General features: G+C 62.7%; 55 protein-coding genes and 1 pseudogene (1 of these 56 cut by a window edge). 17 read left to right on the top strand and 39 right to left on the bottom strand.

The annotated features are described in order from the left end of the window. A partial coding sequence (locus P0D80_RS32095) for an aldehyde dehydrogenase family protein (protein WP_408289955.1) occupies positions 1–217 on the top strand: 217 nt, incomplete at its 5' end. An 87-nt stretch (positions 218–304) separates the two neighbouring features. After that, a complete protein-coding gene (locus tag P0D80_RS32100) occupies positions 305–904 on the top strand; it encodes a GNAT family N-acetyltransferase (RefSeq protein WP_408289957.1) in 600 nt (199 codons plus the stop codon). 65 nt (positions 905–969) lie between these two features. On the opposite strand, the gene kdgT is transcribed toward P0D80_RS32100, so the two are convergent. Continuing rightward, a complete protein-coding gene (gene kdgT / locus P0D80_RS32105; protein WP_408289959.1) occupies positions 970–1,974 on the bottom strand; it encodes a 2-keto-3-deoxygluconate transporter in 1,005 nt (334 codons plus the stop codon). A gap of 270 nt (positions 1,975–2,244) precedes the next feature. Here kdgT and kduI point away from each other — a divergent pair, with 270 nt between their 5' ends. The 3 genes from kduI to kdgR all read left to right on the top strand — a co-directional run bounded on the left by kduI (position 2,245) and on the right by kdgR (position 4,877). Further along, entirely contained in the window at positions 2,245–3,081 is an 837-nt protein-coding gene (kduI, locus tag P0D80_RS32110) for a 5-dehydro-4-deoxy-D-glucuronate isomerase (RefSeq protein ID WP_408289961.1), read from the top strand. Positions 3,082–3,133: 52 nt separating this feature from the next. Further along, a complete protein-coding gene (kduD, locus tag P0D80_RS32115) occupies positions 3,134–3,904 on the top strand; it encodes a 2-dehydro-3-deoxy-D-gluconate 5-dehydrogenase KduD (RefSeq protein WP_408289963.1) in 771 nt (256 codons plus the stop codon). 100 nt (positions 3,905–4,004) lie between these two features. Then, positions 4,005–4,877, top strand: a complete 873-nt coding sequence (kdgR, locus tag P0D80_RS32120; protein WP_132374282.1) for a DNA-binding transcriptional regulator KdgR — start codon at positions 4,005–4,007, stop codon at positions 4,875–4,877. Positions 4,878–4,888: 11 nt separating this feature from the next. Here the strand turns inward: kdgR and P0D80_RS32125 are convergent, their stop codons facing one another. Continuing rightward, positions 4,889–5,821 carry a TauD/TfdA dioxygenase family protein gene (locus P0D80_RS32125; protein WP_132374281.1) on the bottom strand — a complete coding sequence of 311 codons (933 nt, stop codon included), beginning with the start codon at positions 5,819–5,821 and terminating at the stop codon, positions 4,889–4,891. 790 nt (positions 5,822–6,611) lie between these two features. On the opposite strand from P0D80_RS32125, the gene P0D80_RS32130 reads away from it, so the two are divergent. Together P0D80_RS32130 and P0D80_RS32135 are read left to right on the top strand one after the other, a co-directional pair. Continuing rightward, entirely contained in the window at positions 6,612–6,995 is a 384-nt protein-coding gene (locus P0D80_RS32130; protein ID WP_132374280.1) for a hypothetical protein, read from the top strand. A 78-nt stretch (positions 6,996–7,073) separates the two neighbouring features. Beyond that, positions 7,074–7,322 (top strand): hypothetical protein, encoded by a 249-nt coding sequence (locus tag P0D80_RS32135; RefSeq protein WP_132374279.1) that lies wholly within the window; start codon positions 7,074–7,076, stop codon positions 7,320–7,322. 64 nt (positions 7,323–7,386) lie between these two features. On the opposite strand, the gene P0D80_RS32140 is transcribed toward P0D80_RS32135, so the two are convergent. The 15 genes from P0D80_RS32140 to P0D80_RS32210 form a co-directional block, all read right to left on the bottom strand. Further along, entirely contained in the window at positions 7,387–7,638 is a 252-nt protein-coding gene (locus P0D80_RS32140) for a hypothetical protein (protein ID WP_408180719.1), read from the bottom strand. 294 nt (positions 7,639–7,932) lie between these two features. Then, positions 7,933–9,180 (bottom strand): enolase C-terminal domain-like protein, encoded by a 1,248-nt coding sequence (locus tag P0D80_RS32145; RefSeq protein ID WP_408289967.1) that lies wholly within the window; start codon positions 9,178–9,180, stop codon positions 7,933–7,935. Positions 9,181–9,224: 44 nt separating this feature from the next. Next, positions 9,225–10,517, bottom strand: a complete 1,293-nt coding sequence (locus tag P0D80_RS32150) for an MFS transporter (protein ID WP_408180721.1) — start codon at positions 10,515–10,517, stop codon at positions 9,225–9,227. An 81-nt stretch (positions 10,518–10,598) separates the two neighbouring features. Then, the gene (locus P0D80_RS32155) at positions 10,599–11,366 is read right to left on the bottom strand and encodes an SDR family oxidoreductase (RefSeq protein WP_132374275.1); all 768 of its coding nucleotides are present in this window, start codon (positions 11,364–11,366) and stop codon (positions 10,599–10,601) included. 161 nt (positions 11,367–11,527) lie between these two features. Then, positions 11,528–12,247: a FadR/GntR family transcriptional regulator gene (locus P0D80_RS32160; protein ID WP_408289970.1), complete on the bottom strand. Its 720-nt coding sequence runs from the start codon at positions 12,245–12,247 to the stop codon at positions 11,528–11,530. Positions 12,248–12,533: 286 nt separating this feature from the next. After that, positions 12,534–13,175: a glutathione S-transferase family protein gene (locus P0D80_RS32165; RefSeq protein ID WP_408289972.1), complete on the bottom strand. Its 642-nt coding sequence runs from the start codon at positions 13,173–13,175 to the stop codon at positions 12,534–12,536. Positions 13,176–13,191: 16 nt separating this feature from the next. Continuing rightward, on the bottom strand, positions 13,192–13,728 hold the full coding sequence (locus tag P0D80_RS32170) for a chromate transporter (protein ID WP_132374272.1): 537 nt from the start codon (positions 13,726–13,728) through the stop codon (positions 13,192–13,194). Then, entirely contained in the window at positions 13,718–14,290 is a 573-nt protein-coding gene (locus tag P0D80_RS32175; protein WP_408180723.1) for a chromate transporter, read from the bottom strand. Before P0D80_RS32175 ends, P0D80_RS32170 begins: the two co-directional genes overlap by 11 nt. Positions 14,291–14,377: 87 nt before the next feature. Continuing rightward, entirely contained in the window at positions 14,378–15,925 is a 1,548-nt protein-coding gene (locus tag P0D80_RS32180) for a tripartite tricarboxylate transporter permease (RefSeq protein ID WP_408289975.1), read from the bottom strand. Positions 15,926–15,937: 12 nt separating this feature from the next. After that, positions 15,938–16,456 (bottom strand): tripartite tricarboxylate transporter TctB family protein, encoded by a 519-nt coding sequence (locus tag P0D80_RS32185; RefSeq protein ID WP_408289977.1) that lies wholly within the window; start codon positions 16,454–16,456, stop codon positions 15,938–15,940. 188 nt (positions 16,457–16,644) lie between these two features. Further along, on the bottom strand, positions 16,645–17,025 hold the full coding sequence (locus tag P0D80_RS32190) for a VOC family protein (protein ID WP_132374268.1): 381 nt from the start codon (positions 17,023–17,025) through the stop codon (positions 16,645–16,647). A gap of 46 nt (positions 17,026–17,071) precedes the next feature. Continuing rightward, positions 17,072–18,070 (bottom strand): tripartite tricarboxylate transporter substrate binding protein, encoded by a 999-nt coding sequence (locus tag P0D80_RS32195; RefSeq protein WP_408289980.1) that lies wholly within the window; start codon positions 18,068–18,070, stop codon positions 17,072–17,074. 35 nt (positions 18,071–18,105) lie between these two features. Continuing rightward, positions 18,106–19,089 (bottom strand): substrate-binding domain-containing protein, encoded by a 984-nt coding sequence (locus P0D80_RS32200; protein WP_408289982.1) that lies wholly within the window; start codon positions 19,087–19,089, stop codon positions 18,106–18,108. A gap of 182 nt (positions 19,090–19,271) precedes the next feature. Next, complete coding sequence (locus P0D80_RS32205; protein WP_408180728.1) at positions 19,272–20,009, bottom strand: GntR family transcriptional regulator; 738 nt, start codon at positions 20,007–20,009, stop codon at positions 19,272–19,274. 162 nt (positions 20,010–20,171) lie between these two features. Continuing rightward, positions 20,172–21,308 (bottom strand): porin, encoded by a 1,137-nt coding sequence (locus P0D80_RS32210; RefSeq protein WP_342960346.1) that lies wholly within the window; start codon positions 21,306–21,308, stop codon positions 20,172–20,174. Between the two features lie 277 nt (positions 21,309–21,585). On the opposite strand from P0D80_RS32210, the pseudogene P0D80_RS32215 reads away from it, so the two are divergent. After that, positions 21,586–22,839: pseudogene (locus P0D80_RS32215) on the top strand (Hsp70 family protein). A gap of 22 nt (positions 22,840–22,861) precedes the next feature. Here the strand turns inward: P0D80_RS32215 and P0D80_RS32220 are convergent. The 7 genes from P0D80_RS32220 to mprF form a co-directional block, all read right to left on the bottom strand. Beyond that, positions 22,862–23,641: a ParA family protein gene (locus P0D80_RS32220; protein WP_408289985.1), complete on the bottom strand. Its 780-nt coding sequence runs from the start codon at positions 23,639–23,641 to the stop codon at positions 22,862–22,864. A 183-nt stretch (positions 23,642–23,824) separates the two neighbouring features. Next, entirely contained in the window at positions 23,825–24,481 is a 657-nt protein-coding gene (locus P0D80_RS32225) for a TetR/AcrR family transcriptional regulator (protein WP_408289987.1), read from the bottom strand. Positions 24,482–24,692: 211 nt separating this feature from the next. Then, entirely contained in the window at positions 24,693–25,871 is a 1,179-nt protein-coding gene (locus P0D80_RS32230) for a 4-hydroxybenzoate 3-monooxygenase (RefSeq protein WP_408289989.1), read from the bottom strand. A 240-nt stretch (positions 25,872–26,111) separates the two neighbouring features. Then, positions 26,112–27,686, bottom strand: a complete 1,575-nt coding sequence (gene ilvA / locus P0D80_RS32235; RefSeq protein ID WP_408180734.1) for a threonine ammonia-lyase, biosynthetic — start codon at positions 27,684–27,686, stop codon at positions 26,112–26,114. Positions 27,687–27,901: 215 nt separating this feature from the next. Beyond that, positions 27,902–28,075: a hypothetical protein gene (locus P0D80_RS32240; protein WP_408289992.1), complete on the bottom strand. Its 174-nt coding sequence runs from the start codon at positions 28,073–28,075 to the stop codon at positions 27,902–27,904. 118 nt (positions 28,076–28,193) lie between these two features. Beyond that, positions 28,194–29,456 (bottom strand): virulence factor family protein, encoded by a 1,263-nt coding sequence (locus P0D80_RS32245; RefSeq protein ID WP_408289994.1) that lies wholly within the window; start codon positions 29,454–29,456, stop codon positions 28,194–28,196. Beyond that, complete coding sequence (mprF, locus tag P0D80_RS32250; RefSeq protein ID WP_408290050.1) at positions 29,453–32,005, bottom strand: bifunctional lysylphosphatidylglycerol flippase/synthetase MprF; 2,553 nt, start codon at positions 32,003–32,005, stop codon at positions 29,453–29,455. Before mprF ends, P0D80_RS32245 begins: the two co-directional genes overlap by 4 nt. Before the next feature lie 490 nt (positions 32,006–32,495). Between mprF and P0D80_RS32255 the strand changes: the two genes are divergently transcribed. Then, a complete protein-coding gene (locus tag P0D80_RS32255) occupies positions 32,496–32,636 on the top strand; it encodes a hypothetical protein (protein ID WP_165923832.1) in 141 nt (46 codons plus the stop codon). Positions 32,637–32,931: 295 nt separating this feature from the next. On the opposite strand, the gene P0D80_RS32260 is transcribed toward P0D80_RS32255, so the two are convergent. Then, the gene (locus tag P0D80_RS32260; protein WP_166799215.1) at positions 32,932–33,084 is read right to left on the bottom strand and encodes a hypothetical protein; all 153 of its coding nucleotides are present in this window, start codon (positions 33,082–33,084) and stop codon (positions 32,932–32,934) included. Positions 33,085–33,312: 228 nt separating this feature from the next. Between P0D80_RS32260 and P0D80_RS32265 the strand changes: the two genes are divergently transcribed. Continuing rightward, complete coding sequence (locus P0D80_RS32265) at positions 33,313–34,710, top strand: MFS transporter (protein ID WP_132374258.1); 1,398 nt, start codon at positions 33,313–33,315, stop codon at positions 34,708–34,710. Between the two features lie 9 nt (positions 34,711–34,719). Here P0D80_RS32265 and P0D80_RS32270 read toward each other — a convergent pair whose 3' ends face one another. The 5 genes from P0D80_RS32270 to P0D80_RS32290 all read right to left on the bottom strand — a co-directional run bounded on the left by P0D80_RS32270 (position 34,720) and on the right by P0D80_RS32290 (position 39,882). Continuing rightward, a complete protein-coding gene (locus tag P0D80_RS32270) occupies positions 34,720–35,214 on the bottom strand; it encodes a DUF421 domain-containing protein (RefSeq protein WP_132374257.1) in 495 nt (164 codons plus the stop codon). 37 nt (positions 35,215–35,251) lie between these two features. After that, a complete protein-coding gene (locus tag P0D80_RS32275; protein WP_408289998.1) occupies positions 35,252–35,908 on the bottom strand; it encodes a glycosyltransferase family 2 protein in 657 nt (218 codons plus the stop codon). After that, complete coding sequence (locus P0D80_RS32280; protein WP_408290000.1) at positions 35,905–36,510, bottom strand: class I SAM-dependent methyltransferase; 606 nt, start codon at positions 36,508–36,510, stop codon at positions 35,905–35,907. The genes P0D80_RS32275 and P0D80_RS32280 overlap by 4 nt, the downstream gene beginning before the upstream one ends. 24 nt (positions 36,511–36,534) lie before the next feature. After that, positions 36,535–37,713 (bottom strand): acyl-CoA dehydrogenase family protein, encoded by a 1,179-nt coding sequence (locus tag P0D80_RS32285; RefSeq protein WP_408290002.1) that lies wholly within the window; start codon positions 37,711–37,713, stop codon positions 36,535–36,537. A gap of 198 nt (positions 37,714–37,911) precedes the next feature. After that, positions 37,912–39,882: a PAS domain-containing hybrid sensor histidine kinase/response regulator gene (locus P0D80_RS32290; RefSeq protein ID WP_408290004.1), complete on the bottom strand. Its 1,971-nt coding sequence runs from the start codon at positions 39,880–39,882 to the stop codon at positions 37,912–37,914. Between the two features lie 192 nt (positions 39,883–40,074). On the opposite strand from P0D80_RS32290, the gene P0D80_RS32295 reads away from it, so the two are divergent. Further along, positions 40,075–40,311: a hypothetical protein gene (locus P0D80_RS32295; RefSeq protein ID WP_132374253.1), complete on the top strand. Its 237-nt coding sequence runs from the start codon at positions 40,075–40,077 to the stop codon at positions 40,309–40,311. A gap of 83 nt (positions 40,312–40,394) precedes the next feature. Here P0D80_RS32295 and P0D80_RS32300 read toward each other — a convergent pair whose 3' ends face one another. After that, positions 40,395–41,444 carry an NAD(P)/FAD-dependent oxidoreductase gene (locus P0D80_RS32300; protein ID WP_408180743.1) on the bottom strand — a complete coding sequence of 350 codons (1,050 nt, stop codon included), beginning with the start codon at positions 41,442–41,444 and terminating at the stop codon, positions 40,395–40,397. Between the two features lie 239 nt (positions 41,445–41,683). Here P0D80_RS32300 and P0D80_RS32305 point away from each other — a divergent pair, with 239 nt between their 5' ends. Then, complete coding sequence (locus tag P0D80_RS32305) at positions 41,684–42,121, top strand: carboxymuconolactone decarboxylase family protein (protein ID WP_132374251.1); 438 nt, start codon at positions 41,684–41,686, stop codon at positions 42,119–42,121. A 32-nt stretch (positions 42,122–42,153) separates the two neighbouring features. On the opposite strand, the gene P0D80_RS32310 is transcribed toward P0D80_RS32305, so the two are convergent. Next, positions 42,154–43,728 (bottom strand): methyl-accepting chemotaxis protein, encoded by a 1,575-nt coding sequence (locus P0D80_RS32310; RefSeq protein ID WP_408290007.1) that lies wholly within the window; start codon positions 43,726–43,728, stop codon positions 42,154–42,156. A gap of 380 nt (positions 43,729–44,108) precedes the next feature. Then, on the bottom strand, positions 44,109–44,969 hold the full coding sequence (locus tag P0D80_RS32315) for a LysR family transcriptional regulator (RefSeq protein ID WP_132374250.1): 861 nt from the start codon (positions 44,967–44,969) through the stop codon (positions 44,109–44,111). 164 nt (positions 44,970–45,133) lie between these two features. Between P0D80_RS32315 and P0D80_RS32320 the strand changes: the two genes are divergently transcribed. Further along, positions 45,134–46,534, top strand: coding sequence for a DHA2 family efflux MFS transporter permease subunit (locus P0D80_RS32320; RefSeq protein ID WP_408290010.1), 1,401 nt, complete (start codon positions 45,134–45,136; stop codon positions 46,532–46,534). Between the two features lie 18 nt (positions 46,535–46,552). Here the strand turns inward: P0D80_RS32320 and P0D80_RS32325 are convergent, their stop codons facing one another. After that, positions 46,553–47,326 carry an SDR family NAD(P)-dependent oxidoreductase gene (locus tag P0D80_RS32325; RefSeq protein WP_408290012.1) on the bottom strand — a complete coding sequence of 258 codons (774 nt, stop codon included), beginning with the start codon at positions 47,324–47,326 and terminating at the stop codon, positions 46,553–46,555. Between the two features lie 252 nt (positions 47,327–47,578). On the opposite strand from P0D80_RS32325, the gene P0D80_RS32330 reads away from it, so the two are divergent. After that, positions 47,579–48,508, top strand: coding sequence for a LysR family transcriptional regulator (locus tag P0D80_RS32330; RefSeq protein WP_408290014.1), 930 nt, complete (start codon positions 47,579–47,581; stop codon positions 48,506–48,508). Between the two features lie 48 nt (positions 48,509–48,556). On the opposite strand, the gene P0D80_RS32335 is transcribed toward P0D80_RS32330, so the two are convergent. Further along, complete coding sequence (locus P0D80_RS32335; RefSeq protein ID WP_132374246.1) at positions 48,557–48,808, bottom strand: DUF1488 family protein; 252 nt, start codon at positions 48,806–48,808, stop codon at positions 48,557–48,559. 226 nt (positions 48,809–49,034) lie between these two features. On the opposite strand from P0D80_RS32335, the gene P0D80_RS32340 reads away from it, so the two are divergent. From P0D80_RS32340 to P0D80_RS32350, 3 genes are all read left to right on the top strand, one after another. After that, positions 49,035–49,214, top strand: coding sequence for a hypothetical protein (locus P0D80_RS32340; protein WP_132374245.1), 180 nt, complete (start codon positions 49,035–49,037; stop codon positions 49,212–49,214). A gap of 212 nt (positions 49,215–49,426) precedes the next feature. Next, entirely contained in the window at positions 49,427–50,506 is a 1,080-nt protein-coding gene (locus tag P0D80_RS32345; RefSeq protein ID WP_408290017.1) for a glycosyltransferase family 2 protein, read from the top strand. A gap of 159 nt (positions 50,507–50,665) precedes the next feature. After that, positions 50,666–50,887 carry a hypothetical protein gene (locus tag P0D80_RS32350; RefSeq protein ID WP_012433250.1) on the top strand — a complete coding sequence of 74 codons (222 nt, stop codon included), beginning with the start codon at positions 50,666–50,668 and terminating at the stop codon, positions 50,885–50,887. 128 nt (positions 50,888–51,015) lie between these two features. Here the strand turns inward: P0D80_RS32350 and P0D80_RS32355 are convergent, their stop codons facing one another. The 4 genes from P0D80_RS32355 to P0D80_RS32370 form a co-directional block, all read right to left on the bottom strand. After that, positions 51,016–52,320, bottom strand: a complete 1,305-nt coding sequence (locus P0D80_RS32355) for an MFS family transporter (RefSeq protein WP_408290019.1) — start codon at positions 52,318–52,320, stop codon at positions 51,016–51,018. Positions 52,321–52,610: 290 nt separating this feature from the next. Continuing rightward, positions 52,611–54,326, bottom strand: coding sequence for a SpoVR family protein (locus tag P0D80_RS32360; protein WP_207915627.1), 1,716 nt, complete (start codon positions 54,324–54,326; stop codon positions 52,611–52,613). Then, positions 54,323–55,594, bottom strand: coding sequence for a YeaH/YhbH family protein (locus P0D80_RS32365; RefSeq protein WP_132374242.1), 1,272 nt, complete (start codon positions 55,592–55,594; stop codon positions 54,323–54,325). The genes P0D80_RS32360 and P0D80_RS32365 overlap by 4 nt, the downstream gene beginning before the upstream one ends. A gap of 226 nt (positions 55,595–55,820) precedes the next feature. After that, positions 55,821–56,929: the 3' portion of a PrkA family serine protein kinase gene (locus tag P0D80_RS32370; RefSeq protein ID WP_132374241.1), read on the bottom strand. 814 nt of this gene lie beyond the right edge of the window; 1,109 of the gene's 1,923 nt are visible here — the last part of the coding sequence; the start codon falls outside the window, past its right edge — the gene reads right to left on this strand; it ends in the stop codon at positions 55,821–55,823.

Below are 56,929 nucleotides of genomic sequence, written 5' to 3' on the forward strand. Positions count from 1 at the left end.
CGGTCTGGCGGGCTATGCGTTCACGAAGTCGTTCACTAACGTGCATCTGCTGTCGCAGCAACTGGAAGTCGGCATGCTGTGGATCAACCAGCCGGCCACGCCGTCGCCGGAAATGCCGTTCGGCGGCGTGAAGGATTCGGGCTACGGTTCGGAAGGTGGTCCGGAAGCGATGGAAGGCTATCTGGTCACTAAGGCGGTATCGGTGATGTCGGTTTAAGACGGACCGAGGCGGCTTACCGGCCGCCTCTTTTTACACCACCGTACCGGGTCCGCGAGCCGTCGCTCGCGGGCCTTTTTTATTGCCATGAACGACACCACCCAACGACTCATGCAACCCACGCTGACCGGCAAGACCGTGGAGCTGCGGCCGCTTCAGCGGGACCACGCGCAAGGTTTGCTCGACGCCGCCGCGGACGGGCAACTGTGGAATATGAAGCTGACCGTGGTGCCGGGACCCGGCAGCATCGACAGCTATATCGCAACGGCGCTCGAAGGCCGCGCGGCCGGCACCGTAATGCCGTTCGTGATCGTGCGGCGCGACACTGGCGCGCTGGTCGGCAGCACGCGGTTCTGGAAGATCGACCGGGTCAATCGCAAACTCGAAATCGGCCACACGTGGCTGAGCGAATCGGTGCAGCGCTCGGCGGTGAATACCGAGGCGAAGTATCTGCTGCTGTGCCACGCATTCGAAGCGATGCAATGCGTGCGCGTGCAATTCACCACCGACGAACTCAACGAGAAATCGCGCGCGGCGATTCTGCGCATCGGCGCGAAACAGGAAGGCGTGGTCCGGCACGAACGCATCATGCCGGATGGGCGTAAGCGCAACTCGGTGCGCTTTAGCATCATCGACGAGGAATGGGACGAGGTGAAGGCGATGCTGGAGGCGAAGCTGGCGCGGTAAAGCCACCAGCACGCGGCCCGCTCACGCTTCTGAACAGAGCGTAAGCGAGCCGCCTTCACCCTGCTCTACACATGCACATCCCGCTCATTCAGCGGCGGCGTGTTGGCCACCGCGAACGCATCGCGCGCATGATGCCGGCGCACCCACATCGCCGTGAGGATCGGCACCAGAATGGCGGTCACCAGGCAGGCCGTCGCGACCATCGCGGTCGCGGCCGGCACCAGCGGCTTGAAGCTCGGAATCATTTCGCCGATGATCGCCGGATTCGCCACCGCGGCCCCCGCCGTCGACGACGCCGCCAGCCCCGCCGCCCCATTGCCGCCGGCGATCCAGCGGTCCGCGAGAATCAGCGGAATGCCCGTCACGACGATCACGCCGAGACCCAGCACGATGCCCGGCAAGCCGCTCTTCGCGATCACGCTGAGGTCGATGCCGTTGCCGAGCGCAAAGCCGAAGAACGGAATCAGCGGATGCACGCAACGGCCGAAGAACTCGCGCAATTCGCCATCCAGGTTACCCAGCGTGAAGCCGACCAGAAACGGCAGCACCGCGCCGACGAACAGACGCGGTTCGAAGAACGCCACGCCGGTCGCGCCAAGAATGATCATGCTGACGAGCGGCCCCGATTCGATCGACATCAGCACGAACGCGCCCGCCTCTTCCTTGGTCCCGTATTGCTGCATCACAGCCGCGTAGAGACCGCCGTTGGTCATGTCCATCGACGTCGTGATTGCCAGCACCGAGAGGCCGGCGAAGAGCCCCGCCTTGACGCCGTCGATCGGAATGAAGTGCGACGCGATGATCGTCGCGATCCACGCCACGAGCATTTTCGTCACCAGCAGCGTGCCCGACTTGCGCAGCACCGTGCCGGTCGCCCGCAGATCGATGGTCGCGCCCATGCAGAAGAACCACACCGCCAGAATCGGCACGGTGCCGGAGATCAACCCATTGGTGAACGAGCCGAAGTACTTGCCCGCGCCCGGCGCAAACGTGTGGACGCAGGCGCCGAGCAGCAACGGCACCAACATCAGGCCGCCAGGAATGCGGTCGATGGCCTTCTTGAGCTTCATGCCTCCTCCATGGACTTCGCGTCCAGTTATTGGGTAATTCACCCTGGGTAATGTCCCCGTTCTGACGCCGGGCTGCTCCCTTTCGGCGCAATATAGCACCGTGAAAGGAACGCTGTTCCGTTTCTGTTAGAAATCTCGCTCATCGTTTACCCGTGTGATCCTCAAAAGCCTTGCTAGTCATGATGCGGCGTCGCAATATTTTCGGACCACTGTTCCGAAACGATATTTCTGCGCTACAGTCGAGCCCACGACCCCAGCGGAGAAAGAACAATGGAAGTGAGACAGGCCATCAACAGCGAATACGCGAAGACGCTGGATACCGACGGGCTGCGCAAGGCGTTTCTGGTCGATCAGGTGTTCGAGCGCGATACGCTGAAGCTGACCTATAGCCATATCGACCGGATCATCGTCGGCGGCGTGATGCCGGTGGCGCGCGCGGTCGAGGTGCCCAGTTCGCTCGGCAAGACGATCGGCGTGAGCTATCTGCTGGAGCGGCGCGAACTCGGCGCGATCAACATCGGCGGCGACGGCTGGGTCGACGTGGACGGTGCACGCTACACAGTGCGCAACGAAGAGGCGATCTACATCGGCCAAGGTGCGCAGGCCATCGCCTTCGGAAGCGACGACGCCGCACGTCCGGCGAAGTTCTATCTGAACTGCGCGCCTGCTCACACGTCGTATCCGACCCGCACGATCTCGCTCGCGCAGGCCTCGCCGCAAACTCTCGGCGACCCCGCCACGAGCAACCGCCGCACCATCTACAAGTTCATCGTTCCCGAGGTGCTGCCCACCTGCCAGCTTTCCATGGGCATGACCAAACTCGAACCCGGCAGCCTGTGGAACACCATGCCGTGCCATACGCACGAGCGCCGCATGGAGGTGTATTTCTACTTCAACGTCGCCGACGACGCCGCCGTCTTTCACATGATGGGCGAGCCGAACGAGACGCGGCACATTCTCGTGCACAACGAGCAGGCGGTGATCTCGCCGAGCTGGTCGATTCACTCGGGCGTCGGCACGCAGGCGTACACGTTCATCTGGGGCATGGTCGGTGAAAACCAGGTGTTCAGCGACATGGATCACGTCGCGGTTCGGGACTTGCGTTGATGGGCCGCTTTTTTACGCCGCTTTTTGACCTCTGCCACTACGACCGCACGACATGGGCTCGAACATCGTGAACCCCTTTGATCTCACCGGCCGCGTCGCCATCGTCACCGGCAGCAACACGGGCCTGGGCGCCGGCATGGCGGTCGCGCTCGCCGCGGCCGGTTGCGACATCGTCGGCGTAAGCCGTGCCGACGCCGGCGACACCGCAGCACGCGTCGAAGCCCGCGGACGCCGCTTCGCCGACGTGCGCGCCGATCTCGGCTCGATCGCGCCAGTCGAGGACATCGTGCGCGCCGCGGTCGAAGCCTTCGGCCGCGTCGACGTGCTGGTGAACAACGCGGGCATCATCCGCCGCGAGGACGCGCTCGATTTCACCGAAGCCGACTGGGACGCCGTGGTGGACGTCAATCTGAAAAGCCTGTTCTTTCTCTCGCAGGCCGCCGCGCGGCTGTTCGTGAAGCAGCAAAGCGGCGGCAAGATCATCAACGTCGCGTCGATGCTGTCGTTTCAAGGCGGCATCCGCGTCGCGTCCTATACGGCGTCGAAAAGCGGCGTGCTCGGACTGACGCGGCTGCTCGCGAACGAATGGGCGTCGCAAGGCATTAACGTCAATGCAATCGCGCCGGGCTACATGGCGACCGCGAATACGGCCGCGCTGCGCGACGACGCGCAGCGCAACGACGAGATTCTCAGCCGCATTCCGGCCGCCCGCTGGGGCACGCCGGACGATCTCGCGGGACCGGTGGTGTTCCTCGCGTCGTCGGCTTCGGACTACGTGCATGGGCATACACTGGCGGTGGACGGCGGCTGGCTCGCGCGCTGACTCGGCAGCGCGCGCCGGACGCGGTATGCTCTCGGCGCCTCGCCGGCGTATGCCGGCATTGCGGGAACGTCGCGGGTACAGATAGACAGGGAAGACGGAAATGGCATCAACAGGCAAACAGCGCAAGGACGACGGCACCGCACAGGCGCAAGACGCGGAGAATGCCGACTGCGGCGAGCGCGGCGAATCGGCCTCGTCGATCGGCCGCGTCTTCGCGATTCTCGGCGCGATCGGCGACAGCGGACAGATCGGCATCAGCGAACTGTCGCAACGGCTCGGCATGTCGAAGACCACCGTGCACCGCGTGATCCAGACGCTCAAGGCGCTCGGCTACGTGACGCAGGAAGTGGAAACCGAGCGCTACCGGCTGACCATCCGTCTGTTCGAACTCGGCGCGAAGGCGCTGGAAAGTGTCGATCTGGTGCGCGAGGCCGACGTCGAGATGCGCCGCATCGGTGAAGCGACGCGCGAGGCGGTGCACCTCGGCGCGTTCGACGAAGACGCCATCATCTACATTCACAAGATCGACGCCGACTACGGGCTGCGCATGCAGTCGCGCATCGGCCGGCGCAACCCGCTGCACAGCACCGCGATCGGCAAAGTCTTGCTCGCGTGGATGGACCCGGCCGACGCGCGCGAGGTGCTCTCGCACGTCGAATTCCGCAAGTCGACGCAAAAGACGCTCTCGTCCGCCGAAGCCGTGCTGAGCATCTTGCCGCACGTGCGCGAGCAAGGCTACGGCGAGGACAACGAGGAACAGGAAGAAGGTCTGCGGTGTCTCGCGGTGCCGGTGTTCGACCGCTTCGGCCGCGTGATCGCCGGCCTGTCGATTTCGTTTCCGACCATGCGCTGCGGCGCCGACACGAAGTCGCACTATGTCGCGCTGCTCAAGAAATCGGGCCTCGCGATCTCGACGCGGCTCGGTTATCGGCAAGCGCCGGCGCCGCAACAGATCGCCGCCGAGCCGGGCTGAACCACAAGCCGTCAGGCAGCCTTCGCCGCCGGATTCGGCTGCACGCTGCGCGTGAAACTGCGGCGGCCGTCCACACTCACCGGCACGTCGCCCTTCAGCGTCACGCGACGCACCACGCGGTGCGCGTCGCCATAGTCGTTGACCGCGTAGTGCTGGGTCGCGCGGTTGTCCCAGATCGCGACGTCGCCCGTCTGCCAGCGCCAGCGTACGATGTTCTCCAGACGCGTCACGTAGCCTTGCAGCAGTTCCAGCAGATGCGCCGACGCGCTCGGCGTGAGACCCACGAAGCTCTTTACGAAGTGCCCGAGAATCAGCGTCTTTTCGCCGGATTCCGGATGCACGCGCACGACCGGATGCTCGGTCTCGTAACGCGTCGACACGAACGCCTCGCGATGACGCTTGATCGCTTCAGCGTCGCGGCCACGCTCGCCGACGCTGGTGTGATTCGCGTAGTCGTAGTCGTTGCTGTGCACGGCCCAGAGCTGATCGGCGAGCGCTTTGAGCGGCGGCGGCAGATCGTCGTAGGCGGTCGCCGTGTTGGCCCAGACCGTGTCGCCGCCCACTTCGGGAATCGTCACGCCGCGCAGGATCGACGCCTGCGGATAGGCATCGACGAAGGTCACGTCCGTGTGCCATGAATTGGCGCGGCCGCCGCGATGCGAGTCGAGTTCGAGCAGATAGTCCGTGCCGTCCACCACCGGCACCGTGGGGTGCGAAACCGGCTCGCCGAACAGCTTGGCGAAGGCTTCCTGATCGGCGTCCTGCAAGTGCGTCTGGCCGCGGAAAAATATCACCTTGTGACGTACCAGCGCCGCACGAATCGCTTCGACGGTGGCCGGCTCAAGCTGGCTCGACAGGCGTACGCCGCGAATTTCCGCGCCGATGCGGCCAGTGACGGGATGAATGTCCAGTGCGTTGGACGTCGCGAGACTGAGGTTCGACATGCTATGCAACTCCTGGTGTGAGGACGATCGAGAACGAGGCGGCTCAGCGTGCCAGCCGGCGCGCGGACTGACACACAGCCGACCCAGCGATCTAACCAGTCTTGGCGGCGCGCGTAAAACACTTGTTTTTCATGTGCTTATCACACGCGACGTCGTGAGGATCGCGCATGGACGCGATGGCGCCAATATCGCCGCGATGCTGCCGCTCATGTTCGCTATCGAGGCGCGCGCATCGCGCGAACGCATGCACACGCACGGTTGCGTCCAATAAATCGTTCGACGATGCCCGTCGGTACAGCTAGTCTGCAACCGAATGTATCTGTACGGCATAGCTGCAACGATAGGCGCCACTGCACGCTTAACGGCTGCCACTACACGCGCCGTTCAACGCTCCGCAACACGCGAGACGCGCGACCACGTCGTCTTTTCCACAACGCGTTCAATGGCTTGCGCGCTCAACCGCCCGCCGAGCCCTACCTCGTCGTTGCGCCCTGACGCACGCTATTGAAGCGACGCGCGCCTTGCCGGCATGCATCGCAATCGACACGTCCTGTTACACACAAACACACCGGAAATGCCGCGGCTCAGTAGAGTTCGGGTCACAAGGAAACAGGAGCAATGTCATGAAAAGAATTTTCGCGCTGGTCATTCTGGCCGTCACGCTCGGCAGTGCATTGGGCGGTTGCATCGTGGTGCCGGAAGGCGGCTACCACAACCACTATCACGATCGCTATTGAGCGCGAGCCGCGCAAGACTTTCCACTCACCATCGTAGAAGCCGGAAATAAAACATGAACCAATCACAAAACCGCTGGCTGTCCATGGCGATTGTCGCGGGTCTCGGAATCGGCGCATCGTCGGTCGCGCTGGCCCACGTCGATGTGGGCGTGAACATCGGCATTCCGGGCGTCGCTTATGCGCCCGAACCCGTGTATGCCCCGCCGCCACCGCCGGTCTATGCGCCGGCTCCGCCGGTGGTCGTGGTGAGTCCGGGCTGGTACGGCGAGCGCTATTACGACGGCCACCGTTACTGGGAACGGCGCGAGTGGGAAGATCGACATCACGGCGGACGCGAGTGGCATGAAGCGCGTGGTCCGCACGGCGACTGGCGCGGTCACGATAACGGCTGGCATGGTCATGGCGACGACCACGGCCACGGGCACGGCGATCATTGATGCATAGGCCGCGGCCGCGTCGATGACGCGGCCGTGCCGCGCACGCATTCGCGCCACACCTTCTGTAGGAGCGACGATTTGCTACGCAGCGATCCAAGACGAGTCACCGCGCAAATCAACAACACGCTGATCTGCGCCGAATATAGCGAACAAACCGGTCAATTGTGTTTGCGTCAGGACGGCACACTGTTGCGCGAATGGTTTCCACCTCACTCGTGGATCGCGATTGCGTCAGTGGCGGGCGCGCGGCACTGGGGCACGCGGCCTAGCGATGATGATTTGCTGGCGTTGCTGCACAACGAGATGACACTGTTGCGCACGTCATAGAAGACAGAAGAAGACAATAGGATTTGCGCGCGGCGATGTGCTCGCCGCGCGTTTCGTGAATCGCTTAACGCGCGTTGCGAATCGGCGGCGAGTACGAGCTGACCGTCGTGTTGTTACTCTGACCTGCTTGCCACGAGCCAACGCTGGCTGAACCATATCCGCTATTGTCGGCTTGAGCCGCGCCTTGCTGGCTCAAGGCCTGTGCTTGCGCAGCCTGTGCGCCTTGCGATACAGGCTCGTTGGACGACTGAGCAAACGCGGCTACCGGCGCGGCAAGAACAACGGCGATAGCAACGGTTTGAATGAGCGACTTCATGAAACCACCTCCAAAGATTGTCTTTCTACGCGCTGCGGATAGGGCTGTCGTTGCAGCGGTAGCTTGAGTGTAGGTGGCCAGCGCGGCGGGATAAATCCGCCAATCCTGAATTCACTGTTGCTGCTGCCACTACAATGAAAAACGGCTGTTCAGCGATTGTTTTTTAAATTTCATTTGCTCGAAACCAGCCGTTTCCCGGACATCAATGGAGAGACTGTTCTGCCTTGCGCGCACAGTCGCGTTTTTTGCGGCGCAACAGTCGTGGGGCTAACGTGCCAGACAAACTCGGGTGCTTCACGGCGTTTGCAGCGTACCGTCTTTCAGCCGCGTTTGTGTCCACGTCGTCACGCTGTTTTCGCACGGATATTTCGCGGCCTCGGCTTCGTCGATATCGACGCCGAGACCCGGCTTGTCGTTGGCGTACACGTAACCTTGCCTGAATTCGGGCAGGCCCGGGAAGACATCGAGCAAGGCTGCCCTCGGCCCTTTCAGGTCCTGAATCACGAAGTTCGGCGGCTCGGTGCCCGACCATTCCTGCACCCCGAAATTGCGCGCGGCCAGATCGATATGAATATTCGCCGCATGCGCCAGCGGCGACATGTCGCCGGGGCCGTGCCACGCCGTCCGAACCCCGAATTGCTCGGCAAAGATCTGCAGCTTGCGTCCGGCGGTAATGCCGCCGATCTGGCTGAGATGCACGCGGATGAAGTCGATCAGGCGCTCCGTGATCATGAAGCGCCATTCATAGGGATTGTTGAACAGCTCGCCCTGTGCCAGTGGCGTGGTCGTTTTGGCGCGTAACTGGCGCATCCATTCCCCCTCCTCCAGCGCGATCGCGTCTTCGAGAAAGAACAGCTCGTACCGTTCCAGTTCGCACGCGAAGCGGATCGCTTCGACCGGCTTCAAACGTTCGTGCACGTCGTGACACAGCGCGACGTCGAAACCGATCTTGCTGCGAATGCCGTCGAACAGCTTGAGCGTATCGCGTATGTACTTCCGGCTGTCGAGATAGACGCCGTCCGCGGCGCCTTGCGGCGCGCTCGCCGGCGCCTTGCCGAAGCCGCCTCCGCCGTACCCGCCGCTCTGGCAGCGAATGTGCGTGATGCCCTGCTCGCGATACTTCTGGATGTTCTCGCACAACTCGTTCAGATCGCGGCCATCCGCGTGACGATAGATCGGCACGCCTTCGCGGCACTTGCCGCCGAACAGTTGGTATAGCGGCATGTTCGCCAGCTTGCCCTTGATGTCCCATAGCGCCATATCGACGCCGGAAATCGCGTTGTTCTCGATCGGTCCGTTGCGCCAATACGCGTTCTGATGCATCAGTTGCCACAGTTCCTCGATCGCGTCCGCGTCGCGCCCGATCAGCAGCGGCCGCAGATACTCCTCGATCAGGCACTGCACCGCGACGTGCCGGTAGGCGAACGTCGCGCATCCCAGCCCATAGAGACCGGGCTGGTTCGTTTCCACCTTGACGACGATCAGGTTGATGCCTTCCGGCGCGGTCAGGATGACTTTTACATTGGTAATCAGGGTTGCCATGTTCTATCTGCCAGGTTTCAGCCAATGAGTTCGATCGACTAGCGTTACGTGCGATGCAGCGACAGCGATGTTTCGCGCTTCGCACGTTCATCGGAACTCGCCGGCACCGTCATCATCAGGATCACGGACGACAGCAGGCCGCCCGCCATGAAAATATAGGAAGCCGCCGGGCTGCCGGTCGCGCCGTTCAGGTATCCCACCACCCATGAGCCGGCGAACGCGCCCAGCGCGCCGCACGCGTTGATCAGACCGATCGCGCCGCCCAGCACGTTGCCCGGAATCAGCTCCGGCACGAGGGCGAAGAACGGACCGTACGGTGCGTACATCGTTGCGCCCGCCACGACCAGCAGCGCGAACGAGATCCAGAAATGCGAGCCGCCGATCAGGTACGACGCCACGAACGCAATCGTGCCCACCAGCAGCAGCGGCCAGACAAACAGCTTGCGGTTGCGCGTCTTGTCCGACAGCCACGACGCGAGCAGCATCAGGATGATCGCCGCGAGATACGGAACCGCGGCGAGCCAGCCGACCGAGACGATGTCGATCGTCGACGCCGTCTTGAGGATCGACGGCAGCCACATGATGAAGCCGTACACGCCGATGCTCCACAACGCGTGAATCGCACAGAACTTCAACACGATCGACGAGCGGAACGCGGCCTTGTAGTCGCGCACTGGTGCGATATGCGCCTGCTCGGCTTTCAGGCGTGCGTCGAGTTCGGTCTTTTCGGCATCGCTCATCCACGGCGCGTCGGCCGGGCGATCCTTCACCGTGAACCACCAGACAACCGCCCACGCGAGCGCGGGCAAACCTTCGAGGATGAACATCTCGCGCCAGCCGAAGCTGCGCACCAGATAGCCGGACACCACCGACATCCACAACACCGTCACCGGATTGCCGAGAATCAGGAAGGTGTTGGCGCGCGAGCGCTCGGTCTTGGTGAACCAGCGGCTGATGTACATCAGCATCGACGGCATGACGGCCGCCTCAACCACGCCGAGCACGAAGCGCAGCACCATCAGCATCGGAATGTTGCTGACCATGCCGGTGGCCGCCGCGCACAGCCCCCAGAGAATCAGGCTAAAGAAGATCAGCTTCTTCACGCTGTTGCGTTGCGCGTAAATCGCGCCGGGCACCTGAAACAGGCAGTACCCGAGAAAGAACAGCGAACCGATCAGCGACGACGTGCCGTGCGTGATGCCGAGATCGCGATCGATGCCGGCCGCGGCGGCGAAGCCGTAGTTCGCGCGATCGAGATAGGCGAGGCTGTAGGTGATGAAGATGATGGGCATCAGATACCACCATCTTTGGGGTGCTACGGGTTTGACGCTTTCCATGATGTCTCCGGATCGGTACGGCATACTCACTATCTGGCGCGGGCGGTGTTTTGGTTGTGCTCTACCCGCGCGAATCGGTCTTTACAGTACGGCCAGCCAGCCGCCGTCCACGTAAATGATCTGGCCGTTCACGTAGCTCGAAGCCGGCGACGCCAGATACACCGCCGTGCCGACGAGTTCTTCCGGCTTGCCCCAGCGTTGCGAAGGATTGCTGTTCTTGACCCACGCATCGAACGCGGCGTTTTCGATCAGTGGCTTGTTCATGTCGGTCAGGATGTAGCCCGGACCAATGGCATTGGCCTGAATGTTCGCGGCCGCCCACTCGGCGCTCATGGCACGGGTCAGCATCTTGATGCCGCCCTTCGCCGCCGTATAGGCGCCGACCGTCGCTCGCCCGGCCTCGCTCGTCAGCGACCCGATGTTGATGATCTTGCCGCCCGTGCCGCGCGCGATCATGCGTCGCGCGGCCTGCTTCGCGACGATGAATGCGCTCGTGAGGTTGGTGTCGATCACACGCTGCCAGTCGCTCAGTTCGAGGTCGACGAGCGGTTTGCGAAACTGGATACCGGCGTTGTTGATCACGATGTCGATCTGCACACCGTCCTTGTCCCATTGCGCGAAGGCTTCGGCGACGGCGGCTTCGTCGGTCACGTCGAAGGCGCGGCCTTGTGCTTTCAAGCCTTTGGCGCTGAGCCGCTCAACGGCTTGCGCCACCGTGTCGGCGCGCGTGCCGTTCAGGATCACGCCGGCGCCGGCGGCGGCGAGGCCTTCGGCGAACGCGAAGCCGATGCCGCGCGCCGATCCGGTGATGAGCGCCGTGCGGCCGCTCAGATCGAATAACTGTGTCATGCAAGTGTCCTCTCGAGGTTCGGTAACGAGGCGCGAGTGCGCCCCTCGCGTGTCGTCATGGCAGCCGCGATAAATGAGTTGGGGATGCAACGGCGCTGCTTCTGGACGGTCCGCCTAAGAGGCCGCCCCGTGTGGTCGTGTTGCGTGGTTCAGGCGATTCGTCAGACGGGCTTCTCGCTAGCGCTGCGATCGAGCGCGGCACGGTCCTCGAAGTCCTGCTCGGCGCGCTGGATCAGCGTAAGTACGGCCTGTTCCGCCGCCACGGGATCGCCCTGCTCGATCGCCACGCACAGCGCCTCGTGCATGGGCAGCGAACGAGCCGGCCCACCCTCGATCTCCGAGCTGAGTTCGAAACTGGTACGCAGGATCGCCGACAGCGCGTTCTGCATCTGCTGGACGAACTGGTTGTGGCAGGCCGTCAGAATGGCGCCGTGAAACGCAAGGTCGGCGGGAACATATTCGCCGTGCCCGGCGACCGCGCGCTCCATCAGCTTGAACGCGCGCCGGACCGCGACGCGATCTTCCGCGGTCGCGCGTTTCGCGGCGAGCCGGGCCGCGTTCGGCTCGATGATCAAACGCAACTCCATCAGATCTTCGATGAGGCCCGGCTCGACGGCACTCGCGCGCGCCCGCCATGTGATCACGTCCGGGTCGAACAACTGCCATTGCGAACGCGGCAGCACGACGGTGCCGTAGCGGCGGCGCACCTGAAGCATGCCCTTGGCGGACAGCGACTTCATCGTCTCGCGGATGGTGATGCGGCTCACCTGCATCTGTTCGGCAAGCACGGGCTCGGCGGGAAGAATATCGCCGGGCATGAACTTGCCTGAACAGATCTGCTCGCCCATCTGGTTCAGGACCTGCCTGTGCAAAGTTGCCACGATTTACTCTCTAGATCATACGTATGATGTAGAAAGATAGTCGCAAGAACTTGAGATGGCAATGCGGGTTGACCCGCAGTGTCGGAAGGAATGGATCGAGATGCCCGAGCGGGCGGGCGGGTGGGCGACGGGTGCGGATTCTGGCGGCAAATGATCAGATCATTCGACGGTCATGGCACGCGCCGTCGATTGCTTATGGCCACAGAACCCTGCACGTACCGGATTTCTTCAAAGGAAGACATAGGCGACGATAGAACGCGTAACTATTCGCCGCCCAGATAGCCACTTAAGGAGCGACCGCCACGGAAAACGCCGGCCTTGCCTTGATCGCCTGAAGCCATCGGTTTAAGGAAGGCAACGGCGGCGGCGCCTCCAACGTCTCGGGGAAGCGCTCAGCCAGTTGCACCCAACGGTGCGCCGCGAGCCCGACGCCGATATCGGCCGCGGTAAAGCGATCTTGCGCGAGATAGTCGTGCTTTTCGAGGGCCGCGTCGGCAATGCCCAGGAGCCGCGTTGCGTCACGATATGAACGCTTGATCGCGTCGTAATCGCGTTGCGCCTCCGGCACACGCGTCAGCCCGAGGAACGCGACGCGCAACGTCGCCCACAGCGTGCCGAGTTGCCAGTCCATCCAGCGCTCGACGTCGGCACGGGCAGCCGGGTCGGACGGCAAGAGCGTCTGCGCATCATATTTCGCGGCCAGATAACGGACGATCGTGTTCGACTCCCACAACACGCACTCGCCGTCGACGAGCGTCGGCACCAGTCCATTCGGATTGAGCGCGCGATATTGCGGCGTGTCGATCACGCCGTACTCCAGTCCCGCGTCGATGCGCGAAAACTCCCGCCTCTCTTCGAAACCCAGTTCAGCGAGACACCACAGCACTTTCTGCACGTTGATCGAACTGCGCCTGCCATAGACCTGCATTGCCATACCTCGTTAGCTAGAGAACGTGGCCGATTATCACATTCACGAGACCCGCGGCGAACAGAACGATCAAGGGATTCATCTTCGGCCGCGAAAGAAAGAGGCTCAACGCGATGGCGGCAAGCGCCCAGATCGTCCACGTCGACGAAGAAGCTCGCAGCACGGAAAACGCGCCGGCGAGAATCAGCCCGGTAGCGATCGGCGCGAGGCCCTGCTCCGCCGTCCGATGCCAGGGATGCTGCTTGTGCCGCGTCCACGCCAGCGTCGCACCGTAGGCGAGCACCGAAGACGGCACGAACAGCGCGAGCGACGCAATCACCGCGCCGAGGAAGCCCGCCGCCTTCCAACCGATCAACGTCGTGAGCAATGCGCCCGGTCCGGGCGCCGCGCGCGAGATCGCGAACAGGTCGACGAATTCGGCCTGCGTCACCCAACCGTGGATCGCCACCGTCTGCTGGTTGATATCGGCGACGATACTTTGCCCGCCGCCCAACGAGAGAAGCGACAACGGCGCGAATACCGCGATCAGTTGCAGATAGATGTTATCGCGCACCTTGGCCGCTCCTCCATGCAACATACAGTCCGGCGGCCCCCGCCACGATAGCGACCGGCACGAGCGGCCAGCGCAGCACGCCGACCGCAACGAAAACCGCGACGATCATCACCAGCGGCCAGCGTTGTACCGCGAGCAGCGAGCGCGCGGTACGAAAGCCCACCGATGCGGTCATGCCGATCGCCGCCGCGGCGACACCTTCGAGAAACTCATGCAGCCACGCGAGTTGCGCGAACTGATGAAACACGGTGGCGAGCAGAACGATCACCACCATGGGCGGCACGAGCAAGGCCGACACGGCCACTGTGCTGCCGATCGCGCCTTTCATGCGGTAGCCGACATAGATCGACAGATTGATCACGTTCGAGCCTGGCAGGATCTGGCCGAGCGTCAGCGCGCCGAGGAATTCATCTTCTTCCAGCCATCCTCGTTGCGTGACCACCTCGCGGTAAATCCATGCGGACAGTCCGCCGCCGAAACTCGTCAGTCCGACCCGCGCGAACAGCAGAAGAATCTCCAGCAACGACACGTCGCTCGACTTGCGCTCGGATAGTGATTGCATGCGGGCTTTCCTTCTGCTGGTCATATCGCGGCGCAGGCAGCGACGGCTGCATGCATAAGTAAAACCCGGAAAAACGTGGGGTGGAACTCAATGCCGCTCGTTCGCCAGCCGATGCGCGGCTGCGACCTGCTCTTCTACTTCCCGCACGAGCTTCGAAGACTTTCTCCGACGGCTCCAGATCGAAGCCCCCACACTAATGGCAGCACAGCCGAGCAGACTTGCGGCAATCGGACTGCGAAGAAACACGCTCGGATCGCCATTCGAAATGGTCAACGCCTGACGGAACGACTGCTCGAGTGTATGGCCGAGAATCAGCCCGAACAGCAGCGGCGCCTTGGGAATATCGAACTTGCGAAACGCGTAACCGACAATGCCGAAGAACAGCGCAAGGAAAAGATCGAACACGTCGTTACTGAACGAATACACCCCTGCCGACGCAATCACCAGGATCAAACAGAGCAGCACGCCGGACGGCACGTACAGAATGCGCGACAGAATGCCCACGAGCGGCAGATTGAGCAGCAACAGCATGATGTTGCCGACGTACATGCTCGCGATGAGCCCCCACACGAGATCCGGTTGCGTGTGAAACAGCATGGGGCCCGGCTGCATGCCGTACATGATGAACGCGCCCATGATCACCGCCGTCGCCCCGGAACCCGGCACGCCGAGCGCCAGCAGATGCACGAACGCGCCGCACGTGTCCGCGTTGGTCGCCGCTTCCGGCGCCGCGACACCTTCAATGGCGCCGTGGCCAAACTCTTCCGGATGCTTCGAGATTTTCTTTTCCAGCACGTACGAGAGCATGGCCGCGAGCGTGCCGCCTAGGCCCGGCGCCGCGCCGCAGAGAAAGCCGACTGCCGAGCCGCGGAAGATCGCGGGCCGCGCGCGCCGCCACTCCGCGCGAGTGAACCACAGCTTGCCTTCGACACGCACCGTATGCAGCGTGCCGCCCAACGTGCCTTCGACCATCCGGCTGACTTCGGCAATCGCGAAAAGACCCACCACGACCACCAGAAAATTCACGCGATCCTGCAATTGCGTGAGACCGAGCGTAAAACGCGGCACCCCGCTTTGCAGGTCGATGCCCACGGTCGCGAGACCGAGTCCCATGAACACTGCCATCATGCCCTTGCCCAGCGAGTCGCCGGTGAGCGCACCGACCGTCGACAACGCAAAGCAGATCAGCGCGAAGTATTCAGTGGGTCCGAAATGCAGCGCGACGGCAGCGAGCGGCGCCGCCACGAACGCGAGCGCGGTCACACCCATCATGCCGGCCATGAACGAGCTGACGGCGGCAATCGCCAGCGTCGCGGCCGCTCTGCCTTTCCTCGCCAGTGGATAGCCGTCGAGCACCGTCATCACCGCTGCGGCGTCGCCCGGCGTATTGAGCAGGATCGCCGTGACCGCGCCGCCGTACATGCAGCCGTAGTAAATGCCGGTGAGCATCATGAGCGCGGAAATGGGATCCATGCCGAAGGTCACCGGAATCAGCAACGCAATCCCCGCCGACGGGCCGATGCCCGGCAAATGGCTGATCATCGTGCCGATGAAAACGCCGAAAAGCGTATACATGAGATGCATCGGCGTCGCGGCAACCGCGAGTCCGTGCAGAATGCCATGCAGACTGTCCATGATGCGAACGCCTCAGAATGGGAGAAGGCCGGTCGGCACCGGAACGCCGAGAAGCTGGGAAAACAGCAGATCGAAAACCACTGTCACGCCGAGCGCGATGGCGAGATTGGTTTTGTGGCGCTGGCGATTGAAATAGCTGAGCAAGCCAAACAGAAAGACCGAGGTCGAGAGTACATACCCGGCAGGCTCGAAACACAGGTAATAGATGGCGGTCCAGACAACCATGCTGATCAGAATGAACGGACGTTGCTTCGGCTCCGGCACGGCATGTTCCGCGTGGCCATGCTCCGCATCGGCCACTGTTGGTGCGGGAACCGGTTCGGCCGCTTGCGCATGCGCCTTGCCGCGCCCTTCGAGTAGAAGGACGAGCGCCGAGGCGATCAATCCCACGCCGACGAGAGCCGGAAACGCTTTAGGCCCGAGCGGATCGCTCAGCCGGACTTCCGGCAAACGCATGTCCATGTACAGGTACACGGCGGCGAGCGCCATCACGCAGAATGCGAGCCATACGTCGCTTCTGATGCTTTTCATGTCTCCTCCAGAGTTCGACTCCGTTGGTGGTCGCCAAACGCAGCGACCACCGACGGTTCGCACAGTCCGCGCGGACTCGCGTAGTCGTGCTCGTTGATCCGCGTGCGCGCCATGCCGCGCATGCCGCGCGCGCCGCTTGCGCCGGGTTGCCCCCGTGCGCCACTACTGTCAGCAACGACAGCGCCGCATCACTTCTCGTTGTAGCGGCCCGGCTTCACCACTTCGGCGATCGTGCCGTCCGGTGCGCGAAACTTGAGTGCGCCCTCGCCCTTTGCCGAGAGAATCTCGCCGCCGTACTGCTTGATCTTCTCGGCAGCGGCTTCCTGGTCGTCGACCGTGACGCCCCAGTGGTGCAGACGCGGACCGGCGCCCGCGATCTGCGCTTCGTGCGAGTCTTCGCTGTCGTACTTCATCAGCGTAAAGTCGATGTGACCATCGGTCATGTGACGCGAAATGTGTTCGCGGTTGCGCCCGGTCTTCACTTCCTTGAAGCCGAACACTTCGGTATAGAAACGCGTGGCCTGCTCGAGGTCGTCGACCTTGACTGCGAGGTGAACGATGCGTGACATATGGATCTCCATGTCGATAGGTACTGCGGGTTAAAAGAAAAATTCGCTACTTCGCGATACCAAGCTCGCCAAGCAGAGGGGTCAGGCGATTGCGCTCGCCCTGAAGGAAAGCACGCGTCTGAGTGCTGTTCTTGTAGTCGGCGGTCCACAGATTGCGCTTCACGGCTGCAGCCCATTCCGGTGACGCAGTGGCCTTTTGCAATACGTTGTCCCACCATGCTATTTCGGCAGGCGTCATGTTCTTCGGACCGACCAGCACGCGCCAGGTCGTGAAGTCCACATTGATGCCCTGCTCTTTCCACGTCGGCACGTTCGCCAGTTCGCTGCCTTGACGCGTGCCGCCGGGAATCGCGATCATGCGCACGCTGCCCGACTTGCTCGGTCCGAGCACCACGCCGGCGGGCGTCGCAGCCGCGGTCACGTGGCCGCCCATCAGCGCCGTCAATGCTTCACCGCCTGAATCGAAGAACACGACTTTGATCTTCTTCGGATCCTGGCCGGCGCCCTTCATGACCAGCGCCGCGGCATCGTGACTCTGGCCGCCGGGCGAACTCGACACGCCCAGCGTCACGCTGGTCGGGTCTTTCTTGAGCATCTGCACGAGATCGTTGCCCGATTTGATCGGCGAATTGCCCGGCACCGAGAACACGACCTGTTCGGTGACGAATACGGCAAGCGGCGTCACGTCGTCGATGCCTACCGTGGAAAGGCCCGTGATCCGGTTGGTGATCAGCGGCAGCGCCTGAACCGTGACGAAATGGCCGTCGGCTTCGTGTGAATTGATGTACGCGATACTGACGGTGCCGCCACCGCCCGGACGGTTGATGACCGTTACCGGTTTGGTCGAGAGCTTCTCCTGCTGAATCACGCTCTGCAGCGTGCGCGCGACCAGGTCGAGTCCTCCACCCGGCGCGCTCGGCACCACGATCTCGACCGGCCGTCGAGGCTGCCATGCGTCCGCGGCATTCGCGAGCGTCGCGCACGCTGCAAGCAACGCAACACAGATGCCACGCGCGACACTCGATGTCTCAAGCCTCCTCCTCATCACTTCGTCTCCTGTTTATGGTGCTCTATGACGGTTTAAAAATTGAATGCGTCGAAGGTGCTGGCGGCGAAGAGTCTCTCCATCGGCACCTCGTCCTGGATCAGGCCGTCGCTTTTCGCATAGCGCTGCAACGTGTCGAGGTCGGTACGGTTCTCTTTCAGACCGTAGCGCCAGTAGTCATCGCCCATCAGTGATTTGACGCACTCGTATTCGGATGTGATCCACGGATGCATTACGCGCAGCGTGTCGGTGATCGCGAGTTCGCCGAGCGCGATATCGCGCGACTTCCTGAACGCGGCAAACACATTGACCGGCAACCACGGATGCTGTTCGACGAGCGAGCCGCGAATGCCGACCATGTGCATGGGCGGGAACAGCCGTGTTTTGCGGAACCACGCTTCCTCGTTTTCGCGGAAAGCGGGAAAAAGGCGCTGCACGTGTTCATTGCGGCCGAAGCACGATGGTGGTTTCGGCGCGATCAGCGCGTCGATCTCGCCTTTGTCGAGCAGGCGCGCGAGTGTCTGGTCCGAGGCGATCGGTTCCACCTGGATAGCGGACGGCAGGTTGTACGGCACCCGCGCCTCGCGGCCAGCCTGCTCGAGGCCGCCGATCACCCACTTCACGTCGCGGCTGCTCACACCGTATTCATCGGCGAGCATGCCGCGCACCCAGATGCCCGCCGTCTGCTGAAAGTCGGGCACGCCGATGCGGCGGCCCTTTAGCGCTTGCGGAGAATCAATGCCGCGATCGGTACGGATATAGATCGCCGAATGGCGGAACGACCGTGACAGAAACACCGGCATGCCGATGTAACTGGTTTGCCCACGAGCGGTGGTCAAAAGATGCGTGCCCAGCGACAGTTCCGAGATATCGAATTCGCCGTGGCGGAACGCACGTTGAAAGAGTTCTTCGGCAGGCCCATTCACGAAGTTGACCTTGCATCCGTCGATCGCGACCTTTCCGTCGATCAGCGCACGTGTGCGGTCGGTAATCTGACAAGCCAGCGATAGTTCAAGCATAGAAGTAAAGCGCCGTAGGCTGGTATAGAAACTGGGGAAGAGTGCTCAAAAATAAATCTGAAATACGCTTACGTCTTTCGTAGTGCAAACTAATACTGCTGCGCCCGACTCGACGTTGGGTGCCCATCAATCCGCGCTCGTTAAACGCGGAGGTGCTTCGGTTTTTCTGGTAACCGGCCTGGTCAGGCGATCTGATCCGTGGCCGGCGGCGCTGCAGCTTCCTCGCCGGATTTCACCATGCCGTCCAACGCGACAAGCATGCGCTCCTTGCCCTTCGACACGTGACTGAAACTCATCTCGTAGCTCAGGCTCGCGTTGCGCGATTTGAGCGCATTGACGATTTCGCGGTGCTCTTCATTCGACTGAAGCAGCGCGCCGCGCTGAACCATTCCATGCACCCGGAACAGATGAAATTCCTTGACGAAGCCGCGATAGAGCTTGATCAATCGCGAGTTCCCCGTTGATCGCACGATGTAGTCGTGGAACTCGAGGTTCAACGGATCGAATCGCGAAAAATCGCCTTTCTGCGCGGCTTCCTGCATCTCGTCGACATACGCGTCGAGCTGGGTTGCCATGTCGTCCGTCAAGAGCGGCGCGAGCAACGACGCCGACAATGCCGTGAGGCCTGCGCGCAGATCGTAGACTTCGATTGCATCGTCTCGCGTGACGCGCTGAATGAATACGCCGCGCTGCGGGATCAGATACACGAGGCCCAGTTCAGCCAGCGCGCGACATGCCTCACGCACAGGCCCGCGGCTCACCGAAAGCTTGTCCGCGACGGCCTTCTCATTGAGCCGCTGTCCCGGCTTCAACTCGCCGCTCAGAATCATTCGCTCGATCTCGTGCTGCACGACACCGGTCAGCGTATGCGCCCGGAAATCAGCTAGAGAGACGGTAGGGGAGATGTGATCAGTGTCCATGAAAACGAGTCTAGGTGGCGCCCTGAAAAATGTCAACACTTTACTTTTCACGATCTCATCCTTGCGGAACGCCCGTGCGGCGGGCCTGACGCGCCTGCCATCTCACTGACATTTTCACGTCAGACCAACCTGAAACCCGCCGACGTGCTTCTGCCCTCCCCCTCAAAACCGATGCCGCATCCCGATCCGGAAAGCCAACTGGTTTTGCGCGTCGCTGCCCGAGTTGCCGAAGTAACTCGTCGTTTTGCCGATCATCGCCTGAACCGGCACGCCGTCATTCGTTCCGGACGCTTTCTGGTAAATCGCCAGCGCATAAACGCTGGTGCGCTTGCTCAGCGAATACTCGACACTGCTGTTGATCTGGTTCCACGTGCCCGTGGCGGATCCTCGAACCTGCGTGCGCGTGTAGCCCAGCGCGGCCACCAGCGGCGCATTGACCTGATACACCACGCCGCCTTCGTAGATGTTGAGCGTCGCGGCGCTGTGGTCCAGGTTCTCGAGCCGCGTGTTGGTCCATAGCGCGTAACCGAGCACCGAGCCGAACTGATATTTGGCGCCGATGCCGAGGGTTCGCAGATCACGCTCGCCGAGCGGGTCCAGATTGGCGAGCGTCAGCTTGAGCGGCGGCACTTCCTGCAATGGATACGTGATGTCGGTATAGGCAAAGGCCATGCTGAACGGCCCGTTGCGATAGTCGACGCCGAAGCTGTACGTCCGCGACGAACCGCCGTTGCCGTTGTCGCCGTTCGAACCGCCGAACTCGCCCGCCGCATTGGAAAAACCGTACATCGCGCCGACTTTGAAGCCGTACAACCGCACGCTGTCGAACTTCACCGAATTGTTGATCCGCACCGACGTCAGCAGATCGAGCGTGTCGATGTGATATTCATAAGCATCGCCGGCCGTCAGGCCGCCGGTCGAATACCGGTTCAGATAGTCGTGCGAGAACGGATACTGGCGCCCCATCGTGAATGCGCCCACGCCGCTTTTGGATATACCGACGAAAGCCTGCCGGCCGAACAGCGCGCCGCCCTGGCTGAGCGTACCGTCGCCCAGACCGAAACCATTTTCCAATGTGAACACGGCCTTGTAACCGCCGCCCAGGTCTTCGGCACCCTTCAAACCCCAGCGGTTGCCACCGTTGATGCCGTCGTCGAACTTGACGAGACTGGAGCTGCCGCCGGACGCGTTCTCCGCATGATTGACGTAGCTGATGCCGGCGTCGATCAATCCATAAAGAGTCACGCTGCTCTGCGCGTGGGCCGCGCCAGCCAACCCTCCTATTGCTACGGCACACATCAGCTTCTGAGCCTTGTGGGTGTTCACTTAAGTCTCCTAATTTTTATATCAGATTGAAAGGAATTCCTCGCTTCGGGTTTCGGCCTCAACCGGCGCCCTCGAACTTCCACCTTCAACTGCCTTACAGCCGAATTCCGCACTTGCCTGCTCCGGCGACGCAACCTGCCGTGAGAGCCGGTTCCGCTGGTGCGTCACAACTTGAAACGGAGTGTCGAAGGTTTTATGATAAATGTCAACATTTTACACGCCTATGGTTTTCCTGACGCACAGCATCGATATGGCTTACTGCGGAATAGATTTCGGCACCTCAAATTCAGCCGTGGCGGTCCCTGACGGCCACCGCATCGCACTCGCATCCGTCGAAAAAGGCGCGACCACCCTGCCGACGGCCATCTTCTTCAACCATGACGAACGGGTTCACGTATTCGGACGCGCCGCGCTGGCGGCCTACGTCGACGGTTTCGACGGCCGCCTGATGCGCGCCATCAAAAGCATTCTCGGGACGGGCATTGCGGAATCCAGCACGGCCTTGGGCGATGGATCGGCAATCCCGTATCTCGACGTGATCGCGATGTTCATCGGCCATCTGAAGGGCTGCGCGCAAACGCTGCTCGGCGCGCCAATCGATCAGGCCGTGCTCGGGCGCCCGGTGTTCTTCGTCGACGACGACCCCGCTGCCGATGCCCGCGCGCAACGGCAGCTCGAAGCGGCCGCCCGCTCGGTGGGTTTTCGCGACGTCGAGTTCCAGTACGAGCCGCTTGCCGCCGCCTTCGACTACGAATCGCGGCTCGGAGAAGAAAAAATCGTGCTGGTCGCCGATATCGGCGGAGGCACCTCGGATTTCTCAATGGTGCGGGTGGGTCCGCAGCGAATGTCGAGGGTGGATCGCAAGGAAGATGTGCTCGCGCATCACGGCGTGCATGTCGCCGGAACGGACGTGGATCGGCGGGTCGAATTGGCGGCCATTCTGCGAGAGGCCGGGTATCGCAGTCTGGACACCGAAGGACGCGAAATACCGAATCGCGCCTACTTCGATCTGGAGACCTGGCATCTATCAACTCGCTCTACACGCCTAAACGAGAAACCGAGCTTCGGCTCATGCGCCATCTGTATCGAAACCCGGTTCATCATGACCGGCTGATGCGGGTGGTGGACCGGCGGCTCGGCCATGCGCTCGCCGCGAGTGCGGAACGGGCAAAGATTGCGATTGCGGCCGGGGGCGACACGCTCATCGAGATCGACCCGATCGAGCCGGACCTGAGCGTCGCTTTCGATGAACAGCAACTCGTCGAAGCCATGCGCGAAGAAAGAACGCGGATCGTTCACGCCGCGCGGGAAACTGCGCGGCTGGCCGGCATCGCTGCGGGCAAAGTCGACGCCGTGTATTTCACCGGCGGTTCGACGGGGCTCGCGTCGTTGACGCGCGCGATTGCGGGTGCGTTTGTTTGCGCAAGCCGAACTCGTGTTCGGCGACCCGCTAGCGAGCGTGGCTACCGGCCTCGGCATCCACGCAAAACGGGTGTTCGGTTAGCTGGAGATTCGTGACGGCGGTGTTACCCCGCGGTGCCCGCTCCAATCAATTCCCGATGCAACGCCATGAATTCGTGGGCGAGCTTGTGACGCGGATCGAAGTGAATCATCGGCTTCGCGTACTGATGCGACTCGCGAATCTTCACGGACGTCGACAAACGCGACTCCAGCACAGGCAAGCCCTCGCTGATCAGTTCCTCGACCAGTTGAAGCGGCAGACTCGCGCGCGGTTGAAACTGGTTGATCACGATTCCCTCGACTTCGAGCCCGGCGTTGTGATCCTGCTGAATCTCCTTGACGTTGTCGAGCAGCGTGTACAAGGCGCGGCGGGAAAAGTCGTCACAGTCGAACGGAATCAGGCAGCGTTCGACCGCGATCAGCGCGGAACGCGTGTAGAAATTCAACGCCGGCGGAGTGTCGATGTAGATCGCGTCGTACTCATCCAGTTCGTTCAACGCGTCACGCAGCTTGTAGATCTTGTAGCGCGATTCGAGCTTGCCGTGCAGCGTGTCGAGATCCGGATGGGAGGGCATCACGTCGAGGTTCTCGAACGGCGTGGGGTGAATGAAGGTCGAGACCGGCGTCGGCCTGAAACTGAAACTCAAGGCCGTTTCGAAGAAGTCCGCGACGTTGGGCTTGAGATCGCTGGCCTGCTTGCCAAGAAGATACTGGCTGGAGTTACCTTGCGGGTCGAGATCGATGACCAGCGTACGCAGGTTCTCGCTGGCGTTGATGGCCGCCAGGTTGCATACGATGGTCGATTTGCCCACACCGCCCTTCTGGTTGAATATGACACGCCGCATGGACCTCTGCCCCTTATTTGAAGAACGCACCAAAGGCACAGCTTACCCTGGCAAAATGACAGCGCGAGGTGCGGCCTTATGAATAGTTCTCGAAGCCCTTCACCTGCGTCCAATCGGGCCATGCCGGGGCGATACGTTCTGGGTCATGGCGATAGTCCGGAATTGAGTTGATGCGCATCGGGGTTAGCGCGCTTGTCGACTGACCGGCTTCTCGCCGAGCGGCCGCAGCCTCGACAGGTACGCATCCACCAGCGCGATGAGTTCCCGTCGCAAGACGGGCGACGCAAGCTGCCCCTGCCGTGCCGCTTCGTGGACGGCGCCAGCAAGGGCGCCTGCGAGCACTCGCGCACCCACGCAGCCGCGTTCGGCAACGCCGCGAACGTTGGCCCTGAACAGCGTTTCGTACGCCTTTGTGCATTCCACATCGAAGCGATCGTGAGCGCTACGCGAATCCTCGCCGCGCGGGCTCTCTTCCAGCAGCACGCGGTGTGCCGCCGGATGCCGGCTGTGTACCGCGATCATCCCGTCGACGAGCACCGTGATGCGTTTCACGCGCGGGGTTTCGAGGTTCGCCGCGGCATGCAGCACTGCGAGCACATCGTCGAAGTGCCGGCGACGCACGGCTTCGATCAGCGCCAGCTTGTTCGGGAAGTACTGATACAGCGATCCGATGCTCGCGCCCGCCGCTTCCGCTACGCCGTTAGTGGTAAGCCCTTCCCAGCCGCGCTCGCCGAGAATGTGAGCCGCCGCGTCGAGAATGGCGTCGATGGTGGCCCGCGAACGCGCTTGCTGCGGCGCTTTGCGCATCGCGCCGCGTGGCGCGGCAATGCGAGTAGCCAAGTGTGACTCCTGAATGGGAATATGAGCAATATGCTCGCATTCCCGGCGCGGGTCCAGAGGTTCGCCGGGCACGCGGATCTTCTGGAGAAAAAACGATGGCCGTGATCGGACATGGCGAGTTTTATCGCCAGCGGGCTAGCCGTCTTTCAGCGCGATCAGATCGTCACTGAAAGGCGCCGCCATATCATCCAATGCAACGCGCCCTGCCCGCTCACGCATGCGCGCCCGCGATGCCGACGTAGTTTTCCGCCATCACTGTGGCCGCCGCGCGCGAGGTCGTCACGTATTCGAGTTCGGCCACCTGAAGCTGCTGCTCGAAAGGCGACGCGCCCTCGATACGGTGCATCATGCTGGTCATCCAGTACGAGAAATGCTCGGCGCGCCAGATGCGTTTGAGTGCGGTCGTGCTGTAACTGTCGAGCAGATCCGTGCGATTCTCGACGTAGAACGCGTTCAGCGCCTCGGTCAACACACGCACGTCGGCCACCGCCAGATTCATGCCCTTCGCGCCGGTGGGTGGCACGATATGCGCCGCATCGCCCGCGAGAAACAGCCGGCCATGTTGCATCGTGTTCGACACGAAACTGCGCATGCCGACAATGTTCTTCTGAAAGATCTTGCCGTCGACGATTGTCTGGCCGTCGTGAGAATCGACTCGTGCATGCAGTTCCGCCCAGATGCGGTCGTCGGACCAGTTCTCGACGGAGTCCTTCGGATCGCACTGGAAGTACATGCGCTGCACATTCGGCGAGCGCGTGCTGATCAACGCGAAGCCGCGCTCATGACGCGCGTAGATCAATTCATCCGATGACGGCGGCCCTTCGCACAGGATACCGAACCAACCGAACGGGTACACGCGCTCAAAGTCCTTGCGCAATGCCTGCGGAATCGATGCGCGCGACACGCCTTGCGAACCATCGCAGCCGATCACGAAGTCGCATTGCAATTCGTACGCTTCGCCCTCGTGGCGATAGCGGATCGACGGCGTGTCGGCATCGATGCCGTGAATCGACGTCTCCGAGACGCCGAAGCGCAGCTTGCCGTCATCGGCCACGCGTGCCGCGACGAGATCCTTGATGACTTCGTGCTGCGCGTAAACCGTGATCGAATGCCCCGTGAGTCCGGTCAGGTCGATGCGGTGCCGCTTGCCTTCGAAAGCCAGTTCGAAGCCGTGATGCAGTGCGCCTTCTGCTTTCATCCGGGCGCCGACGCCGGCTTCGGTCAACAGGTCCATCGTGCCTTGTTCAAGCACGCCGGCGCGAATGGTGGATTCGATCTGATCGCGACTGCGCGACTCGAGCACGACGGAGTCGATACCGCGCAGGTGAAGAAGATGGGAAAGAAGCAGGCCCGCAGGCCCGGCACCGATGATGCCAACTTGGGTGCGCATGAGTTGTCTCCTGAATGCGGCGTTAGATTTGCACTCAGTTTGACGATCACGCACTGTATCGCGCAACGCGATATGGTGGATAGGCTGTATCCAGTTTTGAGATAGCAACCTGCTCAGGCACATGCAGCCGATAGGCGAAATCGAGCCCAAACGCCGTCCAGACGCGGCTTGTGGCCCATTCACCCGACGCCTCATCCTTCGCACAGCGTTGCGCTAGCTCAAGGTAAACCCCGAGCCGCTCTAGGACGCGAGAAACAGCCGATACACCGGGTTCTGCGTCTCTTCCCAGTTCGGATAACCGAGCGTGGCGAGAAACTTGTTGAACGCTTCATTCTCGCTGTCCGGCACCTGGATGCCGACCAGAATCGAACTGTAGTCCGCGCCCTGGTTGCGATAGTGGAACAGGCTGATGTTCCAGTTCGGCGCCATCGACGAAAGGAATTTCATCAGCGCGCCCGGGCGCTCGGGAAACTCGAAGCGGAACAGACGTTCGTCGTGTGCCAACGGCGAGCGCCCGCCGACCATGTAGCGGATGTGCTGCTTGGAGAGTTCGTCGAACGTCAGGTCGACTGTGGCGAAGCCGTGCGCTTCAAACGCGCCCGCGATCTGCGCCGACTCGCTGCGATTTCTGATCTGCACGCCCACGAAGATATGGGCGGAGTTCGCATCCGCAATGCGGTAGTTGAATTCAGTGACGCTGCGCGTGCCGACCAGTTCGCAAAAACGGCGGAAACTACCACGCTCCTCGGGAATCGTCACGGCGAACACCGCTTCGCGCGCTTCACCGACTTCGGCGCGCTCGGCCACGAAGCGCATGCGGTCGAAGTTCATGTTCGCGCCCGACGTAATCGCAATCAGCGTCTGGTTCTCGATGCCTTCGCGTTCCGCATACTGTTTCGCGCCAGCCACCGCGAGCGAGCCGGCGGGTTCCAGCACGCTGCGGGTGTCCTGGAAGACATCCTTGATCGCGGCGCATAGCGCATCGGTGTTCACGAGCAGCACGTCGTCGAGATATTCGCTGCATAGACGGAAGGTTTCTTCACCGACGAGTTTCACCGCCGTGCCGTCCGAGAACAGACCCACTTCGTTCAACGTGACGCGCTCACCGGCTTTGAGCGACGCCGCCATCGCGCAAGAATCGTCGGTCTGCACGCCGATCACCTTGATCTCCGGGCGCACCGATTTCACGTACGCGGCGACGCCCGCCGCCAGTCCTCCGCCACCGATCGGCACGAAGATCGCGTGAATCGGGCCCTGATGCTGGCTGAGAATTTCCATCGCGACGGTGCCCTGACCGGCGATCACGTACGGATCGTCGAACGGATGTACGAAGGTCAGACCGCGCTCTTCCTGCAGTTTCACTGCGTGTCCGTAGGCGTCGCTATACGATTCGCCGAACTGCACGACTTCGACAGTGGGACCGCCGTGCGCGCGCACCGCATCGACCTTGACCTGCGGAGTCGTCACCGGCACCACGATGATCGCCTTCACGCCCATGCGCGCCGCCGACAGCGCCACGCCCTGCGCATGATTGCCCGCCGACGCTGTAATCACCCCACGCTCCAGCGCCTCGGCCGGAATATGCGCCATCTTGTTGTACGCGCCGCGCACCTTGAACGAGAACACCGGCTGGTTGTCCTCGCGCTTCAGATAAACCGGATTGCGCAGACGTGCCGATAGATTCGGCGCGCGTTCGAGTTCGGTCTCGCGGGCCACGTCGTAGACGCGCGCGGTCAGGGTTTTTTTCAGGTAGTCGTGACGAAGCGCGACGCTATCGGCGGCTTCAGCGGCCTGTTTGAGTTGGTGTAACGACAAGGCAAGCTCCTGTGCGGCAAGGATGAATCAGCAGAGAGTTCACCAGGAGGCAGGCTGCAAGCGGATATAAAAAAACCCGCCTCGTGGGGCGGGTTATGTGTCACTGCTATCAGACGCGCGCTAACCCACCATTCGATGAATGATGCTAATAATCAGCGCAATACGGATGTCGAGGCAGTTCATGTGATCGATCTTCGTTGACTTGGGGCGCTTTGTCAATCCCTGTCGATTGCCATGCGCGCCGCGGCGTGCTCTTTGCGTGGCGGCGAAATGCGCTCGACGACGCGCAAACCACGATCCGGCACGGCGGGCGAACGCCGCGTATTCAACACACGCTCACGCAGAAACTGGTCGAGCTTGCCGACCCGTCTCACGTCGATGTTCTTCAACTTGCCTAAGCGATTACCACGGGATCCGAAATAAATGTCCAGCGCGTCCGATCCTTCGTCGAGTGAAACATGCATCAGCGTAGTTGGACTCTCTTGCGCTCCACGTCGTGCATGAGTATCAATGCACGCCGCTTTGCTTCCTGAAAGCGTTGAGAATGCGCTTTTCGAGCGAATTGTAATCACCACCGAAGTGGTGATCGCCCGAGGTGCGAATCACCTCGACGCCGGTTTTGGTCAGCGCCGGACACAAGGTGTCCTTCTCGTTCTCGCCGTAAAAGCACTGCACGATCGCCGGCGGCACGCGCGTCAATTCCGGCTGGACCTTCAACGCCTTGTCGCTTGCCGGCATGCCGAGCCAGCCGCCCACGCGAATCTGAAAATCCGCATCCGGCGCGAAGCCGAGCAACGCGATCAGCGACACCTTCGCGCGCAGCGTTTCCGGCAGACGGTTATAGGCGAACGGCATCACGTCCGCGCCGAACGAATAACCGACCAGCGCGATATGCTGCGCGTTCCAGCGCGTGCCGTAGGTTTGCATCACGCGCGCGAGGTCGCGGCTCGTTTGCGCGGGCGGCTTTTCGCTCCAGAAATAGCGCAAGCTGTCCCAGCCGATCACGGAGACGCCGTCTTTCTGCAGCGCCTGGGCGATCGTCTTGTCGAGATCGCGCCAACCGCCGTCGCCGGAAATCACGATCGCCATGAGGCCGTTCGGATGCGCGGCCGGCAATTCGATGAGCGGCAGATCGGAGACGTCGTCGTCGCTCGTCGACACCGCCTGCAAATGCGGCGTGACCAACGCGACGAGGCGGGTGCGATCGGCGTTACCCGTGGCCGCCTTTTCGACGAAGCCCGGCACCTTGTCGCGGATAATCGTCGGGTCCGGCGGGCAAGGCTGAAAGCGCGGATCGAGCGTGTGGTCGGCGCCCACCGAGACCGCGCCGGCAATCGTATTGGACGGCGCCTGCTCGAGCACGTGCACGGCGAGCGTCGCGCCTTGGCCCGTACCCGCGACGATCGGCGCGAAATAATGACTCGATTGCGATTGACGTTCGAGTTGATGGCTCAACGCCTCCGCATCGCCCACCAGTTGATGGCAGGCTTCCTTCTTCGCACTTAGATTAGCAGCGTAGCGCGCGGTGTCCACGCCGACGGTCAACGCGCCGGCCTTGGCGAGCGCGTCGGCGCTCTGCTGATCCGCCGCGCTCCAGCCACTCGCTTGCGAGTACAGCACCACGAAGCCGCGCAACGGGCCGGTCGGCTGCGTCACCGTGACGTCGCCATAACGGCCACCGGACACGGTAGTGGTCGCGGCGTGCGCGAGCGCGCCGCCGGTCACGAGGCTCGCCGCCACGGCGAGCTTGAACAACGAATGCAATGTCATGAACGCCGGCCTCCTGCCAGCAATGACAGGTCCGCAAGCGTGAAGAACACGCCCACCGAACCCGACGCCGCGAGATAGCGCGGCTCCCAATGCGGCTGGAACTTGCTCTTGAAAGCACGCAGTCCGCGGAAGTTATAGAAACGGCCGCCGAAGCGCCACACGATGCCGGCGAACCGGTGCCAGCGCGAAGCGAGCGGCGTGGGCTGCATGCCGGAGAGCGGTGCGATGCCGAGGCTGAGCGAGCGGAAACCCGCCTGCTTCAGATGCAGCGCCAGTTGCGTGAACAGATATTCCATTGCATACGGCGACGCGCTTTCCACATGACGCATCACGCCGACCGTCGCCTCGGTGTTCATGTCGGTCGTCATGAAGGTGACGAACGCAGCCGGTTCACCGTTCTGGCGTACCAGCATCACCGATTGCGCGGCGAGGTACTCGTCCGTGAAGGCGGCCACCGAGAAGCTCTTTTCGCGCGCGTCGCGGCTGTCGAGCCAGCCGTCTGAAATCTCGCGCAGCGTTGCGAGCGACGCGGGCACGTTCGCCTGATCGATCACTTCGACGGTAAAGCCATCACGCTCGCCGCGCTTGAGCGCATAGCGAAGATGCGCGCGATGCGAGCCCTTCAGGTCGAAATCGTCGAGTACGACATGCGCTTCCTCGCCGAGCTTCATCAGCGTGAGGCCGGCGTCGAGATAAAGCGGCAACGCGTTGGCGCGCACCTGATAGAACGCCGCGCGCCCGCCGTGCGTATGCGCGAGCGCGACGAACTTGCTGATCAGACCGGCCCACTCTTCGCGCGGACCCACCGGATCGTGCAAAGCGGCCCACGTGCGGCCATATTTCGCGTACATCAGGAAAGCCTTGCGCGACTCGGAGAACAGAAAGCTCTTGTCGCCCATCAGCGCGAGACCGGCGTCGCTGCGTTCCTGTGCTCGCACGATGCGCGCCGCGTCGTGCAGATCTTCCGGCGCCGGTTTGACGAAGCGTCCCGGCGCGGGACGCAGCAACTGCCAGAACGAGAACGTCGCAGCGAACAGGCTCGCGGCGAGCGTCGCGCGCAACGCACGCGGCGCGCGTTCGTCGAAGGCGAATTGCCACCACAGGTCGCGCGTGTATGGCACGTCGCGGAAAGCAAACAGCATGACCCACGTGGCGAGCATCAGCACCATCGCAACCGACACCAGCCAGCCGGCCGTAAAGCGCTCCGCGAACAGCGACGAATGACGGTTGAAACGCTGACGCGTGGACAGCAGCAACACGACCAGCATGCCGAGCACCCCGGCTTCCACGAACGCCAGACCTTTGGTCAGCGACAACGCGAGACTCAGCACCGCCAGCAGAAGCGTCATCCACCACGCGGCGTCCAGCCGCCGCAGCAAACCACGGGCAACGAACAGCAGCGCCACGCCGAGCACGCTGCAGAGCATCTGCGAACTTTCGAGCACCCACAGCGGCAGCACATCGCGCAGCATGTGAATGCGTTGCCAGAACGCGGGCGTCGCGCTGGAAATCACCAGCATGCCGCCGACCACGAACGTGACGAGACTCAGGAACAGCGGCGCGAGCTTCGACGCCGCAGCGGCGTGCTGCAGCGGCAAACGGCTTTTTAGCGCGCGGCCTTCGAAGCCGGCGAGCAGTGCGGCCGAGACGATCAACGGGACACCAAAGTAAATCGCGCGATACGCGAGCAAGGCGGCAACCATCTGATGCGTTTGCACGCTGCCGTTCAGCGTGAAGACCATCGCCGCTTCGAACACGCCGACGCCGCCGGGCGTGTGGCCGATCATGCCGAGCAGCATGGCCGCGGCGTAGACCGTGATGAAGGTCACGAAGCTCACGTCCGCATGCGGCAGCAATGCCCACAACGCGAGGCCGGCGGCCACCACGTCGAGCACCGCGAGCGCCACTTGCGCGAGCAGGTCGCGGCGCGCGGGAATATCGAACGACAGCCACTTCCAGCGCGTGCGCACCGGGCGCGTTTCGCTGCGGCAGGCGGCGGCCGCCAATCCGAGTACGACGAGCAGCGCCATGCCAATCCAACGCAGCGTGACGGGTTCGAGATGCAGCATCGGCGCGAGCGTGCCAGCTACGCCGACCATGCCGAGCGCCGTCATCAACACCAGTGCGAGCGCGAGCGACACGCTCGTGAACACCGTCATGCGGCCGATCTGCGCGGGCGTGATGCTCGCGACACCGTAGACGCGCGCACGCACGGCCCCGCCAGTGAGCGCGCCGAAGCCGGTGGCATTGCCGAGTGCCGAGCCGGCGGTCGCACCGATCCACAGCGCCACACGCGGCACGACCGCGCCCAGATAGCGCAAACCGACTGCATCGCGGCCGACCAGCGCCACATAGCTGAGCGCGGTGGCGCCGAGCGCGGCGGTCCACTCACCGGCCGTCAGCTGACGCAATTGACGCATCACCGAGCGATAGTCGACTGCTTGCGAGAGGTGTTGCAAAACGACCAGCAGCAGCGCGCCAATCACGAGCGCGAGCACAGGCGAGAGAAATCCCCTGCTGCCGAGCGTTTTCGATGCACGGTCGAACATCGCGCCCAGCCGGTCGAATTTATAGTTATATCGATGGAACATGGTCAATGCAGGGCCTTGCGTGGAGCTGTCGCGACGGATTGTCCTTCGCGGCGTCGCCGGTTATTGGCGATTACAAATGGATAACGGCACAGGGGTAAAAAGGTTGACAGCGTCAGCCGTATCGAGGGGTTTAACCTGGCCCGCCCATTGAATTTGAATGCACTGCGCGACTTGGCGCAGCCATCCGCGTGCATAAAACGGTCGATATTGCCGATTGGGCCGCGATGAGGCGCGCCGGCTTGTCGACAGGGGGCTGAAGTTTAAACGCTATTTGCGCGCGGCGAATGAAGATTCGACGTGGCGTCGATTGCGCGCGGCATGGCCTATCGCTCGAAGCGTTGAAACGCGGCATCAAGATTTTCTCTTCGCGTGCCGTAATCGAGAGCAATAGCTCAGTGAAACGCGGCGCACTTGCCGGGTGAAATCAGGTACTCGAAGGAGAATGAAGATGGCGGAACAGGATTGGATGATGGCGGGCGTGTATCTGGTCGGGTTGGTGTCGATGGCGCTGTTGATGAGCGCACTGGCCACGCGAGCGACCATGGAGCGCAAGGCCGTAGTGAGGGTGTCGAGCCGCGCCCGCGACTAAACCGAGCCGTAAAGTACGGGCGGTTGCCGTACGAGGTCGGAAACACGAGCGGCGTCACGAATGACGCTCACACGGTGCGAACTGCACGCGTGCCGCCGCTGCAAAGAAGCTTGAATGATGAAACCAGATCGCACAGCGTTCGCTGCACGTGCCAGCGGGCCGCGGTGATATCGCGGCCTGGCGGGCATGAATGACGCAAAAACGACGCTAAACCGTGGCGCCGTGCGCATGACAGACGCGGCGCATGTCTGCGCCCTGCTGTATCGGTCTGCGCGTGTGGCGCGCGGCTTTTGTCTTACTCCGGACGGCGATGCGCTTCCGCGATCACAGCGCAGTTTTGCAGGTGCAGATTCAGTGCATGCAATGCCAAGGCGCGCAGCTTGCCAAGGAAGGTGTTGTTGGCGGCGACGGTAGCGCGGACAGCGGAAGCGTTGGAAGCGGTGTTCATGGCGGAACTCCTATATAGGGTTTATACCTAGGCAATAACCCGATTATAGCCATCTCCTGCCGCACTGCAACAAATATCAGTAAAACCGCAGCCTGTTGCGCGACGGTCACAACCACAGCGACACGATCTTAAAAAGGGTGGCATCGACGGGTGCGCTGTTAACAATCCGCACCGTACAGGTGCAATAATGGCCCCTTTGCCCGCGGCCGTTCGCCGCAGCCCGCCGTCATGACCGCCGTCCAGAAAGCTCTGATTGCGCCCCTTATCGTCGCGTGCGCGATGTTCATGGAAAGCGTCGATGCGAACGTGATCGTCACCGCGCTACCGGCCATGGCGCGCGACTTCGGGCGCGATCCGGTCACGCTGAAAATCGCGGTAACAAGCTATGTGCTGGGCCTGGGCGTCTTCATTCCCGTGTGCGGATGGCTCGCCGACCGGTTCGGCGCGCGCACGATCTTCCGCACGGCGATCGGCATCTTCGTGACGGGCTCGCTGCTGTGCGCCGCGTCGAATTCTCTGGCCACCTTCACCCTTGCGCGCTTCGTGCAGGGCGTGGGCGGCGCGATGATGGTGCCGGTCGGGCGGATCATCATCTTCCGCGTGGTGCACAAGTCCGACTTCATCCGCGCGATGAACTATCTGAGCGTCCCGGCCATGCTCGGCCCCGCCGCGGGACCGCTGCTCGGCGGCTTCATCACCACCTATCTGCACTGGCGCCTGATTTTCTTCATCAACGTGCCGATCGGCATTCTCGGCATCTATCTAACCAACAAGCACATCGCCAATACGCGCGAACCGGACCCCGGCCCGCTCGACTGGATCGGCTTTTTTCTGTCGGCGGCGGGTGCGGTGTTGCTTCTGCTCGGGTTGTCGCTGGTCGGCGGCGAACTGATTTCGAATCGCGACGCGTTCGGCATGTGCGCGTGCGGCGCGGTTCTGCTCGCGGCCTATGTCGCCTACGCGCAGCGCGTCCCGCTACCGCTGCTCGACCTGCGCTTTTTCAAGGTGCCGACGTTCCAGGCGAGCGTGCTCGGCGGTTCGTTGTTTCGGATCGGCCTCGGCGCATTGCCGTTCCTCTTGCCGCTGATGCTGCAGGAAGGCCACGGCATGAGCGCATTCGAATCCGGCCTGATCACGTGCGCGTCCGCGTTCGGCGGCATGTTCATGCGCACGGTCGCCTCGAGCGTGCTGCACCGCTTCGGCTTCCGTTCGGTGCTGGTAGTCAACGCCGCGTTGTCGGGGCTCTCGATCGCGGCCTGCGGACTATTTTTCCCCGGCACGCCGACCTGGATCATCTGGGTGGTCGTGTTGCTCGGCGGCTTCTTCCCCGCGCTGCAGTTCACCAGTCTGAACTCGCTCACCTACGCGGAAATCGCCACTCGCGACGTGGGCCGCGCCACGAGTCTCGGCAGCGTCGTGCAGCAGATGTCGCTCGGCCTCGGCGTGACGATCGGCGGTATCGTGCTGCAGATCTCGCGCGTGCTGCATGGGCATCCGGGCATCACATGGTCGGATTTCTGGCCGGCGTTTCTGGTGGTCGGCCTGTGCTCGTTCGCGTCGATTCCGGTCACGCTGCGCATGCCTCACCGCGCGGGTGAGGAAATCTCGCGCGGCGGCCGGGGCTGAGCGGTCGCCTCAAGCCTTCTTGCGGATCACGCTCACTTCGCCGTTGCGTTCGAGAATTGCCGCGGCCACGTCGTCCATCGAACGTGAGCCGGTTTTCTGCCGCACGCTTTCGTGCACGTCGGTTCGGGTGATGAGCGCCGCATCCAACTCGCGCGTATTGAACGCGCCGTTGCTGAACACCTCGCGTTCGACGCCCCCCACCAGCCGCTCCAGCCCGGGCGAGCGCATGCACGCCCACGCCAGCAGCCGATGACACGCAACGATCATGAACGACGCGACCACGGTGGCGATAAACGGCGACGCGCCGGCAATGGCCCGGCTCAACGTCGCGCCGAGCAGTATCACCACCACCGAATCGAACGGCGAGCGTTGTCCGAACGAGCGCCGGCCTGAGATCCGGATCAGCACCAGCGCGATCAGAAATACGACGATCGCGCGCATGGCCATCTGCAGCGGATCGAGCGTTCTGCCTTGGCCGAATAGCAGCAAGATCGCGTCCATCATGTCGCCCTCCTTTGACAGCGACAGCCGGCGTGCCCCCTTACCCGGCGGCCGCCCACGCCGCCAGCGTATCGCCGAAGCCGCCGCGAGCGCGAGCCGCTGCGCGCGCGCTCGTAATCACGCGCGGCGCCGCGCTCCACGCAATGCGCGCGCCGATCGCGATCAACCGGTCGACCAGCGCGACATCCTCGCTGCACTTGAGCGGTGGAAAGCCGCCCGCGCGCCGGTAGGCGTCGGCCGACACGCCGAGGTTCGCACCGTGAATGTGACGATGACCGTCGGCATCCACGTAAGTCTTGCGGAAGTATTCGCGCACGCTGTGCGGGTGCGCGGTCCAGTCGTCGACGGCAATCGAGCCGCACACCGCGTCCGCACCCAGTGAAAGCTGCGCGACCAGCCAGCCTGACGAGACGCGGCTGTCGGCGTCGGTGAACGCGAGCCAGCGGGCGCCGTCCGCCAGCAGGAAGTCCGCACCGGTCGCGCGCGCAATGCCGACATTGCGCGCTTTCAGCGCCAGCGTCTCGACGCCGTAGGCACGCGCGATCGCGCCGGTGAAATCGTCGCAAGCGTCGAGCACGACCACGATGCGCACTGTTTCGCCCGCCAGGTCCTCATGGCGGGAGGCAGCGATCAAGGCCGCGAGGCAAGGCGCCAGCAACGCCTCTTCGTTATGCGCCGGAACGATCACGCCGATCATAGGAGCCCCTCGCGCTGCGCGACCGACCGTGCGTCGCGCGACCAGACGTCGATCAGCAGATCGGCTTCATCATGATGCGCGAGACGCGCGAGGCCGCAGCGCGTATCGAACAGCGCATGCGCGGCATCGGCGGATTCGAGCGCTTCGGCGAAGGGACGGCGCCAATGACATGCGAGCAGCGTGCCGTCTGTAGTGAGCGAGGCGGCGATTCGTGAAGCCAGTGTTTCGAGTTCCGCCGAATCGAGGTAATACGCGAATTCGCTGATCACGATCAGATCGAACGGTCCGGCTTCCGTTGGCCATTCGCGCGGCACCGTGCGCTGTTCGACGCGGACGTGCGCTGCGCCCGCGACCCGCTCGCGCGCAAGCTGCACCGCGCGTTCGTGCAGATCTGCGGCAAGCAGCGTATCGCAGCGCTTCGCCAACTCGACGGTCAGTTCGCCGTTCGCGCAGCCGGGCTCGAACGCGTTTCGGTAACGCGGACGCGGCAGCAACGCGAGCGTGAGCGAGCGCTTGCGGCTCTCGTACCAGCCTTCGCGCAACTTCCACGGATCGTCGCTCTGTTGATAGAGTTCATCGAAGTATGTGACCGGAGAGCTCATGTCAGCGGCCCTCCGTGCATGGCGTCAAAGCGTCCACGGGGCACCTCCGGCATCGTGATCGTCACGACCGTCGCCCTGACCCGCCGCCGCAACCAGTTCACCGAGCGCGGCCAGATCGCGCTCCGCGTGGCTCTGCCGCAGGAACACCGGCAGATCCGCCAGCGCACGCGCGAAGCGCGCGTTGCGGCACAACGGGCCGGCACCGAGGGTACGCGTCGCGTGATTCATCACGGCGGTCGCGGCGTCTTCGACCACGAGGCGCGCGCGCATCGTCTCGCGTTGCGAGTCAGTCGACGGATTGGCGTCGATGCGCGCGGCGGTCTCGCGCAATACCGCGGCCGCCGCGGCCAATGCCACCTCGACCGCGCCGAGATGGGCAAGCCGATGTGGATCCGCGCGCTGCGTGGACGCGTCGCGCAGCATCCGGCCGATCTGCGCGGCGGCCCCATACCAGCACGCGGCGATACCGGCGCCGCCGTGCCAGAAGCCTGGACGCCGCACATAGGAATGCGCGCCGCCCACCAGCGTCGCCGAAGCCTGGTCGAAGGTCACGTCAGCGCTTGCCGTGGCCTGCATGCCGACCGCTTGCCACTTCGACGTGTCGATCGAGATGGATGGCTGATCCATCGCGACAGCCGCCAGCACCGGTTCATCGTCCAGCCACGCGGTAACCAGCGCATGCGTGACGACACCGGCGCCCGAGCACCATGCTTTTGTGCCTACAAGATGAAGGGCCCTGCCATCGCTTCGGATTCCTACTTTGGTCGCTTGCACACGCGCATCGGGTGGCTCGGCGGCCCAGACACCCCAGCGGCTTCCCGCACGCGGCGCGGGCCCTTGCAATTCGGCGAGGATCGCAAGTGCATCCGTGTGGCCTTCGAACAACTTGACGAGTCCGAGATCGCACGCGGCGACTGCTGCGAGGGCGCGCCAGCGCGCGAGCGTCTCGCCGTGACCCGGCAAGGGCACAAAAGGCGCGCGGTCATACCCGTGTTCGGCCAGCGCGCGCAACACATCGCCGAGCGCGGCGGGGTCATTGGGATCGAAGCGCGTGTCACGCAGAAAATTTTCAAGCGACCCGGCAGGTTGCGCACCCTTCCGAGCCCTGCTCGCCGCTGTATGGGAATCGCGAGACGCGGTCATGCCGGAACTTTGCGGCGGCCGCGCGTTGACGCCGGCCGCACGATCACGCGTATCGAGCATCGTGCCTCCCTGAAGCTGTTCGATCGAGTGCCGGCGGACTCTCAAGGGCCGCCGCGCACAAAAGACGCTCAGCAAGCGGCGTGCCGCAGGCGCTGAAATGCCTGGACACGTGACACCTTTCTTCGGGAATCAGGAATGCTGATGCAAGCCAGCCATCACACCGCTCTCGTATGAAGGAAGCGCGCGTTGCTCCAACGGCTAGCCGGGGTCGCGCCCGCTGCGCCGCGCTTCCACCTCGGCCAGCAAGGCATCGAACAGCTCGAGTTCCACCGGCTTCACGAGATGCGCATGAAACCCGGCGTCACGGGTGCGCTCGCGATCGCTCGAGTGGCCGAAGCCGGTCATGGCGGCGTACAGGGTGTGGGCGAGTTCGGGCATCGCGCGCAGCGCCGCGATGGTCGCGTAGCCGTCCATCTTCGGCATGGCAAGGTCGATCACAGCGAGGTGGGGCGCAAAGCGCGGCGCGACCTGGACCGCCTGCTCGCCCTCGTAGGCGATGCGCACCTCGTGGCCTTTGAGTTCGAGTAGCATCGCCAGACTGTCGGCCGAATCGCAATTGTCATCGACCAGCAGAATGCGCAGTGGCGCGACTTGGGTGTTCGCCGCGTTCGCCTCATCGCCCGTCGCTTCGGACGGCGCGGCGGCCAGCGGCAGACTCAGCGTAAAGGTACTGCCGCAACCCACCCCTTCGCTGCTCGCGATAATGCTGCCGCCGTGCATCTCGACGAGCGACTTGCACAGCGTGAGGCCGATGCCGAGACCGCCCTCGCCGGCATTCTGCCCTTCCTTCTCCTGAGCGAACAGCTCGAAGATCTTGTCGAGCGAGCGCACAGGAATGCCGCAACCGGCATCGCGCACTTCGAGCACGGCCATGTGGTAATCGATACGCGCCACGACGTCGATGGTGCTGCTCACCGGCGAGAACTTTGCCGCGTTGTGCAAGAGGTTTTGCAACACCTGCACGAGACGCGTCATGTCGCCGCGCACGATCACCGGCTCGTCCGGCATATGCTGCACGACCCGCTGCTCGTGCGCATCGGTGAACGGCCGGGCTGCCTCGATCGCGCGCGCCATCACCTCGGCCAGATCCACACGGCCGAGGCGCAACTCGACCTTGTTCGACATGATCCGGCCGACGTCGAGCAGATCGTCGACCAACCGCGTGAGGTGCGTGACCTGGCGATCGATCAGGTCGCGCGAACGCGCCAGCGTGGGACTGACACCGGTTTCGAGTTGCATCACGCCAATCGCATTGCGGACCGGCGCGAGCGGATTGCGCAATTCATGAGCGAGGGTCGCGAGAAACTGCCGCATGCGTTCGCCGGAACGCTCCAGTTCCTCGCGCTGACGCCGCTCGGTCAGATCGCGCGTAACCTTGGCGAAGCCGCGCAGCCGGTTCGACTCGTCATGCATCGCGGTGATCACGACGTTGGCCCAGAAGGTCGTGCCGTCCTTGCGCACGCGCCAGCCTTCGTCCTCGACGTGTCCGATCTGCCGGGCGATTGCCAGTTCGCGCGCGGGCTTGCCTGCCGCCGCTTCCTCAGGCGCGTAGAAAACCGAGAAATGCTGGCCGACGATTTCCTCGCGCGAATAGCCTTTGATGCGCGCAGCGCCGGCATTCCAGCTCACCACGTGGCCTTGCGGATCGAGCATGAAGATCGCATAGTCCTTGACGCAGTCGACCAGCAAGCGGAACCGCTCCTCGCTTTGCCGCAGCGCTTCCAGATACTCGCGTTGCGCGGTCAGATCGCGCGTGATCTTGGCGAAGCCGGTGAGAATGCCCGCGTCGTTGCGGATCGACGTAATCACGACGTTCGACCAGAAGGTCGTGCCGTCCTTGCGGACCCGCCAGCCTTCGTCCTCGAAGCGGCCGGTCAGCGACGCCTGTTGCAGTTCGTAGGCGGGCCAGCCGCGCGCCACCGCTTCATCGGGATAGAAACACGAAAAGTGCCGGCCGATGATCTCGTCCGTGTAGCCCGTCAGCTTCTGTGCCCCGGCATTCCAGCTAACGATCCGCCCGGTCGCGTCGAGCAGGAAGATCGCATAGTCTTCGATCGCCTGCACCAGCGTCCAGTAGTCGACGTCGGCAATCGCACTCGGGCGGGCCGCGGTCGGGGCCTTGGCAGGCTTGCCGTTTTCGCCGGCAGAGGGGACATCAAGCTGTTTCATGGTGGTCCGGAATAAAGGCTACGTCCAAAAGCATACACCGCCAGTCACCGTCCGCTTCGCTTATGGTTTTACCTGAGGCCCACGCGAAAAGTCCGGCGCCGTCTTCCGCGCCGACAAAAGCGCGAGGGCAATCGCCGGGCCCCGCAATTGCTACTCGCTGATCGCACACTCATCAGAAACCAGGAGCCGCAATTGAAACAAGCATTCACCACCCTCGCTCTCGCCGCAGCGCTGGCACTCACCCACAGTGCCGCGCAGGCCGAAGGCTGTACGAAAGGCGCGGTCGTGGGCGGCGTCGCCGGCCACGTCGCGGGCGGCCACGGCGTAGCGGGCGCGGCCGCCGGCTGCGCGGTCGGCCATCACGAGGCCAAGAAGAAGGACAAGGAAGCTAGCGCGGCCGCGGCCGCGAGTCAACCCGCCGGGAAATAAGCGGCATGTAGAAAAGAGCCGGTAGCGACCTGTGAATCACTACCGGCTCAATCAATCAGGAACTCGCTATCTCCGCACCACAGTCACCCGGCAGCGCTGACCTTTTCCGCCAGCTTCGCGTCGTAACTGGAGTGTACGTGCACGCGCTTTTTGTCCGGATAGGCATACGAATATGCACGGCGCAGCGCCAGCGAGGCCTCATGAAAACCCGACAGAATCAGCTTCTGCTTGTTCGGATAGTTGGCGATGTCGCCAACCGCGAAGATGCCGGGCCGCGAGCTCTCGTAGTTCGACGTATCGACATCGACGCGCCCGCCATGAATCGACAATCCCCATTGCGCGATCGGCCCGAGGTCGGCAACGAGTCCGTACAGCGCGACGAGATGCTCGGCCGCGAGTTGTGTCTCGCCCTCGATATGCCGCAACGTGATCGACTTCAATGCATCGCCTTCGACATTGAGCCCCGCAATCGCGCCGACGATAAAGTCCATCTCGCCCGCTTCGACCGCGCGCCGCATCAACTCGACACTCGAATCGGCCGCGCTGAAACCACTGCGCCGATGCACCAGCGTCACCCGGCGCGCGACCTTGCGCAGCGCCAGTGCCCAGTCGAGTGCGGAATCGCCGCCGCCCGCCACGACCACGGTCTTGTCGGCGAAGTCGGCAAGACGCTGCACGCTGTAGTGCACATGGCGCGACTCTAGCGGCACGGCCTCGGCTAGCGCCAGCTTTTGCGGCACGAACGCGCCGTTGCCGGCGGCCAGCAGGATCGCCGCGACATCGAACACGAGGCCGCGATCGGTACGTACGGTCCAGCGCCCGTCGCCGCCCTGCTCGACCGACTCGACCCGTTGTTCGAGATGAATGGACGGATCGAACGGCTTGCATTGGGCCAGCAGGCGCTCCACCAGTTCACGCGCGGTGCACGACGGAATGGCGGGAATATCGTAGATCGGCTTGTCCGGATAGAGCTCGATGCATTGGCCGCCGACCTTGTCGAGCCCGTCGACGATCTGGCAGGACAGGCCGATCACGCCCGCCTCGAAAGCGGCGAAAAGCCCCACGGGGCCGGCGCCGACGATCAGGACGTCGGTGCGGATGGGCGGCGGTTGTTGGTCTGTGGCGGAAGTCATGCGCGATCTCTTCGGATGGGTGGATGGAGGGATAACCCACCATACCGAATCGCCCGATGCGCGGCAACGATGCCATTACCATCGGTAAGGACGCTCGGCGGGCCGCATGCGTTCGCCGTTACCGAGTCGAAGTGGTTACCTGAAAATAGCCAAAATCGGTCATTTTCCAAAGCCAGTCATGCGTCTAATCTTCACTCATCGCATCACGGAATGCGTTCAGCCCAACTCAGGAGTGAATCATGCAACAACGTCTCGACTTCTACAAAGCCAACCCTGCCGCGATCAAGGCCATGATCGGCGTTGAAGAACGCATCGGCAAATCGGCCCTCGAAAAATCGCTGACCGAACTGGTTCGTCTGCGCGCCTCGCAGATCAACGGCTGCGCGTACTGCGTCGACATGCACACCACCGACGCGCGCAAGGGTGGCGAAACCGACCGCCGTCTGGCGACCGTCGTGGTCTGGCGCGAAACGCCGTTCTTCACGGACCGCGAACGCGCGGCGCTCGAATGGACCGAAGCGCTGACGCTGGTGTCGCAAGACCATGTGCCCGACGCCGTCTGGGAAGCGGTGCGCCCGCACTTCGGCGATGAGGAACTGGTCGATCTGACGCTGCTGATCTCCGCGATCAATGCATGGAACCGCTTCGCGATTTCGTTCCGCAAGCTGCCTGCCTGAGTGTCACGCGCTCGAAGGCGGTTCAGTTCACTTTAGAAAACCGCCTCGCGCTGCGCCGCATCGCTCGCGACTTTGAAGGCCGCGGTCAAGTCACTCAATTGCCGCGCCTGATCCGCGAGCGAGTTCGCGGTCGCCGCGCTTTCCTCGACCAGCGCCGCATTGTGTTGCGTGACCTCGTCCATCTGCGTGACGGCGAGGCTCACCTGTTTGATGCCCTCGCTCTGCTCTTTCGACGCCGCCGCGATCTCGCCCACGATACGCGCCACGCGCCCGATCGCGGCTTCGATTTCCTGCATCGTATCGCCCGCTTCGTTGACGAGCCCCGCGCCGCTCTCGACGCGCGAGGTCGACTCCGCGATCAGCGCGCCGATCTCCTTCGCGGCCGCCGCCGAACGCTGCGCGAGACTGCGCACCTCGCCCGCCACCACCGCGAAACCGCGCCCTTCTTCACCGGCGCGCGCCGCTTCGACGGCCGCGTTCAGCGCGAGGATATTGGTCTGAAACGCAATGCCTTCGATTGCGGTAATGATGCCGGTCATTTTCGACGAACCCGCGTAAATCACGCGCATCGTCTCGACCATGCTGCCGACCGACGTGCGCCCGCGCGCGGCCATCTCCGAGGCACGCAACGCCAGTGCGCTCGCGTGATGCGCGTTCTCCGCGTTCAACTGCACGGTCGACGTGAGCTGCTCCATTGCCGCCGCGGTTTCTTCGAGCGATGCCGCCTGTTCCTCGGTGCGTTGCGACAGATCGAGATTGCCGGCGGCGATCTGCTGCGTCGACGACGCGATCGAATGCGAACCGGCCCGCACGGTGGTGACGGTGGCGCCGAGTTTGTCCTGCATCGAGGCGACGCCGCGCAAGAGCGTCGCCATTTCGTCGTTCGAACGAATCGGCACGTGGGTCGTCAATTCGCCGGCGGCGATCGCGTCGAATTGGCGCAGCGCGTCGTTCAGCGGCGCCATGATCGCGCGGCGCAACGTGCGCCAACTGATGAACGCGACCGTCAGCCCCAGCAGAATGCTGCCGATGCACGCGTATAGCAGCGTATGAAAAAGTGTGGCCGAGCGCTCGCTCGCGTCGCTCGCCTGCTGGTTCAGATAGTCCTCCAGCGCGCCCTGACTCGTGTTCATGGCCGTGTACAGACCGATCAGACGGTTCGCACGGCTTTCGTCCATCCAGCTCGCGTCGCCCGTGCGGATCGCCTCGATCAGTTTGTCGATGGCGTCGCGGCGCACGGCGGTGCGCTTCGTGTCGAGGTCGTCGGTGAGGTGCTGCAGTTCGGGCGTCTTCGGCAGATCGCGAAAGCTGTTCCACCACTTGTCCGAATCGCCGAGCAGCATGCGCGCACGCTCGAGTTGCGCATTCAGTTGCGGCGAGTGCGGATTGCTTATCGCCCAATCGAGTCCGAAGCGCGCCCGCGACATGGCCGTGCCCGATTTGCCGAGCGCGACGACCGAGGCGAAATGGATCGTGTAGGCGTCGCGCTGCGCCTCGTTGCTTTCGTTCATGCCGAGAATACCGAGCACGCCGGTGGCGATCAGCAGCACGCCGAGAAACGCGATGGTGATCGCGATCCGTAGATTGATGGTGAGGTTCTTGGTCATCGTAGTTTTTATCGCTCTGGCTGGTTTGGCGCTCTGGCTTATGACGTGCGGCCCTGCGCACGTGAACGATTAAACGTTCCTTATATGGAACAATGAACCGTATATGGAAAGTATAGCGATTCACTCCTTGGCGAAAGAATAAAATTTGGCGGGCGCGGTAAACGCGCAACAGGCCGGGGCGCGCCTGTTCCGCCAATGGGCGGCGGCGCCCGGCTTGAATAGATTCGATTGACGAACTGCCAAACAACGACACGTCGCAGTGGATTATTCTGGGATCCTATCTACATGGCACACATCGGATGGATCCTCTATGCCGATGCGCAAGCCGTCGTAGTCAAGTCAACTCGTGGCGCAGATCCCGGCGCCGCACGCCCTGGCCACTATTCCCCGATCCACGACCCGCGCAGATCGCTGTCGTGCAGCAATTGCAGCAGCGTGCCCGCCGGCCGGCTAAGCCGCTTCGCCGCCAGCGCAATGAATTCCACCGACGGCAGCACCGGCAGACTCGCCATGTTCAGCGGCGCCGCAAGGCCACGCGCCGCCAGATACTGCGGACGAACCGTAATGCCGAGCCCGCCGCGCGCGGCCGCGATGCAACCGGCGTGGCTGCTGCTCGTGCATACCAACTGCCAGCTGAACCCCGCCTCGGCGAGCGCGTCGAGCACGACGGCCCGCGTCACGCTCGGCTCGGCGACCAGAATCAGCGGCAACGGCTGGCTCAGATCGACCAGCGTGCCGGCACGCGCCAGCCACTCCAGCCGTCCGGTGAAAAGCGGCACGCCGCGCCGGTCGCCAAGCCGCCGCTTGCCGACCAGCAGATCGATCGCGCCGGCGTCGAGCAACTCATACAGCTTGCCGGTCATGCCGATGGTGATTTCGAGCTCGACATCCGGATGCGCGTCGCGAAACGCCGCCAGCACGGTGGGTAATGGGCCGAGCGCGACATCGTCCGAGGAACCGAGCCGCACGCGGCCTTTCAGACGCGGCGCGCGAAACTGCGATTCGGCCCGCGCGAGCGCCTGCAAAATCACGCTGGCGTGCGCGAGCATGGCTTCGCCGTCCGGCGTCATGGCAAGTGAATGGGTGTCGCGCACGAAGAGGCGCCGGCCCACGCTCTCCTCGAGCCGACGGATGTGTTCGCTGACGCTCGATTGCGTCAGGTCGAGCCGCCGCCCCGCCTCGGTGAAGCTGTGGCAGGCCGCGACGGTCGAAAAAGTCTTGAGCCAGATGGGATTGAGCATGGGGCATTGTCGCGCTGCTTATCGGCAAAGTCGATAACAGTCAGCGTCCCTAGTGGGGTTCCCGATTGACGAGGATGTCAATATGATGACGGAATCGCCCCCACTGAATGCTTAGAGCCGGGACGGCCGCCCGCCAGTGCCGCCACTCCGCCGCTCCGTTAAAGATGACCAAGGATTCTTCCCAGACCGCTCTGCTCTGGATCGTCGCCGCCGGCTTTTTCATGCAGTCGCTCGACACGACGATCGTCAACACCGCGCTACCTTCGATTGCGAACAGCCTGCACGTCGCGCCGCTCGCCATGCAGCCGATCGTGGTCGCCTACACGCTGACCATGGCGATGCTCACGCCCGCCTCCGGCTGGCTCGCCGACCGATTCGGCACGCGGCGCGTCTACTTCGCCGCCATTCTCGTGTTCGTGCTCGGCTCGATCTGCTGCGCGAGCGCCCATACGCTCGGCCAACTGGTGATGGCGCGCGTGCTGCAAGGCGTGGGTGGCTCGATGCTGCTGCCGATCGGGCGGCTCGCCGTCCTGCGTAGCGTTACGGGCGACCAGTATGTCGCGGCGCTCGCGTTCATTTCGGTTGCCGGACAGTTGGGGCCGATCGCCGGGCCGACGCTTGGCGGCTGGTTCGTTCAGGCGATCACGTGGCACTGGATTTTCCTGATCAACGTGCCGATCGGCGCCGTGGGACTGTACGCGGTGCAGCGCTTCTTGCCATCGCATGGCGAAGCAAAGGCGCCGCCGTTCGACTTCGTCGGCTGCGGGCTGCTCTCGCTGTGCATGATCGCCTTCTCCCTCGCCGTCGACGCGCCGGTGCCCACGCATCGGGCGGCATGGTCAGTGGCGCTGTTCGCGCTCGCCGCCGTGAGCGCGCTCGCCTACATTCCGCATGCAAGACACCGCGTCAATCCGCTCTTCAAGCTGTCGCTCTTTCGCGAGCCGAATTTCAGCGTCGGCCTGATCGGCAACCTGGTGTGCCGCATCGGTTCGAGCGCCGTGCCGTTTCTCGTGCCCTTGCTGCTGCAATTGCAACTGGGCTACTCGCCGCTTCATTCGGGCCTGATGATGCTGCCCGCCGCGTTGGCCGGCACTGTCGCCAAACGCTGGATCGCGCCGCTCGTGCGCCGCTATGGCTACGACACGTTTCTGCTCGTCAACACGATCATCGTCGGTTCGTCGATCGTTGCGTTCGCACTGATTACGCGCGGCACACCGCTCGTGGTCGAGATCGCGATTCTGGCCGTGTTCGGCGCGGCCAACTCCATGCAGTTCGCGGCGATGAACAGCGTGACGCTCAAAGGCCTCTCGCATGAAGATGCCGGCAGCGGCAACAGCCTCTTTTCGATGGTGCAGATGCTTGCCATCGGGCTGGGTGTATCGATCGGCGGCGGGTTGGTGAATCTCTTCTCGGTGCAGGTGGGATCGGCCGCGCTCGGCTTTCGCCTCGCCTTCGTGTGCGTCGGCGTGATCACGCTGGTGTCGGCGTGGGTGTTTCGCCACGTCGACGAAGCGCCTGCCTCGCGCGCGGTGCACGGGCAAGCGACACAGACCGCCGGCCGCTAACCCCGGCTTTGCCTTGCTTCAGTCCGGCAAGCGAATGCCGGAAAACACCTCGCACGCTTCGATCAAACGCTCCTGAACCGCAACGTCGCGCACCGCCGGGTGCGTCTCGCACGGCTTCATGTGATAGAAGTACGCGCCGCTGACGGTGGCCGCCGGTTCGTCGCTGGCGGCAAGCCATACCTGGGTTTTCGGAGCGGCCCGCAGATCGTCCGGTGCCCCCGGACCACCCATTTTCGTCGCCACCCAGCCCGGCTCCAGCGCGTTCGATAACACCTGCGGCCAACGTCGCGCGATCGCGAACGCCAGCGACGCATCATGCAGTTTCGAGTCCGAGTACGCCGCCGTGCCCCGCCAGGGGCGCTGCTCCCAGGCCAGATCGGCGAGGCTCGCGTCACCGCTGCGATGCAGGCCCGAACTCAGATAGACGAGCCGCTTCGGCTTCTCGATCAAGGCGGTCAAAACGTACGGCGCGAGCGTATTGACCGCGAACACGTGCGGCAAGCCGTCGACCGTGGGAATTCTGCGCGGCTCCTGATAGCCGACGGCCGCGTTGTGGATCACCGCGTCGAAGCGGCCTAGCCGATTGACCTGCTCCGCGAGCGCGACCGTAGCCGCGATGCTCGACAGGTCGCCGGCCAGCGCGGCTTCCGCTTGCGGCACGGCGTGCAACGCTTCGTCGGCACGCGCGGCGCTGCGCGCATGCAGCACCACCTGATGGCCGGCATCGACGAGCAGACGCGCGGCCATCTGACCGAGACCATCCGCGGAACCGGTAATAAAAATACGCGACATGGGGCGTTCTCCGTTATTCAGTTCAAATATGCCCGATGCATGACGAGAATCGCATGTCTTGGTGCTTCGAGCGAACGTCAGCAGATTAACGTCCGCCGCGCGATTGACGCGATAGCCTGGCTGTCATTCCACTCATGACATGACATCATTCGTCCGCCTTGCCTGGCGGCGTTTTCCCGGCGTCGGCACGTGATTTCAAACAGACTTTCGCGTTAGCATGTCACGCATTAATGAATAACAAAGGACTATCACATGCCATTTGACGAGCGCGTGCTGAACGGCATGGGCGTCTTGACGGCGATTGTCGATTGCGGCAGTTTTGCGGCGGCAGGCGTTGCGCTCGACATGTCGCAATCCGGGGTGAGCCGTTCGGTCGCGCGGCTCGAAGCGCGTCTCGGCATCCGGCTCTTTGACCGCACCACGCGCTCGGTTACGCTGACCGACGAAGGCCGGCGCTTCTATGAACAGATCGTGCCGCTGCTGGGTGGACTCGAAGAAGCCGCGGCTTGCGCCGCAGAGGGCGCGAGCGCCGTACGCGGACGTTTGCGCGTGAACATGGATCCGTTCTTTTCGCGCCTCGTGCTGGGGCCGCGGCTGGGCGGCTTTATCGACAAGCATCCCGATCTGCAGCTCGAACTGATCACCCGCGACCAGATGGGCGATCTGGTCGCCGACGGTTTCGATCTAGCGATCCGTTTCGGCGATCCGCCGGTGTCCACGCTGATCGCTCGCAAGCTGCTGGACACGCGGATTCTCACCGTGGCCGCGCCGCCGTATCTGAAGAAGCATGGACACCCGGTGAATCCGGCCGAGCTCGAAAACGGCAAGCACGTCTGCATCAAATTTCGCGACCCGCTCACGGGCTACCCGTTCAGTTGGGAATTTCATCGCGGCCGCAAGAAGATGGCGATCACGCCGCACGGCCGTTTGACCGTGAACGACGTGGGCACCTTGCATAGCGTCTGTACAGCGGGCCAAGGCGTCGCGCAGATTCTCTCGCTCGGCGCCGAGTCGTTGATGGCGAGCGGAAAACTCGTCGATCTATTTCCCGATTGGGGCGACGAGGTTTATCCGCTGTATGCGCTCTATCCTTCGCGGCATCATCCGCCAGCGAAGGTGCGGGCGTTTTACGATTTCATCGTGTCGCTCACCGGCGCCGCGCAGCGCGAACCGGCGGCTTGAGTCGGCGGTCCGCGACGTCAGCGCGCCGGCGAAAGGCGCTGCGCTGCGTCAGGAAATCGTGTAACGGTTTTGCGGGCCGCCGAGGTACAGGCCGCGCGCGAGCGTGAGGATCTGCTCGCGATGCCGGTCGAACGCGGCGAGCACGGCCGGTTCGTCCGAGCCCACGCTCGGGCTCAGATTCGAAATCACCGAACGGTTGACGGTAAAAGCGATTTCGCGCGCATTGTCGTAGCCCCAAAAATTGACGCAGTGGTGAGACGCGTCGTAGCTGCGGCTGGGATTCGGGAAGTTGAGGGACATTTCGTACTCCCGGGATATAGGATTCTCCTTCCACGGTGCGCTGAATGGGGGAACGGGTCAAGGGGTTTTTGCAGGCGGGCGGAGCCGGCTCGCCGTTGTCGGGTCACGGCGTGGTTTTCGAGTCCGGATCAGTCAATGATGTGCGAGAGACCGGATCAATACGCGAATCAAGAGCCCAGGTCTGCCGCTTGCTGCAAAGCTCGTGTCATCCAACCAGGAGAGCACCATGAGCCAGACCAAAGAACCCGCCAAGGGCAAGCCGGACGACATCGAACATCCGCAACCCGCCACGCATAGCGACAACGAAAAGAGCAAGCTGCCTGAACGCGACGATGAAGGACGCGATCAGTCACCCGCGGACCGTCCGGGCAAGAAACCCGGCGAGGGCGAGCCGTCGGTCAGTTGAAATATTAGAAGCCCATCCAGGAGCGGCTTTGCTGCATTTTCGCGGCGAAGCCGCATAAATTTTTCCCTTCCAACGACTTTCATAAGCCAAACATTTCTTCCTAATTTTTACCGATTATTTTTTCTGCATGATGGACTATTTTTCTGCTTGCAGCGACGTGTGCGCCAAGCGGACCAGCTGCCGCCCCTCAACAGATAACAAAGGCGACGCTCATGTCCATCTCCTCGACTCTCACCCACCGTCCCAGGGTCTCCATCTGTCTGCCGACCTGCGATCGTCCCGATCTGATCGCAACGTGCATCGATTCGTGCCTCGCGCAGAGCTACGACGACCTGGAGATCGTGATCGGCGACGACTCGAAGGACGCGCGCACCGAGCAGTTGATCGCGGCGCGTTACGCGCGGGAGCCACGCGTGCGCTATGCGAAGAATCAGCCGCCGCTCGGCCAGGCGCGCAATGTCGCGAGCCTGTTCCAACGCGCGAGCGGCGACAAGATCCTGCTGATCCACGACGACGACCTGCTCACTACGGACGGCGTCGAAAAGCTCGTGTCGCTATGGACGCATCACCCGCAACTCGATGCGGCATTCGGCGACCAGTACGAAGCCGATCACGGCGGCGCCATCGACTTCGAGGCGAGCGCGAACCTGAACGCCGCGTTTCGGCGTACGAAAGATGCCGAAGGCCTGCAGTCTCTGCCGGGCAGAACCGGCCTGATTCAGATGTTTCCGAACAACGGCTGGATGGCCAACGCCGCGCTCGTGAAACGGATCGGCTACAAGGAAGAATACGGCGTGTGCTGCGACTTCGTGTTCGGCACCGAACTTTGTCTCGCCGCGCGCGAGGTGTTCTATCTGCACGACTATGTCTCGGTGTATCGAAAGACGGCCAGCTCGATCTCGCATAGCACGCGCGGCACGGCGGTCGCGGCAACGGTCAGCGCGTATGCGTTCGTCAAGGCGTTGAGGCTGCCGGCGCAGCTCGAGCCGTCGCGCACGCTGGCGTTGCGCCGTCTCGCGCCGATCGTGGTGTCGGTTCATGCGAAGAATCGTCAGGCGCTCACCGGCTTCAAGGTCGCCCTCGCCCATCTGTACGCGTACAACTATGGCCTGAGGGCGCGCCTTTACTACCATCTTCTGTTGCTTGCGCGTGGTGCATTGAGCGCGCGTCAGCAGCCCGTCGCGGCGGCGGTTGCAGCGGTAGCGGCCGCGCCTGTCGTTGCCGCGGATCCGGCCGCCGTGGTGAAGGAGCTCGTCTCGGAACTGGTAAGCGATCATTCGGAACAAGTCTGACGTGGCAACGCCGGCGCTGAACGCCGGCAAGCCTTCGCGCAATAAGCGTGTTTTCTGCTATGCATCCTCTGCTAAGCAAACGCGGATTTGTTGCTTGGTCCGGCGCGGTGCGCTGATTACGATAAGGACGCCCCTTCACCAGCCCTGAGGTGATCCACCATGTCCGACAGTGCCTGTTTCAAGCCGCGTGTGATCGAACCGGTCGTCGTCAACCAGCCTGAAGGATTGGGCCTCGCGGTGGAGTTGTGGCTCGCGCAACCCGTCGATGGAATCGCGGGGCGAGCGCTGCAGATTCATTTACGCAGCGACGCGAAAATGGCGCAAGCCGAGACGCTGCGTGATCTGCTGCACGCATTGGGCACGGAGATCGTCGTGGCGTGAGCATGCGCCCTGCCCTCGCTGCACAGTGGGTTCGCATCGCCGGGGCCCATAAAAAAAGGCGGCCGGGATTGCCCCGGACCGCCGTTTTCAAGCAGCGCTGAAGTGCGCTTCTCGACGAGCCTCAAGACTCAAGGCTCGAGACGCAAATACCCTTCTTTCGACGGATCGCGCATCCGCAGCGCCACGAGGCCGGCAACCGCGCACAGCGCGGTGACGTACCAGTAGAACATCGACTCGTTGCCGACCGACTTCAGCCACAGCGCCACATACTCGGCCGAGCCGCCGAAGATCGCATTCGCCACCGCGTACGAGAGCCCCACGCCGAGCGCGCGCACTTCAGGCGGGAACATTTCCGCCTTGATCAGACCACTGATCGACGTGTAGAAACTGACGATCGCAAGCGCCACCACCACCAGACCGAAGGCCGCATACGGGCTCGTCACGTCCTTCAGCGCGTGCAGGAGCGGCACGGTGCCGATGGTCGCGAAGAAGCCGAAGAACAGCATGGAACGACGGCGGCCGATGCGGTCCGACAACGCGCCGAACGCCGGCTGTATCACCATGTAGACGAACAGCGCGGCGGTCATCACGTTGCTGGCCGTCTTCGCATGCATGCCGGCCGTGTTGACCAGGTACTTCTGCATGTAGGTGGTGAACGTGTAGAAAATCAGCGAGCCGCCGGCCGTGAAACCGAGCACCGTCATGAACGCGCCTTTGTGCAGCCACAGACCGCGCAGCGTGCCGGCCTCCTTGCGTTGACGCGTTTCGGCGGTAGTGGTTTCGTCGAGCGATTTACGCAGATACAGCGCGACCAATGCCGCGACCGCACCGATGGCGAACGGCACGCGCCAGCCCCATGCCTTCAGCTCTTCGGTGGAAAGCGTTTGTTGCAGCACCACCAGCACCAGCAACGCGCACAACTGGCCGCCGATCAGCGTGACGTACTGGAACGACGCGAAGAAACCGCGCCGGCCCTTGAGCGCGACCTCACTCATATAAGTCGCGCTGGTGCCGTACTCGCCGCCCACCGACAAGCCCTGGAACAACCGCGCGACCAGCAGCAGCGCCGGCGCCAGCGCGCCGATCTGTGCGTACGTGGGCAGCAAGGCGATCACGAGGGAACCGCCGCACATCATGAACACCGACACCATCATGGCCGTGCGGCGGCCGTGCTTGTCGGCGAGGCGGCCGAAGAACCAGCCGCCGATCGGGCGCATCAGGAAGCCGGCGGCGAACACGCCCGCCGTATTGAGCAGCTGCGTGGTGGTATTGCCGCTGGGGAAGAACGCCGGCGCGAAGTACAGCGCGCAGAACGAATACACGTAAAAGTCGAACCACTCGACGAGATTGCCCGATGAAGCGCCAACGATCGCGAAGATGCGGCGCCGTGTGTCGTGAGCCGAGGCCACAGTTTGGTCGGTTAGGTCGGTCATGCTGTTCTCTTTCCTTGTCTTTGAACGGAGGTAGCGGTCGTGGCGCCGCCTTCATCACCCGCGAACCGACATGCCGCAGAGGCAGTCGGCGCGTGCGTGCGCGAATTTTACAGAATCGCAAGGAGAAGATGGGGGTTTGTTAGGGGGCGCCAGACGGGGGGCATGTCGATGTTGCGGCGCGGCAGCGCTGATGTCTTGTCCTGATTGCGACTGCGCGGCCAAGAAAAAAGCCAGCTCGAAAGCTGGCTTTTTTGTCATTGTATCGATCGCGTTGCGTCGCAACCCGCCGATCACACTCTCACCGCGGGCGGTACATAGCGGCACTCATAACGCTTGCGGACCGTGCCATTCTCATCGACGCTTTCCAGATACACGTCGAACTGCCATAGCCGCGCCATGTGCTTGAGCACTTCTTCGCTATCGCCCGACAGATGCCGGTTGTCGCTCATGAAGTGCCGCAGCGTCAAACTCCGGTCGCCGCGCGTGTTCACCGCCCACACCTGAATATTCGGCTCGCGGTGATGCATGTCGTACTGGCGCGACAACGCCTGACGCACGTACTGATAGCCGCTGTCGTCATGAATCGCCGAGACTTCGAGCGCGTCGCGCATGTCGTCGTCGAGCACGGAGAAGAGGCGCATCTCACGGATCAGATGCGGCGACAGATACTGCGCGACGAAACTCTCGTCCTTGAAGTTACGCATCGCGTAGTGCATGGCCGGCAGCCACGGACTGCCCGCCAGCTCCGGGAACCACTTGCGGTCCTCGTCCGTTGGCGCCTCGCAGATGCGGCGAATGTCGCTCATCATCGAAAAACCGAGCGCGTACGGATTGATGCCGCTGTAGTACGGTTTCGTGACCGGCGGCTGGTAGACCACATTGCTGTGCGAATGGAGAAACTCCATCATGAAGCCGTCTTCCAGCTTGCCCTGGTTGTACATGGTGTTGAGCAAGGTGTAATGCCAGAACGTCGCCCAGCCCTCGTTCATCACCTGGGTCTGCCGTTGCGGATAAAAATACTGGCCGACCTTGCGCACGATGCGGATCACTTCCCGCTCCCACGGCTCCAGCAGCGGCGCGTTCTTCTCCGCGAAATACAGCAGGTTTTCCTGCGGCTCCGGTGGATAGCGCTCCTCGATTTCCTCCGGCAACGGCGTATGCCGGGTCGGCAAGGTGCGCCACAGTTCATTGACCTGCGACTGCAGATACGCTTCGCGTTCGCGGCGCGCCGCAAACTCCTTTTCCAGCGACAACTTCTGCGGACGCTTGTAACGGTCCACGCCGTAGTTCATCAACGCGTGGCACGAATCGAGCAATTCCTCGACCCGGTCGAGCCCGAAACGCTCCTCGCACTCCGCGATGTAATTCTTCGCGTAGACCAGATAGTCGATGATCGCGTGCGCATCCGTCCACAGCCGGAACAGATAGTTGCCCTTGAAGAACGAGTTGTGTCCATAGGCCGCGTGGGCGATGACGAGCGCCTGCATCGTCATCGTGTTCTCTTCCATCAGATACGCGATGCAGGGATTCGAATTGATGACGATCTCGTACGCCAGCCCCATCTGCCCGCGACGGTAGCTTTTTTCGGTGGAGAGAAAGTGTTTGCCGAACGACCAATGACGGTAGTTCACCGGCATGCCGACGGACGCGTACGCATCCATCATCTGTTCGGCGCTGATGAGTTCGAGCTGGATCGGATACACGTCGAGTTCATATTGCTCTGCAACACGGGCAATATGCGAGTCATACTCTTCGATCAATTCGAAGGTCCAGTCGGACGGGCACGGCAGAGGCCGTCTATCGGCTACGTTCATACGGACTTCCCTTTGCCCCTCAGTGGGCGTTCCGGTGTGTCCCCGTGCTGCAGCGGTGTCGACTGCTCCGGCTGCGGCGGCTCCCGTATCGTCCGCCTTCGCCTCGGCATGCCCCGACTGTTGCTGCTGCGGCACGCCTTTCCCGCGCTCCGGCTGGTAGCCTCGCGCTTCGTTGTGCAGGTGTTTTGTCATGAAGACGCCACCTGCTTCTCAAACAGCTCGCGAAATACCGGATAGATGTCGGCCGCGGTTTCGACCTTCTTCATCGCCATGTGCGGCTGGCTCAAGGCCAACTGCGCATATTCGAGCCACAGATTCTGCTCTTCCGGCGTCACCTGAATATACGCAAAATAGCGCACCTTCTCCAGAATGTCATCCGAGAGTATCTTGCGGCACTTCGGCGAGTCGTCGGTCCAGTTGTCGCCGTCCGACGCCTGAGCGCCGTAAATATTCCATTCAGTTGGCGAATAGCGCTCGTCCATTACCTTCTGCATCAGCTCCAGCGCGCTCGACACCACCGTGCCGCCGCTTTCGGTCGAGTGGAAGAACGTGTCTTCGTCGACCTCTTCAGCACGCGTATGGTGGCGGATGAACACCACTTCGATCTTCTCGTAGTTACGCTTGAGGAACAGATACAGCAGGATGAAGAAGCGCTTGGCGAGGTCCTTGCGCTGCTCGTCCATGGAGCCGGACACATCCATCAGACAGAACATGACCGCCTGGCTGGAAGGCGTGGGCTGCTTCACGCGATTCACGTAGCGCAGATCGAACGGATCGATGAACGGAATCCGCCAGATGCGCCCGCGCAAATGGTGAATCTCTTCTTCGAGCACTTTGATCTCTTCGCGACGATCGTCGGGATCGGCTTTCATCGTTTCCAGTTGCCGTTCCATCTCGTGCAACTGGTTGACGAGCGGCGCACCGAGCGCGATGCGGCGGCCGAGCGCGCTGCGCAACGAACGGACCACGTCGATGTTGTTCGGCGTGCCTTCCGCAGCCCAGCCCGCGCGGATGCTTTTCCACGTGGGCACGGCCATCAGATGGGTTTTGACGAGACGCGGCAGCTCGAGATCGTCGAAGAAATACTGCATGAATTCTTCGCGGCTCAGCTCGAACACGAAGTCGTCCTGGCCCTCGCCTTCGTTGCTGGCCTGGTTGCCCCCGCCTCCACCACCGCCGCCTTGCGGGCGCTGGATCTTGTCGCCACGGATGTAGTCGGAATTGCCCGGATGCACCATTTCCCGCTTGCCGCCGGGTCCATGCCGGAACGACGGTTCCGCAATGTCCTTGCGCGGGATGGTGATGCTCTGGGTGTTCTGAATGTCCTTGATGCTGCGATCGCGCACGGCTTCCGAAACGGCGCGACGAATATAGTTCTTAACGCGACGCAAAAAACGTTCGCGATTCGCAATGCTTTTGTTCTTGCCTGCTAACCTGCGGTCGATGATTTGATGAAGCACGCCCGGTCTCCCGTATCGATGGGCGTTCGCGCTTTAGCGCTTACGCCCATCCCATGCACCGCATGTCGATCAGAGTTGGCGCTTTAGCACTTACCCAGACCCCATGCAGCGGCACTAATTTCCGGTGCGCGAGACGCTTGCTGCTTAAGCCCACGCTATGTCCATGCAGCTTGCGCCTCGCAGGGTGCCCGCGCGGTCGGACCGCGCGGGCGGCACGCAATGCGCATCATGACGACTTGCGCACGCGCAGATACCAGTCACACAGCAAGCGCACCTGCTTCGGCGTATAGCCCTTCGTCACCATGCGATTGACGAAGTCTTCGTGCTTGCGTTGTTCCTCCGCCGAGCCCTTGGCGTTGAACGAGATCACCGGCAACAGCTCTTCCGTGTTCGAGAACATCTTCTTTTCGATCACGACGCGCAGCTTCTCGTAGCTGACCCAGGCGGGGTTCTTTCCGCCGTTGGCAGCACGCGCACGCAGCACGAAGTTCACGATCTCGTTGCGGAAGTCCTTCGGGTTGCTGATGCCCGCGGGTTTCTCGATCTTCTCCAGTTCGGCGTTCAGCGCCGCGCGATCGAAACTCTCGCCGGTGTCGTGATCGCGGAACTCCTGATCCTGAATCCAGAAGTCCGCGTACGTCACATAGCGATCGAAGATGTTCTGACCGTACTCGGAATACGACTCCAGATACGCGGTCTGAATTTCCTTGCCGATGAACTCCGCATAGCGCGAGGCGAGCACGTCCTTGATGAACGACAGATACTTCTGCTCGGTTTCTGGTGGGAACTGCTCGCGTTCGATCTGCTGTTCGAGCACGTACATCAGGTGCACCGGATTGGCCGCGACCTCGGTCGAGTCGAAGTTGAATACGCGCGACATGATCTTGAACGCGAAGCGGGTCGACACGCCGGTCATCCCTTCATCCACGCCCGCGAAATCGCGGTACTCCTGATACGACTTGGCCTTCGGATCGGTGTCCTTGAGATTTTCGCCGTCGTACACCTGCATCTTCGAGAACAGGCTCGAATTCTCCGGCTCCTGCAAACGCGTGAGCACCGACATCTGCGCCATCATCTTCAGCGTGCCCGGCGCGCACACCGCATTCGCCAGCGACGAATTACGCAGCAGCTTCTCGTAGATCTTGACCTCTTCACCGTAGCGCAGGCAGTACGGCACCTTCACCACGAAGATCCGGTCGAGCAGTGCTTCGTTGTTGCGGTTGTTGCGGAACGCCTTCCATTCGGACTCGTTCGAGTGAGCCAGAATCACGCCGTCGAAAGGGATCGCACCGAAGCCTTCCGTGCCCTTGAAGTTGCCTTCCTGGGTCGCAGTCA

The sequence above is a fragment of the Paraburkholderia sp. RL17-373-BIF-A genome, from assembly GCF_046030175.1.
Taxonomy (GTDB): Bacteria; Pseudomonadota; Gammaproteobacteria; order Burkholderiales; family Burkholderiaceae; genus Paraburkholderia.

What these genes read in the sequence shown, in the direction of transcription:
- P0D80_RS32205 (WP_408180728.1), bottom strand. Translation starts at nt 20,009, where the DNA reads ATGGACACTGATCACATCTCCCCTACCGTCTCTCTAGCTGATTTCCGG.
- P0D80_RS32145 (WP_408289967.1), bottom strand. Translation starts at nt 9,180, where the DNA reads ATGGCAACCCTGATTACCAATGTAAAAGTCATCCTGACCGCGCCGGAA.
- kdgT (WP_408289959.1), bottom strand. Translation starts at nt 1,974, where the DNA reads ATGAAGCTCAAGAAGGCCATCGACCGCATTCCTGGCGGCCTGATGTTG.
- P0D80_RS32265 (WP_132374258.1), top strand. Translation starts at nt 33,313, where the DNA reads ATGACCGCCGTCCAGAAAGCTCTGATTGCGCCCCTTATCGTCGCGTGC.
- P0D80_RS32245 (WP_408289994.1), bottom strand. Translation starts at nt 29,456, where the DNA reads ATGACATTGCATTCGTTGTTCAAGCTCGCCGTGGCGGCGAGCCTCGTG.
- kduD (WP_408289963.1), top strand. Translation starts at nt 3,134, where the DNA reads ATGGGCTCGAACATCGTGAACCCCTTTGATCTCACCGGCCGCGTCGCC.
- P0D80_RS32290 (WP_408290004.1), bottom strand. Translation starts at nt 39,882, where the DNA reads ATGAAACAGCTTGATGTCCCCTCTGCCGGCGAAAACGGCAAGCCTGCC.
- P0D80_RS32230 (WP_408289989.1), bottom strand. Translation starts at nt 25,871, where the DNA reads ATGCGCACCCAAGTTGGCATCATCGGTGCCGGGCCTGCGGGCCTGCTT.
- P0D80_RS32255 (WP_165923832.1), top strand. Translation starts at nt 32,496, where the DNA reads ATGGCGGAACAGGATTGGATGATGGCGGGCGTGTATCTGGTCGGGTTG.
- P0D80_RS32345 (WP_408290017.1), top strand. Translation starts at nt 49,427, where the DNA reads ATGTCCATCTCCTCGACTCTCACCCACCGTCCCAGGGTCTCCATCTGT.
- P0D80_RS32210 (WP_342960346.1), bottom strand. Translation starts at nt 21,308, where the DNA reads ATGTGTGCCGTAGCAATAGGAGGGTTGGCTGGCGCGGCCCACGCGCAG.
- P0D80_RS32330 (WP_408290014.1), top strand. Translation starts at nt 47,579, where the DNA reads ATGCCATTTGACGAGCGCGTGCTGAACGGCATGGGCGTCTTGACGGCG.
- P0D80_RS32100 (WP_408289957.1), top strand. Translation starts at nt 305, where the DNA reads ATGAACGACACCACCCAACGACTCATGCAACCCACGCTGACCGGCAAG.
- P0D80_RS32335 (WP_132374246.1), bottom strand. Translation starts at nt 48,808, where the DNA reads ATGTCCCTCAACTTCCCGAATCCCAGCCGCAGCTACGACGCGTCTCAC.
- P0D80_RS32325 (WP_408290012.1), bottom strand. Translation starts at nt 47,326, where the DNA reads ATGTCGCGTATTTTTATTACCGGTTCCGCGGATGGTCTCGGTCAGATG.
- P0D80_RS32315 (WP_132374250.1), bottom strand. Translation starts at nt 44,969, where the DNA reads ATGCTCAATCCCATCTGGCTCAAGACTTTTTCGACCGTCGCGGCCTGC.
- P0D80_RS32340 (WP_132374245.1), top strand. Translation starts at nt 49,035, where the DNA reads ATGAGCCAGACCAAAGAACCCGCCAAGGGCAAGCCGGACGACATCGAA.
- kduI (WP_408289961.1), top strand. Translation starts at nt 2,245, where the DNA reads ATGGAAGTGAGACAGGCCATCAACAGCGAATACGCGAAGACGCTGGAT.
- P0D80_RS32130 (WP_132374280.1), top strand. Translation starts at nt 6,612, where the DNA reads ATGAACCAATCACAAAACCGCTGGCTGTCCATGGCGATTGTCGCGGGT.
- P0D80_RS32175 (WP_408180723.1), bottom strand. Translation starts at nt 14,290, where the DNA reads ATGCAATCACTATCCGAGCGCAAGTCGAGCGACGTGTCGTTGCTGGAG.
- P0D80_RS32350 (WP_012433250.1), top strand. Translation starts at nt 50,666, where the DNA reads ATGTCCGACAGTGCCTGTTTCAAGCCGCGTGTGATCGAACCGGTCGTC.
- P0D80_RS32180 (WP_408289975.1), bottom strand. Translation starts at nt 15,925, where the DNA reads ATGGACAGTCTGCATGGCATTCTGCACGGACTCGCGGTTGCCGCGACG.
- P0D80_RS32320 (WP_408290010.1), top strand. Translation starts at nt 45,134, where the DNA reads ATGACCAAGGATTCTTCCCAGACCGCTCTGCTCTGGATCGTCGCCGCC.
- P0D80_RS32200 (WP_408289982.1), bottom strand. Translation starts at nt 19,089, where the DNA reads ATGCTTGAACTATCGCTGGCTTGTCAGATTACCGACCGCACACGTGCG.
- P0D80_RS32310 (WP_408290007.1), bottom strand. Translation starts at nt 43,728, where the DNA reads ATGACCAAGAACCTCACCATCAATCTACGGATCGCGATCACCATCGCG.
- P0D80_RS32300 (WP_408180743.1), bottom strand. Translation starts at nt 41,444, where the DNA reads ATGACTTCCGCCACAGACCAACAACCGCCGCCCATCCGCACCGACGTC.
- P0D80_RS32165 (WP_408289972.1), bottom strand. Translation starts at nt 13,175, where the DNA reads ATGCAGGTCTATGGCAGGCGCAGTTCGATCAACGTGCAGAAAGTGCTG.
- P0D80_RS32270 (WP_132374257.1), bottom strand. Translation starts at nt 35,214, where the DNA reads ATGATGGACGCGATCTTGCTGCTATTCGGCCAAGGCAGAACGCTCGAT.
- kdgR (WP_132374282.1), top strand. Translation starts at nt 4,005, where the DNA reads ATGGCATCAACAGGCAAACAGCGCAAGGACGACGGCACCGCACAGGCG.
- P0D80_RS32190 (WP_132374268.1), bottom strand. Translation starts at nt 17,025, where the DNA reads ATGTCACGCATCGTTCACCTCGCAGTCAAGGTCGACGACCTCGAGCAG.
- P0D80_RS32195 (WP_408289980.1), bottom strand. Translation starts at nt 18,070, where the DNA reads ATGAGGAGGAGGCTTGAGACATCGAGTGTCGCGCGTGGCATCTGTGTT.
- P0D80_RS32280 (WP_408290000.1), bottom strand. Translation starts at nt 36,510, where the DNA reads ATGAGCTCTCCGGTCACATACTTCGATGAACTCTATCAACAGAGCGAC.
- P0D80_RS32285 (WP_408290002.1), bottom strand. Translation starts at nt 37,713, where the DNA reads ATGCTCGATACGCGTGATCGTGCGGCCGGCGTCAACGCGCGGCCGCCG.
- P0D80_RS32355 (WP_408290019.1), bottom strand. Translation starts at nt 52,320, where the DNA reads ATGACCGACCTAACCGACCAAACTGTGGCCTCGGCTCACGACACACGG.
- P0D80_RS32305 (WP_132374251.1), top strand. Translation starts at nt 41,684, where the DNA reads ATGCAACAACGTCTCGACTTCTACAAAGCCAACCCTGCCGCGATCAAG.
- P0D80_RS32220 (WP_408289985.1), bottom strand. Translation starts at nt 23,641, where the DNA reads ATGCGGCGTGTCATATTCAACCAGAAGGGCGGTGTGGGCAAATCGACC.
- P0D80_RS32150 (WP_408180721.1), bottom strand. Translation starts at nt 10,517, where the DNA reads ATGGAAAGCGTCAAACCCGTAGCACCCCAAAGATGGTGGTATCTGATG.
- mprF (WP_408290050.1), bottom strand. Translation starts at nt 32,005, where the DNA reads ATGTTCGACCGTGCATCGAAAACGCTCGGCAGCAGGGGATTTCTCTCG.
- P0D80_RS32260 (WP_166799215.1), bottom strand. Translation starts at nt 33,084, where the DNA reads ATGAACACCGCTTCCAACGCTTCCGCTGTCCGCGCTACCGTCGCCGCC.
- P0D80_RS32125 (WP_132374281.1), bottom strand. Translation starts at nt 5,821, where the DNA reads ATGTCGAACCTCAGTCTCGCGACGTCCAACGCACTGGACATTCATCCC.
- P0D80_RS32275 (WP_408289998.1), bottom strand. Translation starts at nt 35,908, where the DNA reads ATGATCGGCGTGATCGTTCCGGCGCATAACGAAGAGGCGTTGCTGGCG.
- P0D80_RS32155 (WP_132374275.1), bottom strand. Translation starts at nt 11,366, where the DNA reads ATGACACAGTTATTCGATCTGAGCGGCCGCACGGCGCTCATCACCGGA.
- P0D80_RS32140 (WP_408180719.1), bottom strand. Translation starts at nt 7,638, where the DNA reads ATGAAGTCGCTCATTCAAACCGTTGCTATCGCCGTTGTTCTTGCCGCG.
- P0D80_RS32185 (WP_408289977.1), bottom strand. Translation starts at nt 16,456, where the DNA reads ATGAAAAGCATCAGAAGCGACGTATGGCTCGCATTCTGCGTGATGGCG.
- P0D80_RS32360 (WP_207915627.1), bottom strand. Translation starts at nt 54,326, where the DNA reads ATGACAAAACACCTGCACAACGAAGCGCGAGGCTACCAGCCGGAGCGC.